Annotated in this window: 47 protein-coding genes (1 of these 47 cut by a window edge); 6 read left to right on the top strand and 41 right to left on the bottom strand. The window is 35.2% G+C overall.

From position 1 onward, the window contains the following. The 36 genes from I6U50_RS07075 to I6U50_RS06900 all read right to left on the bottom strand — a co-directional run. A protein-coding gene (locus I6U50_RS07075) for a GumC family protein (RefSeq protein ID WP_198638338.1) crosses the window boundary here: on the bottom strand, window positions 1-2,376 show its 5' portion. The gene continues 30 nt to the left of window position 1, outside the view; only the first 2,376 of its 2,406 coding nucleotides appear in the window; its start codon is at window positions 2,374-2,376; its stop codon lies beyond the left edge, outside the window. Further along, entirely contained in the window at window positions 2,377-3,153 is a 777-nt protein-coding gene (locus I6U50_RS07070) for a polysaccharide biosynthesis/export family protein (RefSeq protein ID WP_198638337.1), read from the bottom strand. A 10-nt stretch (window positions 3,154-3,163) separates the two neighbouring features. After that, window positions 3,164-5,140: a polysaccharide biosynthesis protein gene (locus I6U50_RS07065; RefSeq protein WP_198638336.1), complete on the bottom strand. Its 1,977-nt coding sequence runs from the start codon at window positions 5,138-5,140 to the stop codon at window positions 3,164-3,166. Window positions 5,141-5,236: 96 nt separating this feature from the next. Then, the gene (locus I6U50_RS07060) at window positions 5,237-6,397 is read right to left on the bottom strand and encodes a DegT/DnrJ/EryC1/StrS family aminotransferase (protein ID WP_198638335.1); all 1,161 of its coding nucleotides are present in this window, start codon (window positions 6,395-6,397) and stop codon (window positions 5,237-5,239) included. After that, window positions 6,390-6,992, bottom strand: a complete 603-nt coding sequence (locus tag I6U50_RS07055) for an acetyltransferase (RefSeq protein WP_198638334.1) — start codon at window positions 6,990-6,992, stop codon at window positions 6,390-6,392. The genes I6U50_RS07060 and I6U50_RS07055 overlap by 8 nt, the downstream gene beginning before the upstream one ends. 2 nt (window positions 6,993-6,994) lie before the next feature. Beyond that, window positions 6,995-7,600, bottom strand: a complete 606-nt coding sequence (locus I6U50_RS07050; protein ID WP_198638333.1) for a sugar transferase — start codon at window positions 7,598-7,600, stop codon at window positions 6,995-6,997. A 48-nt stretch (window positions 7,601-7,648) separates the two neighbouring features. Then, window positions 7,649-8,815 carry a glycosyltransferase family 4 protein gene (locus I6U50_RS07045; protein WP_198638332.1) on the bottom strand — a complete coding sequence of 389 codons (1,167 nt, stop codon included), beginning with the start codon at window positions 8,813-8,815 and terminating at the stop codon, window positions 7,649-7,651. Then, complete coding sequence (locus I6U50_RS07040; RefSeq protein WP_198638331.1) at window positions 8,800-9,768, bottom strand: polysaccharide deacetylase family protein; 969 nt, start codon at window positions 9,766-9,768, stop codon at window positions 8,800-8,802. The genes I6U50_RS07045 and I6U50_RS07040 overlap by 16 nt, the downstream gene beginning before the upstream one ends. Before the next feature lie 325 nt (window positions 9,769-10,093). Beyond that, the gene (locus I6U50_RS07035; RefSeq protein ID WP_198638330.1) at window positions 10,094-11,302 is read right to left on the bottom strand and encodes a hypothetical protein; all 1,209 of its coding nucleotides are present in this window, start codon (window positions 11,300-11,302) and stop codon (window positions 10,094-10,096) included. Between the two features lie 3 nt (window positions 11,303-11,305). Then, entirely contained in the window at window positions 11,306-12,226 is a 921-nt protein-coding gene (locus I6U50_RS07030) for a GNAT family N-acetyltransferase (protein ID WP_198638329.1), read from the bottom strand. Window positions 12,227-12,317: 91 nt separating this feature from the next. Continuing rightward, entirely contained in the window at window positions 12,318-13,433 is a 1,116-nt protein-coding gene (locus tag I6U50_RS07025; RefSeq protein ID WP_198638328.1) for a glycosyltransferase, read from the bottom strand. 383 nt (window positions 13,434-13,816) lie between these two features. After that, window positions 13,817-14,887, bottom strand: a complete 1,071-nt coding sequence (locus tag I6U50_RS07020; protein WP_198638327.1) for a glycosyltransferase — start codon at window positions 14,885-14,887, stop codon at window positions 13,817-13,819. Window positions 14,888-14,890: 3 nt separating this feature from the next. Further along, entirely contained in the window at window positions 14,891-15,763 is an 873-nt protein-coding gene (locus I6U50_RS07015; protein WP_198638326.1) for a GNAT family protein, read from the bottom strand. After that, a complete protein-coding gene (locus tag I6U50_RS07010; protein ID WP_198638325.1) occupies window positions 15,742-16,863 on the bottom strand; it encodes a glycosyltransferase family 4 protein in 1,122 nt (373 codons plus the stop codon). The genes I6U50_RS07015 and I6U50_RS07010 overlap by 22 nt, the downstream gene beginning before the upstream one ends. A 1-nt stretch (window position 16,864) precedes the next feature. Beyond that, window positions 16,865-17,704 (bottom strand): polysaccharide deacetylase family protein, encoded by an 840-nt coding sequence (locus tag I6U50_RS07005; RefSeq protein WP_198638324.1) that lies wholly within the window; start codon window positions 17,702-17,704, stop codon window positions 16,865-16,867. Between the two features lie 103 nt (window positions 17,705-17,807). After that, window positions 17,808-18,719: a glycosyltransferase family 2 protein gene (locus tag I6U50_RS07000; RefSeq protein ID WP_198638323.1), complete on the bottom strand. Its 912-nt coding sequence runs from the start codon at window positions 18,717-18,719 to the stop codon at window positions 17,808-17,810. Window positions 18,720-18,745: 26 nt separating this feature from the next. Further along, complete coding sequence (locus tag I6U50_RS06995; protein WP_198638322.1) at window positions 18,746-20,203, bottom strand: MOP flippase family protein; 1,458 nt, start codon at window positions 20,201-20,203, stop codon at window positions 18,746-18,748. Further along, window positions 20,203-21,483 (bottom strand): glycosyltransferase family 4 protein, encoded by a 1,281-nt coding sequence (locus I6U50_RS06990; protein WP_198638321.1) that lies wholly within the window; start codon window positions 21,481-21,483, stop codon window positions 20,203-20,205. Before I6U50_RS06990 ends, I6U50_RS06995 begins: the two co-directional genes overlap by 1 nt. Continuing rightward, the gene (locus I6U50_RS06985; RefSeq protein ID WP_198638320.1) at window positions 21,480-22,562 is read right to left on the bottom strand and encodes a nucleotidyltransferase family protein; all 1,083 of its coding nucleotides are present in this window, start codon (window positions 22,560-22,562) and stop codon (window positions 21,480-21,482) included. The genes I6U50_RS06990 and I6U50_RS06985 overlap by 4 nt, the downstream gene beginning before the upstream one ends. After that, window positions 22,559-23,185, bottom strand: a complete 627-nt coding sequence (locus I6U50_RS06980) for an acetyltransferase (RefSeq protein WP_198638319.1) — start codon at window positions 23,183-23,185, stop codon at window positions 22,559-22,561. The genes I6U50_RS06985 and I6U50_RS06980 overlap by 4 nt, the downstream gene beginning before the upstream one ends. Next, on the bottom strand, window positions 23,175-24,317 hold the full coding sequence (locus I6U50_RS06975; RefSeq protein ID WP_198638318.1) for a LegC family aminotransferase: 1,143 nt from the start codon (window positions 24,315-24,317) through the stop codon (window positions 23,175-23,177). The genes I6U50_RS06980 and I6U50_RS06975 overlap by 11 nt, the downstream gene beginning before the upstream one ends. After that, window positions 24,317-25,504, bottom strand: coding sequence for a UDP-N-acetylglucosamine 4,6-dehydratase (locus I6U50_RS06970; RefSeq protein WP_198638317.1), 1,188 nt, complete (start codon window positions 25,502-25,504; stop codon window positions 24,317-24,319). Before I6U50_RS06970 ends, I6U50_RS06975 begins: the two co-directional genes overlap by 1 nt. Window positions 25,505-25,506: 2 nt before the next feature. After that, on the bottom strand, window positions 25,507-26,901 hold the full coding sequence (locus tag I6U50_RS06965) for a UDP-glucose 6-dehydrogenase (RefSeq protein ID WP_198638316.1): 1,395 nt from the start codon (window positions 26,899-26,901) through the stop codon (window positions 25,507-25,509). A gap of 72 nt (window positions 26,902-26,973) precedes the next feature. Then, the gene (locus tag I6U50_RS06960; protein ID WP_198638315.1) at window positions 26,974-27,345 is read right to left on the bottom strand and encodes a four helix bundle protein; all 372 of its coding nucleotides are present in this window, start codon (window positions 27,343-27,345) and stop codon (window positions 26,974-26,976) included. A 427-nt stretch (window positions 27,346-27,772) separates the two neighbouring features. Next, window positions 27,773-29,059 (bottom strand): nucleotide sugar dehydrogenase, encoded by a 1,287-nt coding sequence (locus I6U50_RS06955; protein WP_198638314.1) that lies wholly within the window; start codon window positions 29,057-29,059, stop codon window positions 27,773-27,775. A gap of 126 nt (window positions 29,060-29,185) precedes the next feature. Beyond that, window positions 29,186-30,181: an SDR family oxidoreductase gene (locus tag I6U50_RS06950; RefSeq protein ID WP_198638313.1), complete on the bottom strand. Its 996-nt coding sequence runs from the start codon at window positions 30,179-30,181 to the stop codon at window positions 29,186-29,188. A 703-nt stretch (window positions 30,182-30,884) separates the two neighbouring features. Beyond that, window positions 30,885-31,805, bottom strand: coding sequence for a hypothetical protein (locus I6U50_RS06945; protein WP_198638312.1), 921 nt, complete (start codon window positions 31,803-31,805; stop codon window positions 30,885-30,887). Between the two features lie 3 nt (window positions 31,806-31,808). Further along, on the bottom strand, window positions 31,809-33,263 hold the full coding sequence (locus tag I6U50_RS06940) for an MBOAT family O-acyltransferase (protein ID WP_198638311.1): 1,455 nt from the start codon (window positions 33,261-33,263) through the stop codon (window positions 31,809-31,811). A 1,151-nt stretch (window positions 33,264-34,414) separates the two neighbouring features. Next, complete coding sequence (locus I6U50_RS06935; RefSeq protein ID WP_198638310.1) at window positions 34,415-35,671, bottom strand: sulfate adenylyltransferase subunit 1; 1,257 nt, start codon at window positions 35,669-35,671, stop codon at window positions 34,415-34,417. A 69-nt stretch (window positions 35,672-35,740) separates the two neighbouring features. Beyond that, a complete protein-coding gene (locus I6U50_RS06930) occupies window positions 35,741-36,124 on the bottom strand; it encodes a GxxExxY protein (RefSeq protein ID WP_198638309.1) in 384 nt (127 codons plus the stop codon). A 34-nt stretch (window positions 36,125-36,158) separates the two neighbouring features. Beyond that, a complete protein-coding gene (gene cysD, locus I6U50_RS06925) occupies window positions 36,159-37,064 on the bottom strand; it encodes a sulfate adenylyltransferase subunit CysD (protein ID WP_198638308.1) in 906 nt (301 codons plus the stop codon). Between the two features lies 1 nt (window position 37,065). Further along, entirely contained in the window at window positions 37,066-37,659 is a 594-nt protein-coding gene (gene cysC, locus I6U50_RS06920; protein ID WP_198638307.1) for an adenylyl-sulfate kinase, read from the bottom strand. A 134-nt stretch (window positions 37,660-37,793) separates the two neighbouring features. After that, entirely contained in the window at window positions 37,794-38,618 is an 825-nt protein-coding gene (gene cysQ / locus I6U50_RS06915; RefSeq protein ID WP_232805892.1) for a 3'(2'),5'-bisphosphate nucleotidase CysQ, read from the bottom strand. A gap of 327 nt (window positions 38,619-38,945) precedes the next feature. Further along, window positions 38,946-39,818: a glucose-1-phosphate thymidylyltransferase RfbA gene (gene rfbA, locus I6U50_RS06910; protein ID WP_198638306.1), complete on the bottom strand. Its 873-nt coding sequence runs from the start codon at window positions 39,816-39,818 to the stop codon at window positions 38,946-38,948. A gap of 40 nt (window positions 39,819-39,858) precedes the next feature. After that, window positions 39,859-40,935 (bottom strand): dTDP-glucose 4,6-dehydratase, encoded by a 1,077-nt coding sequence (gene rfbB / locus I6U50_RS06905; RefSeq protein WP_198638305.1) that lies wholly within the window; start codon window positions 40,933-40,935, stop codon window positions 39,859-39,861. 177 nt (window positions 40,936-41,112) lie between these two features. Beyond that, window positions 41,113-42,120: a LacI family DNA-binding transcriptional regulator gene (locus I6U50_RS06900; RefSeq protein WP_198628908.1), complete on the bottom strand. Its 1,008-nt coding sequence runs from the start codon at window positions 42,118-42,120 to the stop codon at window positions 41,113-41,115. Between the two features lie 723 nt (window positions 42,121-42,843). On the opposite strand from I6U50_RS06900, the gene I6U50_RS06895 reads away from it, so the two are divergent. The 3 genes from I6U50_RS06895 to I6U50_RS06885 all read left to right on the top strand — a co-directional run bounded on the left by I6U50_RS06895 (window position 42,844) and on the right by I6U50_RS06885 (window position 44,647). Next, window positions 42,844-43,164, top strand: a complete 321-nt coding sequence (locus tag I6U50_RS06895) for a phosphoribosylpyrophosphate synthetase (protein ID WP_198628909.1) — start codon at window positions 42,844-42,846, stop codon at window positions 43,162-43,164. A gap of 98 nt (window positions 43,165-43,262) precedes the next feature. Next, window positions 43,263-43,754: a Dps family protein gene (locus I6U50_RS06890; RefSeq protein WP_198628911.1), complete on the top strand. Its 492-nt coding sequence runs from the start codon at window positions 43,263-43,265 to the stop codon at window positions 43,752-43,754. An 11-nt stretch (window positions 43,755-43,765) separates the two neighbouring features. After that, a complete protein-coding gene (locus I6U50_RS06885) occupies window positions 43,766-44,647 on the top strand; it encodes a mechanosensitive ion channel family protein (RefSeq protein WP_198638304.1) in 882 nt (293 codons plus the stop codon). Window positions 44,648-45,115: 468 nt separating this feature from the next. On the opposite strand, the gene I6U50_RS06880 is transcribed toward I6U50_RS06885, so the two are convergent. Then, a complete protein-coding gene (locus I6U50_RS06880; RefSeq protein ID WP_198638303.1) occupies window positions 45,116-48,835 on the bottom strand; it encodes a metallophosphoesterase in 3,720 nt (1,239 codons plus the stop codon). 54 nt (window positions 48,836-48,889) lie between these two features. Here I6U50_RS06880 and I6U50_RS06875 point away from each other — a divergent pair, with 54 nt between their 5' ends. Further along, window positions 48,890-50,074: a Pycsar system effector family protein gene (locus I6U50_RS06875; RefSeq protein WP_198638302.1), complete on the top strand. Its 1,185-nt coding sequence runs from the start codon at window positions 48,890-48,892 to the stop codon at window positions 50,072-50,074. Here I6U50_RS06875 and I6U50_RS06870 read toward each other — a convergent pair. Then, window positions 50,066-52,438 carry a GAF domain-containing protein gene (locus I6U50_RS06870; RefSeq protein WP_198638301.1) on the bottom strand — a complete coding sequence of 791 codons (2,373 nt, stop codon included), beginning with the start codon at window positions 52,436-52,438 and terminating at the stop codon, window positions 50,066-50,068. The two genes, I6U50_RS06875 and I6U50_RS06870, sit on opposite strands and share 9 nt — an antisense overlap. Before the next feature lie 137 nt (window positions 52,439-52,575). On the opposite strand from I6U50_RS06870, the gene I6U50_RS06865 reads away from it, so the two are divergent. Next, complete coding sequence (locus tag I6U50_RS06865) at window positions 52,576-53,697, top strand: TlpA disulfide reductase family protein (protein ID WP_198638300.1); 1,122 nt, start codon at window positions 52,576-52,578, stop codon at window positions 53,695-53,697. A gap of 73 nt (window positions 53,698-53,770) precedes the next feature. Here I6U50_RS06865 and I6U50_RS06860 read toward each other — a convergent pair whose 3' ends face one another. Further along, a complete protein-coding gene (locus I6U50_RS06860; protein WP_198638299.1) occupies window positions 53,771-54,463 on the bottom strand; it encodes an SIMPL domain-containing protein in 693 nt (230 codons plus the stop codon). A gap of 47 nt (window positions 54,464-54,510) precedes the next feature. Further along, complete coding sequence (locus tag I6U50_RS06855) at window positions 54,511-55,158, bottom strand: rhomboid family intramembrane serine protease (RefSeq protein ID WP_193709928.1); 648 nt, start codon at window positions 55,156-55,158, stop codon at window positions 54,511-54,513. A 52-nt stretch (window positions 55,159-55,210) separates the two neighbouring features. Here I6U50_RS06855 and I6U50_RS06850 point away from each other — a divergent pair, with 52 nt between their 5' ends. Then, window positions 55,211-56,113, top strand: a complete 903-nt coding sequence (locus I6U50_RS06850; protein WP_198638298.1) for a lysophospholipid acyltransferase family protein — start codon at window positions 55,211-55,213, stop codon at window positions 56,111-56,113. Window positions 56,114-56,120: 7 nt separating this feature from the next. Here I6U50_RS06850 and glmM read toward each other — a convergent pair whose 3' ends face one another. Beyond that, window positions 56,121-57,506, bottom strand: a complete 1,386-nt coding sequence (gene glmM / locus I6U50_RS06845; RefSeq protein WP_198638297.1) for a phosphoglucosamine mutase — start codon at window positions 57,504-57,506, stop codon at window positions 56,121-56,123. Window positions 57,507-57,671: the final 165 nt, after the last annotated feature.

The raw sequence follows: 57,671 nt of genomic DNA, 5'->3' as shown, positions 1-57,671 counted from the left end.
TCGCTGCCAGCGAGAGTCCTTATCTACACCATAACCATATCCATAGCCATACGAGTAGCCATAATTAGCTCCATAAGAGAACTTTGAATAATCTACATCGTTAAGAATAATAGCAGGACTTTTAAGCTTGCCCTGTTGTTTTAGTTCTTTAGGGAAATCCAACATTTTCTTATCGGTAAAATCAGATCGCACTACATACAAAGTTGTATCAGCCAAAGGACTAATCAATAGTGTGTCAGTTACTATCATGGTTGGGGCGGTATCTACCAATACAAAATCGTAAATTTGGGCGGCATACTCCAATAAACTTTCCAGTCTATCGTTCATTAGCAATTCTGCCGGGTTAGGTGGAATAGGCCCTGAAAGCACCATATCCACTTTTATACCAGCCTCCTTTTCCACCGAAATAATTTCTTTTTCGGTCACATCCAAATCGTACAGATAATCGGAAAGACCTTTTGGAGCAGTATCGCTAATTTCTCCATATCTATGAAGTTTCGGATTCCGAATATCAGCACCTACCAGCAACACTTTTTTACCGGTACTAGCCAGGGTACGTGCCATATTATAAGATATAAAAGTTTTTCCTTCTCCTTTTATAGTAGAGGTCACAAATATCACCTCTCCCCTGTCCTTGTTTTTATTCTGAAATAAATAAGCCAAATTTGTTCGCAAAATCCTAAAAGATTCAGCCAGCGGAGTCCGGTCGTTTAATTCTATTCGTTGGTTTTGCTCTTTACCCACCCGCGGTACTTCTCCAATAAATGGAATATGTTTTGTTAATCCGCTTAGCTCACCCTTATGATGAACTTTGGTATCCAGGAGGTTTTTAACAAGAATAATCAAAATTGGAATAATTAAACCAATTAAAAACCCTCCCACTAAAATAAGCCAGGGTTTAGGATCTACAGGTTCATTATTGGTAAAAGCCGCATCTACAACCCTTGCCACCGAGGCTGTTGCAGCAAATGAAATAGCCGCCTCTTCTCTTCGCTGTAAAAGGAATAGATATAGTTGCTCTTTTATTTGCTGCTGACGCTCAATGCTTCTCATGCCCTTTTCCAAACCGGGGAAATTACTAAACTGGCCCTGAGCCATGTTCCCTCTTTGGTTAAGCTCCCTTAATCTTACATTAATTGAACGCCGGGTGCTTTCAATATTTTCAAAAAGATTTTTTCTTAAACTATCGAGTTGCTGAGTTAAAGTTTGTACCACAGGGTTACGTTCTGTACCTCCCTCGAGGTACATATTGCGCTCCATCACGAGACTGTTATATGAATTTACCAACCCCGAAACGCCTCCTTCACTAATTCCTACATCGGGAAGTAATTCATAATTTCCCTGGCTTTTTAATAAATCCTCAACCGAATTTAAAAGTTGTAGCTGTGTTTCTAAATTAAAAACTTCCTGTTCGGCTGCGGTAAACTTAGATTGGAATTGGGATGCACCACTACTAACATCCATTATTTGATTTTCCCTTTTGAAATCGGCAATATTCACTTCAACCGAATCTAATTCGGTGGTAATCATCTCCAACCTGTCTTGTATAAATTTCGTTGTGTTTTCTGCCACCTCCTGTTTATCTTTAACGCCTTCCTCGTTGAAACGTTCCATTAATTTAGCAAGAAAATCTTCGGATTTTTTGGGTATTTCCTGCACTAAACTTAGAGCTAAAATGTCTTTTGCCTGCCCTTTTTGAGCTATTTGAAGTTTACCTATATAATTAGCAGCAACAGACCTAAGCGATTGTATTTTAATCGTAACCGGACTGGTTTTTCTAAAAGTTCCTTCCTCTTCGCCAGATTTTGGTAAAATAGTAAATTGCAGATTATCAAGATTAATCACCTCTCCAATACTATGATTTTTTGAATAACCACTGGCTTCTTCCTCCAACATAAAGGAAGTATCAGAGGTTGGAGTCACGACTAAACTTTTGGAAACTGAATGCACTAAACTATCCGGGGTAATAAATTCAATTAATACCGGACTTGATTTATAAGCTTCCACGGCAATTACATTGCCCTCAATAAAATAACTAATATTATGATCTAATTCATCAACAACACTCTCTACGAGCTGTTTAGATCTTAATTTTTCAATATGATTTTGAATACCATCATCCTGTAAAGAAAAAATAGCTCCTCCACCTGATGGAGTTGCATTGATTGCATTCTTTTCCTGGTCATCTACAATCATCATTGTAGCTCCCGTTCTATATTTTGGAATGGTATATCTATTATAAAGATAGGCAATAAGACCACCCATAAGAAAACCAAACAATATCCATTTCCAATAAGCTAAATACTTATATAGTTCGGCTTTTAGGTCAAAAGTAGACTCTTCCCTTTCCTCGTTAAAATCGTTTAATTCTTCCATCTATCGTGTGAATATAAAAATTAAACTCAGGGTTGAACTAACAAGTCCTAAAATAGCTCCTGGGCTACCAAAAAAACCTGCAGATTTCATTCTGGCATACGTAGGCTCAACATATACAATATCATTCTGTTTTAAATAGAAATAGGGGCTTTTAAAAAGATCAATTTCAGTCATATCTATAAATCCAACCGATTTTACACCGTCTACCTCTCTTATAACCCTTATATTTTGACGTTTTCCGGTATAGGTAATATCGCCACTCATAGCCAGGAGTTCGGGCATAGTTACTCGACCATCGGTAATTTGAACACGCCCCGGTGAACCTACTTCGCCTAAAACCGTCACACTAAAATTCACAATTCTAACATCTACCACAGGATCTTTTACATATTCTGAAATCTGTTTTTCTAGTTTTTCCTGTATCTGCGTACGGGTTAACCCCTCCACTACTACACTTCCGAGTACAGGAAAATTGATCGTTCCTTCCGGACTCACCAAATAACCGGAAAGTGATTGGTTTTGTCCACCGCCACTACTTCCCTGTCTTTGCTGACTGTTTTGAAAGGGTTGTACTAGTTCTTCGTTTACCGAAGAAGAAGAAACATTAATTCTTAGGACATCGTTTCTTTCAATCTTAGGCTCATACTCCAAAAGGTTTACCTCACCTTCTAAATTCTCAACCTCGTTAAAATAAACAACCTGATCTTTTGTGGCGCAGCTAGTCACTATAATACCTAAGAAAAGAAAACATAAAGCTTTCCTTATTGATTTATACATGCAGTTTCTTTTATTCACTTATTACTTCTTCTTTTGTATCCAGGCTTTCAAATAATGAATTGTTACTCTTAAATTCAGGGATAAGGATTTTCATTTTTTTAACCATTTTCTCAGCTTTTAATGAATTCGCCGATTTAATAATCTTTTCTATCTTTTCCTTAATTTGTTCGTGATCACGTACCACTTCCTGTCCAATCATAATTTTTTTATGGTGTGTTGGAAGTGTTTTACATTCATCATTAAGTAGCTCTTCGTAAAGCTTTTCACCGGGTCTTAAACCTGTGATTTTCACTTTAATATTTTTATTTGGATCGTAGCCGGCAAGTTTAATCATTTTTATGGCCAAATCCATAATTTTTACCGGTTCTCCCATATCAAAAATAAAGATCTCTCCTCCTTTCCCCATAGCTCCGGCCTCAAGAACCAACTGGCAAGCCTCGGGGATCGTCATAAAATATCTAATAATATCAGGGTGCGTAATGGTTACCGGCCCTCCTCTTTCTATTTGTTTTTTAAATAGAGGAACTACAGAACCATTAGAGCCCAGTACATTTCCAAACCTGGTAGTGATAAACTTAGTTGTGTTTGAATCTTCCTTTATTTTTGAGTGATAAAGTGACTGTACATACATTTCGGCAGCTCTTTTTGAAGCCCCCATCACGTTACTGGGGTTTACTGCTTTATCTGTAGACACCATCACAAAATGTGATACGTTATATTTTAGAGAAAGATCGGCAAGATTTTTTGTTCCCTGGATATTAACAAAAACCGCTTCGTGTGGGTTTTCTTCCATTAAAGGCACGTGCTTATAGGCTGCAGCGTGGTATACCACGTCTATTCCCTGGTTTTGGAACATAAGCTCCAATCGCTTAAAGTTACCTACATCACAAATAATGAATTTACAATTCAAATTAGGGAACTTTGCATTTATTTCAAGACTTAATGAATGTAGCGGGGTTTCTGCCTGGTCTAGAATAATCAATTTCTTCGGATTATACTGGGCAACCTGCCTTACAATTTCACTTCCTATAGAACCGGCTCCCCCGGTTACCAAAATAGTTTTACCGGTTAACTGTTCTATTTTATTTTCAGGGTGAAGTCTGATAGGTTCCCTCTCCAGAAGATCTTCAATTTGCAAGGATTTTACCTTCTTAGCAATAGGTTGCTCGTCTTCTCTCCAGGTAGAAACTATTGGAGCATTAAACACCTTAATATTATTTTCAAGACAATCTTCTACAAAATTGAACTTTTGCTCGGCAGTAAAATTATTTTCGGAGAGTATAATGGCATCTGCATCTAAAGACTGAACCGCTTTATGAATTTTAGTTGAATAATTCACTACCGGCTTATCCAACAACCTAATACTTTTATTGTGCTTTTCATTGGTTAGAAAACCAACTATTTTAAACCTTCTGGGAATTTCAATATCTAAAGCCCCGGCAATGGAAATCGCATTTTCATCTGCCCCTAGTATAACGGCTTTTAGAATATCTTCATCCCTACTAACCAGTTTAAAATATTCGTAAATCTGTTTTACACCTAATCTGAATAAAAACAGTAGGGAGAAAGAGGCACATAAATTAATAAATAAGCCACCTATCAAAAATATTTTCTCTCCTATAGCAAAATAACTTACATAATTAATAAGCAATAAAGTAAAAAATGAACTTATGGTTGCTAAAAGCAATTTTAGTGCATCTATGTTGGAAGAATACCTAATAATCCCCGCGTAGGTTTTAAACACATAAAAGTAGAAAATATGAACCGCTATTACGATAAAGGCCTTATCATAAAAACTAAGTATGGTGTAATAATTTGGGGTAAGGTCCACAATAATTAAAACCGTGAACATGGTAGATATGGCTACCAAGGAAAGGTCTATTAAATAAACTGCCCACCTGGGCAGATACTTTATATTCCTTAAATCGAGAGCATTATCGGTTCCCGATAATATATTTCTTAATATTTTACTTAATTTATCTCCCATAATTATCTACTCGTGCATCGAGATTTAATTACTTTTGAGGCCTGGCTCTATGTCAAAAACTGCTTATAGTATCTACTAAAATACCTCGCAGGTTGTTTATTTATATTCTTTTAAGCAGGACAAAATTCCATTTTTAATTCGTTCTTTTTGTTCCTGAGACAAATTAGATCCCGAAGGCAAACAAAGTCCGTTCTCAAACAAGTTTTCTGCTATGCCATCTCCATAAAAAGCTGCGTTTCTAAAAACAGGTTGCAAATGCATGGGTTTCCATAAAGGCCTACTTTCTATATTTAAAGTTTCCAGATGCAAACGCAAATCTTCACGACCTATTCCACCGGTTTTCTCTTTATCAATACTTACAACACTCAACCAATGATTGGAAAAAAAGTCATTGTTTGGAGCACTATGAACTTTAACCCCTTCAATTTCAGAAAACAAATCTACATAAAAATCATGCATTTCTCTTCGTGCACGCACCCGTTTATCTATTACCTGCATTTGGCCACGCCCAATTCCTGCCGAAATATTACTTAATCTATAGTTGTATCCTATCTCGCTATGCTGGTAATGAGGTGCAGTATCCCTGGCTTGTGTGGCAAGAAAAACCGCTTTTTCTTTAGCAGCGGGGGTTTTAGTAATGAGGGCACCACCTCCCGAAGTGGTAATGATTTTATTTCCGTTAAAAGAAAGAATAGCATATTCAGAAAAAGTTCCACACTTCTCTCCTTTATAAGTACTTCCCAAAGCTTCAGCGGCATCTTCAACAACCGGAATATCAAACTCTGAAGCAATTTTATTAACCTTATCTACCTGATATGGCATCCCATATAAATGCACGGCTATTATTGCTTTTGGTTTTTTTCCTTTGGCAATTCTATCTTCAATAGCCCTTTTTAAATGTTTAGGACATAAATTCAGGGTCTCTTCTTCACTGTCGATAAACACAGGAGTTGCACCTAAATAAGCAATGGGGTTTGCCGAAGCAGCAAAGGTCATACTTTGACAAAGCACCTCATCGCCTGCTTTTACACCCAGCATCACCAAAGCCAAATGCAAAGCTGCTGTACCGGAACTTAAAGCCGCTACAGCACCTTCTTTAGAAGATTTACTAAATAAAAATTTTTCAATATCATTTTCAAAGCCATTCACATTAGGCCCTAATGGAGCCACCCAATTCTGCTCAAAAGCCTCATTGACGAATTTTTGCTCAGTTCCTCCCATGTGTGGAGAGGATAACCAGATTTTATCTTTATTCATTCAAGTATTTTATAATTTTTCCCGGATTGCCAACAACAACGGCAAAGTCTGGAACATCTTCAATAATTACGGCACCGGCACCTATAGACGCCCATTTGCCAATTTTCACCCCCGGGATGACCGAAGCCCCCGTACCCACCTGAGTACCTTCACCAATATTTACATTACCGGTAATTACGGTATTGGGTGCTATATGCACAAAATCCTCAAGCTGCACATCGTGTTCAACAACCGCACCAGAATTAATAATACAATGTTCTCCTATGCTTGAACCTGAATTAATGATAGCCCCGGGCATGACCACAGTACCGGCTCCCATTTTAATATTGTCTGAAATTATTGCGCTAGTGTGACTAAGTGCTTCAGCTATTGCCCCGGTAAACCTACGTGCAACCGATTTTCTTATCATATTATCACCTATCGCAAAAACAGAAGGGCTGGCAAGCTGATCTTCGGTAGGTTTATGCGTTACCTTTAGGCCAAGAAATTTTTTAATTTCCACATTATCATCAAATATGGCATCTATTTGAAGATTCCTGCTTTTTACAATATCATAAACCACTTTTCCGTGACCACTGGCTCCGTAAATATTCATCTTTAATTCTTACCGTTAAAGGCTTCCGTAGTAGCCATATTTGCTGTGTTTATTCCTTCAGAAATCAACACCTTCTTTATTGTTTTAAAAATAATTTTTAAATCTAATGCAAAAGATAAATTTTCAACATACCAAACATCATACTCAAACTTTTTGGTCCAACTAATGGCATTTCTACCATTTACCTGCGCCCAACCGGTAATCCCAGGTTTTACATCATGTCTTTTTTTCTGCCTTTCTGAATATAAACTTAAATATTGCGGCAATAAGGGCCTTGGACCAATTAAACTCATATCGCCCTTTAACACATTAATTAGCTGCGGAATCTCATCTATGGAAGTTTTTCTTACAAATTTCCCAATGACAGTTAACCTATTTTCGTCCGGGAGCAAGTTTCCTTCAGCATCCCGTTCATCTGTCATGGTTTTAAACTTGACAATATTAAAAATCTGTCCATTTTTTCCCGGTCTTTTCTGAAAAAAAAAGGGTTTTCCTGCATTGGCCAAAGCTAATAAAATTGTAACTGGAATCAATAACGGACTAAACACTAATAATGCCGTAAAAGCAATAAAAAAGTCAAATATTTTTTTAAAAAAGTGTTTATACATACGAACGCCTTAGACCTTATAATTCCATTTTTTTTTAGCCGAGCAAAACTATGATTTTATATACAGTTTCTCTAATATTTTGTACTCCTTTAACAAAATTTGCCAAAATTCTTTGCGTTCATAATACTTACAAATCTCTGTACGCGCATTTGAAGCCAGTCTTTCAGTAAAATTATCATTTTCAACCAATAATTGCATCGCTCTTAAAAGAGCTGAAGCATCTTTAACCGGAATGATTACCCCATTAATTCCCTCTACAATTATTTCGTTGCAACCATTAATATCACTCACTATTGCCGGAAGGTTCATTGCACCGGCTTGCATTACCACATTGGGAAAACCCTCGCGGTAACTGGGAAATGCCAGGGCATTTGCAATGGCAAAATAAGGCCTTACATCTTCCTGATATCCCGTAGTAACTATCTTTTCGTGCTGCTGAATTGTTTTAAAGGTTTCTTCTTTTAAGGGATCCAATGCTTTTTCAAAAGGCCCAACCAATAGCAATGTGCTGTTTTGTTGCTGCTTTTGTAGGTTTGTAAACGCGGTTACCAATTCGTTGATTCCTTTTTCACTAACCAATCTTCCTATAAAAATAAAAACAAAATCCTCCTGCGGAATACCCAGCGACAATCTTTTATTCCTTTTTTGGGTTTCATCAAACTGATTAGGATCAAAGTAATGGGTATCGATACCATTTGAGCTTCCTTTCCCCAGTACTTTTAGTTTATTTTCTTTGGCAAAGCCCTCTTTAAGGATAATTTCCCGAAGACCCCGGGAATTAGGATAAACTTTTGTTGCTAAACTATAGGTAAACTTTTCTACCAAGTTTAAAATCTTTCGTTTACTACCGGTAGTTTCCATAAGTGGCAAACCGGCGACCGTATGTAGTCTAAGTGGTACTCCCGCCATCTTTGCTGCCAGCATTCCCACAATTCCCGCTTTAGGCGTATGTGTATGAACAATCTCAGGTTTTTCTCTTCTAAAATAGTTATATAATTTCCAAACTGCTTTTATATCCTGCACCGGGGTAATAGCCCTGGTCATTTCTACCCAAAAAGTATGTACGCTATTGTTTTCCGCATATTTCTCCAGTCGTTCTTTCTCAGCAGCCACTGCCGTAACCTTATAATGCTGATTCATATAGGTTAGTTGTCCCTCCAGGAGTTTTTCCAGGGATAGTGGGATGGTGGTGATACGGATTAGTTTTTTGGGCATATATTATTATTTACTTTAAACATATCCTTTGATTGAAACCCAAATTTATCTCTTAAAATCTGGAATCTGGAAAGAATAAGTTCCAAATCTTTTAAATTTGCTTCCGGATTATTTCCAAAATTATGCGGATGCCACCATAGATGATAAATTTCACCTTTCCTGGCTGCTTTTTCCATTTCTGAAATAATACGTTTTAATTTTAAACTATTAAGTGTATTCATGCTGCTGTAGGGACGCAAAAGTCTACTAGCCATTTGCGGGACAACTCCAGATTCTATTTGAAAGATTTCTTCCTTTTTATACGACTTATTACAAGGCCCAAGGTAGGCGTCTCCGGTTCTAAAAATTTTTTGCGCCAGACTATCCTTTTGGGTATCCTGCCAATACCAGTCTTTAGGATTAGACCTTATATTGGCAATCCCTAATTCAGCACATACTTTTAGATAATCTTCATTATACTGGTTACGGGGAAACACCAGGGAACGCATTTCAATTTCTTGTTTTTCAGCAAACCTAATCGCTCTCTTTAAATCACTTTTGAAAGCCTCGCGACCCTGACCCGGCTCCAGGCAGTAATAGTGGGAATAGGTATGGGTTCCTATCTCCTGATTTGGAGTTTCAGCAATAAATTTTATAAGTTCCGGTGCAAAACAAAGTGCTTCGGTTTCTTTGCTTTGAATAGATTGACCATATTGATATGCCGATAATTCCATATTGTTATAAGCAGGTACAATTTTAGGTATATTTTCATTCCATTCGTCCCAATTCTCGTTGAATAACATCCCTACGGTAGCCCAGGTACAGGAAATTTCATATTTTTCAAATAGCTTAAGCATCTCAGGAATTACTTTACGGGTATTTTGAAAATACTCTTTTTTTTCCCTCCAGTCTACTTTATCAAACACTCCCCATAAAAGTTCAAAATCCAGGGAAATTACTAAGGCACCTTGCATTTGTTGTTCGTTTATTAGTTAGTTGGTGAATTTATTAATTGGCTGATTGGTTAATTCGTTAGTTCGTTTATTGGTTGGCCGCGGGTTGGACTTATGTTAGTTTCGATTAAACGGCAATCTTTAATAGCTATAATTGAGAAGTTTTAATTTAGGCTTTATTGTCTTTTATCTATTTCTATCCCAGCTTAAGCATAACTTCATCTATTCTTACATTACAAATTTCGAAATTAAGGATTGCCAAATCCCGGATTAACTATTTTCGATTTACGAGTTTCCAATTCCCAAATTAACAAATCCCTAATCCCAATTAACCATTTTCTATTCTTTATTGCGCAACTAAATCCGCTTCTTCTGCCTTCTGCCTTCTTTTTAGTAATCTGCGTTTTTTTAATATTTTATCATACTTTTTTTGCGCCAAATAATAATAAATTACAAAGAATAGGAAGTACATCACCATAGACTTTTGACGCATGATAATTCCCAGGTTAGACATAACGAAAGCCATGGCGATCGAGGCTAAAAAAAAGGTGGTCAAACTCATTTTAACGCTAATCGGAGACTTTTTTAAAAACTTAAGAAAATCTCCTTTTACTATTTTAAAAAACAAGAGTAGATAAATTAAATTTTCTACCGACACAATAAGTCCCAAAACCCCGGGAGCATCAAAAAACAAAGGACGAAACCAAAAGGTAAATAGTTTAACCGGTAATGGATAGTTGGCCATATCTACTCCTGAACCAGATTTGGCAAGTTCCCCTCCTCTTTCTTCAGAGAACTCAGTAAAGCCTTCAACCAGATCCTCCGATTCGTTAAGCCCAGCCATACCTAATATTGTATCTTGCACCATAAGTAAACTCCCAATCATTCCTACATAGACTACTAGTTTTTTCCAAAAGGCAATTTTCTCTTTTCCGGTCATAAATCCCAAAACGGTTCCCGCTGCAACAAATAAAAAAACATGGGGTCTAATATAATAAGTTATTAATGAACCTATTAATAATGTACCCCATCTGCTTTTGGGATCTTTAACAGCATAAGCAAACATCATTAAACTCATAAAAATAGGAGCTCCTTTCCCCAAAGATGCTGTCCAAAAATGCATATTTGGCAGAAAAAGAATAAGTGTAAGGAAGTCTATATTAAACACCTTAATTTTAATAGGTATATTTTCCCGGAAAAATAGATAAGCATATACAAAACCAATATAGCCAGACCAGGCAAAAAGCACCATCATCATTTCATAACTAAAGCCTAGCACATTAATAAAAGGCCAGCTCATAAAATCTATAAAAGTGGTACTGGTACCAAAATATTCCCACCATGAGTCGAACATTTGTGGTCTTTCGTAATAACGTTTAGAATCTGATGGACTAAAATAAGCGTATGTATAATAAACACCAAAAAAAAAGAGATGGTATAAAAAGAGCAAATTCATCAGTTTTTTGGAAAACCATCGATATTTTTTCTCAAAACTGTTAAAAAGCCCCTGATTTAACAGGAATAGAAAAAGTATTAATACTATTGCTCCTATCATAATCTAAAACAATTCCAGGTCTCCCAAGCTGTAGGTCCAATTTTCTAAGTTTAAAAGTTTGGGAGCATGTAAATTTATAGCTTTATAGGTTAATACCGGCCCAAAATCCCCGGCAATACCCGTTTTAAATTGAATGCCGCTTGCAGGAGCAATACTTAGCACTTGCGCTCCCGAGGCTTTTGTCAATTGAAAAATTGCTGTTTTTGCCTCCTTTTTTCCATTTGTAGTACAAATCACTTCAGACAACCTAAACTCTTTAAATTTATTTCTTTTTTTAACGTAACCGGCAATAAAATATTCTTTATTACAAATCACGGCATAATCCTGTAATGGATTATTGATATAGCGCCAGTTTAAATACGATATATTTTTAGGCGTAAAAAGTTGGTTGGTCTTTTTTTGCTTTTCAAAAAACAGATTTAGTAGATTTTCACTAGAATTTATTTTCCCCTGGACCTGATTAGTAAACTGCTTGTTTTTTTTAAAAGGATTTAAAGCCCGTAACTCAATTTTTAGTTTAGCAACTTCTTTCCACCCCATTTTAAGATAGCCAGGCTTACTTTGGGAATTTGGCGTATTAAACACAAAATGATCCCCACGCTCTTTTCCCAGTTCTAGAGCTTTTAAGGTAAGCTTTTTAAAGATGCCCTTCCCCTGATGCCCAGGATGCGTAGCTGTATCTACAGCGCGAAATGCGCTATATACCTCTTCCTCACGCTGCCATTTCCAACGCATAAAAGCCCTTACACCAATAATTTTATTCTCTTCCTCAGCTACCAATACCAGAGACTCCCCGAATGGATTCTCTATATGCTTATAGCGCCATACTTCTTCTGTTTTCTTAGAAGAGGTTTCCCCTAAACTGGCTTTTAGTACGCTTAAAATTCCAGGAATATCAGAATGATCGGCTTCTCTTATTTGCATTTGAAATTCGTTAATTCGTTAATTCGGGATTCGTTAATTCGATAAATCACGGCTTTTTCATTTCCTCTAATTTTACCCAGTTACTTCATCACTAGATAACTTCCTCACTCATCTCTACATAATAACTTTCCAACTCCTCAACCATTCGCTGAAGACTAAACGAGTTTACCACCCTTTTCCTGGCCGCCAGTTTCAACCTGTTTAGTTCTTCTGGATTATTAATGAGGCTTTGAACGCTACCTGAAAGCTCCTCCCATTCATCTACAGGAACAACCAGGCCATCTTTTTTATTTCTAATCACTTCCTTAATACCTCCTGCATCTGTAGATACCAACGCACATTCCATACTCATAGCTTCTAACAAGGCTATAGGCAAGCCCTCAAATGAAGAGCTCATCATAAAAATGTCCATAGCCTCAAAATAAGGCTTTACATCAGTTTTTAAACCAGGAAAGAAAACCACTTTTTCCAGGCCTAAGTCTTTCCATTCTTTTTTTATTTCTTCTTCCAGGGGACCGGCTCCAACAATTATTCCATAAACATTCGAATGCTGCTCCCTAATTTTCTTAATCACTTTTAACCATTCTACCAGGCGTTTCTGAAAACGAAATACGGCTACATTACCAAGCACTATAGCGTCTTTTGATATCCCTAATTCTTTTCTGATTTCAGAAATACCGGTACTTTGAAAAGATTCGGTATTAACTCCGTTTAGTAATGTTTTAACCGGAATTTTTGGCTGAATATTCTTATTGATGGAATTAGTAACATCCTGTGATACTCCAAAGGCCAGGCTTTGGGAATTAAATGTAATTTTGTTTATTGTTTTAGTAGCTATATGGTAGCGTTCCTGCATATTGTGCTCTGTATACAATACCGGGATTCCCGTTTTTTTATGTACCAATCTACCTACAAAACCGGCCCAGGGCAGGTGACAATGAATTAAATCAATTTTATACGATTTACAATAAGCAATAATTTTTTTGTATTGCGATAATAATCTGATATTGTCTTTGGCTTCTAAACAGGTCACTCTCCCACCGGCATCTTTAATTGCTGACTCCATTTGGTCTTTCCAGGGTAAAAAATAGATATAATGAAAATCAAATTTTTTCTGGTTATGCAATTTGAGCGTTTCAGGAAGCAGCATTTCAGCCCCACCCCTGCCAAGGGATTTAATAATATGAAGAATTTTTATTTTTGTCATAGTTTAAATCAAAGCGCAAAGTTAATTCATTCTCAGGCTTACACAAGAAATTTATTTTTTTAGGCTAGAGATACTTAGCCGACACCGTCTTTGCAATTTTAGATTGTACCAGTAACTCAATAAACGTTTTAGTTGACGCTCTGTTTCCACGCTTAAAAATAAATAAAACTTTAAATATTCGTGGATTCGTGGCAGCTTTCTTTAGGCTTCCAATCTAGATCCCTCGTCAATACTACCGTATTTATTTTTTTGTAGTGGGTTTCAGTGTGACAGATCCTTTAATAAAAAAATTATAAGGTAAACAAATAAGTAATAAGCAAACTACCTCGGGGTATTCCACCCTTTGGCGGTGCCAATAAAGTTACAATAAAACTTCAAGAAGCCTACTTCAATAAATCTTTATATACAGCTTCAAACTCCAAAGCTATTTGAGTATTTATATAACTTTCTTTTACCATTTTCAAAGCATTTTCTATTTTTCGCTTCGGTTTGTTTGCCAAAACTTTCAATATAGCTTTTTTAAAACTGTTTTTATCTCCTTTTTTGATTAAGTAACCAGTGTCGTTATTCACAATTTCGCCGATACCTCCCACATCATAAGCCACTACCGGGGTTTTACAGTACATTGCTTCTAAAAGCACCCCCGGTAGACCTTCAATAATGCTGGGTAATACCAGCACATCTGCAGCCATACAGAAATCTAAAGGGTTATTTACAAAACCATGAAAAGTTATGGAGTCTTGCAATCCCTTTTCTTTTACCAGGTTTTCAATCTCCCACCGCAACGGTCCATCCCCTACTAAATGCAGGTGTAAATAAGGTTCGTCTTGTATAACCAATTGAAATATTTCCAGCAAACCTTTATGGTTTTTCTCAAAACTAAAGCCACCAATATGAGCTATATGTTTTACCTCCTGCGGCATGAGTTTAATAGTTTTTGGTATTTTAGACTCAAGTCCCACCGGAAGAACGAAAGTACATTCTCGTAAAAAAGGAAACAGATGAATAATATCTTTTTTGGATGCCTGAGATACCGACAACACCCTACTTACATTTTTATATAAAAAATGATTAAGCTTTTTTTGTACACCCGATTTCAAATATTGCCCTACTTCACTGGCATTACGTACAATAATAGGCGCTGACCAACGAAAAACTTTTTTTGAAAAAACAGCATATTTAAGCGTATCCCCAGCGTTGGCCTGTACTATATCTGGTTGAAAGTCCTTTATATTTTTTGCCAAAGCTTTCCAGGCTTTATAATCGAGAAATCGATTACCGGTAGCGCCCCCTATGTTTTCTATCTCTTGATCCCAATCTAGCTTAGCCTCTCCCGGGAACACGGCAAGTATTCGAACTTCGTGTCCCATCTTCACTAAATGCTTGGAAAGCTGACAGGTAAAAGTCTCAGCCCCCCTGTTTTGAGGTTTTTGTATGAGCTGGAGGATTTTCATAGTTTATAATTTACTTTCTAAATCACCCAGTGAGAAATTGATGTTTTTTTGAATATTCCCAGAGTCACTTTTAAATACCACATTCGCGTTTTTTCTAACTGTAGAGGCAATACAGTTAACTCTTTCGAATTCTTTATTATCTACAAAATATATAAAAAATGATTTTTCTCTTTTTGCCGTAGCATTTATCATCGTTTGAAATTGTTTTGAATCTCCCAACAATTCGTAAATAATAATTGTTTTCAAACCTTTTATTTTTTTCAATGAAAAAATCATAAAACTGTCGGCATATTGCACTAATATATATTTTTTATCCTCATACCTCCATTTAAGAAATTCTCCAGTCTTATTGGTTTGCCACATTAAACTGGAACTTTCATAATTTCTTTTAAGGTTAAACGATCCCTTTTCTATCTTCTCAATTTCCTTTTTTTTAGAAAAAGGATTTAATAGACCCATTTTTACTTTTGGACTATCTTCTAGTATGTTCCAACCCATTTTTAGATTTCCAGGAAGACTATTATGATTTGGGGTATTAAAAATAACATCATATTTACCCTTGCACATTTCTATTCCAACCAAATTCATCTTCTTGAATAGGCCTTTTCCTCTATACCTTTTATCTACTACGGTATCTACTGGACGAATTGCAGTTTTATATTCTTTACTTTTTTTAAACTTCCAAAACATGAACATTCGTAAACCTACGATGCTTCCATCATCTTCTATTAAAAATCCAAAAGATTTACCAAAAGGATTTTGAACATGCTTCCACCTAAAGAATGATTCTGTAAAGGTATCATCCAGGCCTTCATTAATTAACTGAACAACAGCAGGTATATCTTTTTTGTAATCTATTTCCCTGAATTTGAGCATAATTTTGAATATAATTCTAGGATTAAGGCATTATTCCGGGATTCTAAAAATTTATCATAAAAATTTTTTAAACTTGCCTTGCCATATTTTTCTCGTATTTCCGGATTTTCAATAAAAAAACTTATCGCCTTAACTATAGTCTCTTCATTATGTACATCGAAAAATTTAGCGTTTACACCTTCCTCTACCACCTCGTGTAATACAGGGATATCATTACACGCCACAGGTAAACCGGCCGCCTGGGCTTCAATTAATGCACCACCTAAACCTTCGTACAACGATGGGAAAACAAATAGATGTGATTCTAAAAGATATTCTGAAACATTGTCTTTAAAGCCTTCAAGGAAAATATAATCATTTAAATTATTAGAATCAATATAATCACTCATCTCCTTAGTGGCGGCTCCATCCCTTCCAAAAAATCGCAACTCTATATTGTAACCTTTATCGACTAACTTTTTTACCGCTTTTATTAAATAAATTTGACCTTTCTGGAATTCATGACGAGCTACATTAATTAACTGAATTGGCTCTTGAAGATTTCTTTTTTCATAGGAATCTATAATGGGTTTACGGCCCCGGGGAATTACCGTTACCCGATGAGGACTCAATCCCACTTCCTCAATATAATGCTGTTTAACAGCTTCTGTAATACTGTGAAAATGATCTACATATTTTCTTGCAGTAACTTGATCTATGAATTTATAAATTTTTAAGCCCGTTTGATTTACCTTGTTATCTTTTAGACGTTCCTCACTATACGTGGTATTTACTAAACTTTCCAAATGGATAAATTTAGCCCATAATTTTGCAAACCTGGTTCTTAAATTGGCCCGAAAGAGGATACTATGCACAAGGTTGAAATCACCATTTTTTATATAATTCGCAATGAATTTAGTCTGCTTAATAAAGTTACCGGAAGGAATAAAGTTTATGGAATACCCCTTTTCTTGCATTCTTTCCTGAACACCAATCGTTCTTTTATCCAAACATAAAATTTCGAAAGGAATATCTTTTTCATATAAATGATCACAAATAACTTCTGTAGATCTTTCTGCACCCCCAGAGCCCAAACTATTTATAACGAATAATATTTTCATTTTATTTTTTTCTGAGTTTACTTAAGGTCCTGGTAATTGGTAGTATTTTAGTATGCCAACCACTTAAAATAAGTTTTAATTTCCAAAGCGGCGTATGATCATTTACCGCCAGACGGGAAATACGTAAAGGATTTATTTTGCCCCTATTAATTTTATGATCAAATAAGAAAGCCACCTTAATTTGATGAGATTCCAATACCGTCTCCGACAGACGGGAATAATTACCGTTGGGATAAGCAAAAATATCTGGAGTAAAACCCAATTCCTCCAACTGCCCTTTTGAATTTTTAAGCTCTGCCTCCAATTCTTCCCGTGTACAATTATTAAACATAGGATGCGTATGGGAGTGGTTTGCAATGGTAAACCCGGAAGCCTGCATTTCCTTTAATTGTGCCGTAGATAATTGTTGGCATCTCATTGCAGGTTTATTTGATTGTTTTCTCAATTCCAACAAAAACTTTTCCAGTTCTATATTCTTCCAATCCTTAACTTCCCATACTTTTTTATTCCCCTCTTCTTTCCCTAAATAATATTCAATCTCCTCCCACCAAAATGGTTTGTGACTATTAATTAAATCTGTTACTACAAATAAAGTAGCCGGCAGTCTATATTTTTTTAGAAGCGGCAAAGCATTTTCATAAACGCTCAAGTCACCATCATCAAAAGTGATAATTAAAGGGTTCTTAGGAAGCTTAGTTTTATTACATATGAACTGTCTTAATTGCTCCACGGAAATAACAGAATAGTTTTCTTCGAGATAAGAAAGATGTGCCTCAAAATTCTTGCTATCACGTACAGTATGATACGCTAAGATGCATAAAGATTTAATATTATTCTTCAAATTAATCTTAATTGACTGGTTATTAAATGGCTTGCAAAATTAACAATTTAAAAATTGTAACACATTTCAAATTAACGAATAGTAATAATCTAAACACTGAAATTTAAATATTTGAACCACTTATCTTTAAATGAATTTTTTTTGCTGTTTCCAAAGGCAAAATATTATAGATAAGAAAAGCTACGAACGGTTTTAAGGTTAGCGTTTTACTACCTATTTGTTTGTAAAAAAAAGAATTTCCAGCTTTAAGGTTTTTCGAATGATAACTAAGCCATTGCAGTTTATATAAAAATTTTTTTATTAAAAAGTTATCTTGAAAAATGAGTTGCCTATTTTTTTGAAAAATAATCTTATAGGCATTTAGTAAATTTGTTCTATCTTTTCTTACCCTTTCTCCTTTGTGAATATTTACTGTTACCAGAATATCCTTTAACAAGGTAGGTTTAAAACCTAAATTATCGAGTCTTATAAGCCAATCGGTATCTACAGCTACTCTTAGTCGCTCATCGAACAGCCCTACTTTATCAAAAATATCTTTTTGTACAAACAAACCGCAACCTGTACCTATTTTTAGTTCTTTAATAAAAGGAACATTCTCTTTGGGCTGCCAAAATACTTCTGTAATTTCTCCTGTAACCTCATTCTTTGTTTGGTAAGCTCCAAATGCAAAATCTATTTTAGGGTTTTCAATATACTTCTTTAAAAAAAAATCTAAAGTTGTGGGGTGCATCTCATCGTCACTATCAAGAAAAAAAATAAACTCACCTGTAGCTTGTCTTACGCCTTCATTACGAGCTCCCGCGTTACCTTTATTCACCGGTAATTTAAAAAACTTTATTCGTTCATCATCGTATGTCGAAATCACTTCATCAATATTATCAGTAGAGCAATCGTCCACTAATATTAGCTCCCAGTGACCCCTGGTTTGATTAAGCACACTTTTTATAGCCCTTGGGACTAACTTAGCTCTATTATAGATTGGGATGATTATTGAAACGTGTGGCGTATTCTTCATAATATTTCGACCTTAAAAAATAAACTCTACTTTTTAGCTTTATTTTTTTTTAATAATTTTTTAGCCAACTCATACTCTTCGACCTTTAAAACTACAGCCATTCCTAAATAGGTTAAAGCACCAAAAGTAACTAAAATAATAAGTGAGAGTATTGGAGTAAACTCAAATCTTACAAGAAACAATTTGAAAACATAGATCAATCCTACCATAACTAATGTAAGAAAAAATGAATGAGACAAGTTTTTGAGTATTTCTATCACAGAAATATTGATTAAACGACCAGCATAATAGAAATTAGGTATTGCTCCCACTATGCCTATGGTAGTATAAATTATAACTAACCCCATTAAACCGTCAAGCTTTATTCCAACATAAAATCCTATAACATTAAGTAACCCAAAAATAAGTGATATTCTAAATGCTATATGTGATTTATTTAATGAGTTATAAATTACCCCATTTAGACTTAAAATAGATTGCGAGGCTCCCAGTATAGATAAAATACTTACTAGTGGTATCATCTCTTTCCAATCTGGACCAAAAGTAGAAAGCACAAATTCTTTAGATACCACAGCTAATCCCCCCATCATAGGAAAAGTTAAAAATGCTATTACCTTTGTTGCATTAAGGTATATTCTTTTAATCTCTGGGATGTCATCTTGAATTAAAGAGAAAGATGGAAACATTACTCTAGCGATAACCCTTGAAAAATTGGTTAAAGGTAACATCATAATCGCATAAGCTTTTGAATACAGACCTAAAGCACCACTAGTTAGCATTTTACCAATGAGTAAATTATCTGCATTTCGGCTCCAATAGTTAACTATAGACTCACCTGCAACATTTCTTCCCATTTTAAACATGGAATCAAATGATTTTCTATTAAATTTTGGCTTTTGATTTACAGGGTAAAAAATAAAATAAAGCAAAGAGGTAAAAATTTCCTGACTTAATAATTTTACCAAAATACTCCAGACTCCAAAACCTTTATAAGCTAAAATAATGGCTAAACCAGAACTTAGGACTAATGCTGCCAGCGAAATAAAAGCATTTAATTTAAAATTAATTGCTTTTGTAATTAATGCTTTATTTACTCCTGATGAAGCGGTAACGATAAAAATAAAGGATAGTACTTTAGTTAAAGTTTTTAATGAATCAACCTTATAGAAATCTGCAATTAATGGAGATAAGAAAAAGAAAAGTACCGTTAAAAAACTTCCAGATGCCAGGTTAAAAAAGAAAACTGTATTTACATCCTGTTCGTTTACTTCTTTTTTTTGGATTAATGCTGCACTAAAACCAAAATCCACAAATCGTATAGCAAATCCTGTAAAAACTGTTATCATCGCTATAGTTCCAAATTCATCGGGCGTAACAAGTCTTGCAAGAATAAAAGTGATTAGCAAATTGAGGACCTGTGCGCCACCTTGATTTACAAAACTCCATAAAACACCTAGCTTGGTTTTTTCTAAATGACTTGGCATTAGGTAAGTTCTTTAAAAAGTGAGACCCATTCTTCAGAAATCTTCTCTACCGAAAAGTTTTCGGCCACTATTTTATTATTTGCTCCAGCAATTTCATCCTTATCTTCTATTAGCTGCTTTAGATCAATTAAAATTCTTCCCAAAGAATCAAAATCATCAAATTTTAGATAATCAACTCCAAAGTTTAAAAATGTATTGTAAGGCAGCCAACTTCCTACAATCGCTAAATTATTTGTATAAAAAAATTCTGTTAAGAATGCACTTAGTCCATCGGTTATAGGTGCATGAATATAGACGTCACTTATAATCTTTAGTTTAGCTAAATCTTCCCACCCCAGGAAATCTGTCAAAAAAATAAAATCACATTCAATGGTTTTGGTGATTTCACGTAATTGTTCTTGGTAATCACCACTATTATCCCCATAACTGAACGGAAAGATTATATGAAAATCACTGACAATATTTCTAGGTAAACCTTTTAATATTTCTAAAAATTCCAAATGATTGTTTTCTATGTGCGCATTATGCCCAAAAAGAAGCACAATCTTTTCTTTCTTTATATTATATCTTTTCTTAAAATCTATTATCCAATTTCTATTTTTCATTAAGATATCTGCAACTTCATAGAATTTATTATTATGAATAAAGCGTTTATTTCTAAGCTTATTTTTTAATTGAAAGCCAAACCTACTTAATATCGCAAACTCCATTTCTGGAGTTGCGGCTGTTATTAAATCTACATTATTTAAACTAGAATTTTGTATTTCATGATCTTTCCAGGAATCAATTCTATAAATATCAGACCCCCAATAGGTAACTATGACTTCATAATCTTTTGTTAAATACTTTAAGAAAAGCGCAAAAATATGCTTGGGAAAATGTAAATGAATAATATCAGTATTAGTACTATCATCTATAAATTTAGCATAGTAAAAAGCGTTCACATGTCTTAATATTAATCTCAAACCATCGTTGGAAATTAAAGAGCCTTTTTCAACCCTAAAAATGCGCAAATCTTTCCAAAAATAGCTATTCGAAAGTACAGAAGGAACAGCCTTTAGCAGTGTAAAAAAATTTTTTAAATTCGGCTTTTTATAATAATTCTTGTCAAAAATTTTTTCAGCTCTTTCTTTGGTTGTTTCATTTCCAAAATTCTCGAGATTTAAAATATTAAATGAAAAATCAGGGCACTTTTTAACAATATTACCATAAAGTTGTAGAATATAATTGGCTTGACCAATACCGGTTACAAGAACATTCTTATTTTTCAAAACACTCATTGATTTATACCCTGGAAACCGAGTTTTTTAGAGGTTTTATTATATTCGTCCCATTGACCAATATCCATCCAGGACCCTTCGCTTACGGGAAAAACCCCTACCTTACCGTTTCTTTCCATAATCTTCTCCATTAATGTAGTAATATGGAAAAATTCATTTTCAGGAATTTCATCAAGTAGATGTGGCTCTAAAATATACATCCCCGCATTAATAAACATATTAAAACTTGGCTTTTCTTTTAAGGCGGTCAAAATTCCATTTTCTTTAAACTCCATAGTCCCATAGGGTACTTCAAAATGTTTTACCGCGCTAATTGCAGTTAACTCATTACCATTCTCTTTATGATATTTCAACATTTCTGTATAGTCGTCTTCTATTAAAATATCACAATTAGTTACAAAAAAAGTGGAGGTAATTATATTTTTAAGTAAGTGTAAACTACCAGCTGTACCAAGAGGCTTATCTTCAACAAAGTATTTGGTTTCGTAATCTCTTTGAATATTATTGAAATATTCCTCTATCATTTCCTTTTTATAATTTACTGTAAAGTAAAAATCCTGCACACCAACTTTATTAAAAGAATCGATAATCCATTCTACAATTGGTTTTTCTCCTAGCGGCACTAATGGTTTTGGAATAATATTAGTAATTGGTTTAAGTCTTGTTCCTTTACCACCAGCCATAATTATTACTGGTAAATTAAATGTTGATTGAGAATATGGTTTTGGATCCTTAAATATATCTTCCCAGAAATAAATTGCCACAATATTATTTTGTTCATCTAAAACCGGACAAAGCTCCATTCTATACTTTAGCATAAGACTTTTTATCTCAGGAAAAGAATCTTTTGGAGTTGCAACTCTTATATTATCACGTAAAATTTCAGTAACCCGCGTATCCAAAGATTTATCTCCAATAATTGCTCTTTGAATATCTCCAGCACTTAAAAGTCCTAGAAAGGATTTTTCTTTTGTTATAATTAAAAGTTTATGATCGATTTTATCCATTAATTTCATGGCCTCTAATATAGTAGTATGTTGATCTATTCTTCTACCTTTAAAATCAATTTCTCTTTTCATAATTTCTCTTTTCCTGGATTACCAACAATAGTCTTATTATCTGCTACGTCATTAAGTACAACCGTTCCGGCTCCTACCACAACATTTTCTCCAATTTTCACTCCTTGTTTAATCACCACATTAGCGCCAATAAAGGTGCCATTACCCACACTCACATTACCTGCTAATACAGCACCGGGAGCTATATGCACTGCATTGCCTATAGTACACTCATGTTCTACTATTGCACCAGTATTAATAATGCAAAAATCTCCAAGGCTCACTAAAGGATTTATGGCTGCATTCCTGGCTATAAAATTACCAATCCCCGTTTGCACATGTTCTGATAACGAAGCTGAAGGATGAATAACATTTAGAACTTTTCTATTTTTTGAAATAATAAAGTTTCCAGCTTTCTGCCTAATATGATTATCGCCTATCCCTAAAACATATTGTTTATCTGTGGTCCAGGCTTCAAACTCTTCATCCCTTTCAAAACCTAAGTACTCCAATTTAAAAGGATTTAAACTAACTTTTTTAGTTTCTGTATATTCCGTAATATTTAAACCAGTTAGTTTTGCGGCTTCCGCCACAACCAAACCATGTCCTGAATATCCAACCAATACAACCTCCTTATCTAACACTACTTGGTATATTTACAATTCTATCTTCTAAAAACTCAGCATTTTCCTGACCATCCTTAAAGCAATCTCTATAGATTGGCAGTTTATACATCAATTGCCATATAGGCCGAGTCATCACGCCGGCATCATTGGTTTCTTTTAGAAAAAGATCTCGTTGTTTTTTGTTTTCCAATTCAACACACATGAGCCAGTAATTCGCTGTAGTGTTGGGCATTTCAGTACGAAATCTTATATCCTGATCTTTGAAAAAATAAGCATAGTTTTCAGCTAATTCCCTTTTATTTTTTATAAAACTTTGCAAATTTTCAAGTTGGGCACAGGCCAATGCAGCATTTAGATTGGGCATTCTATAATTATAACCCAATTCATCGTGATAGTATTCATAAGAATGTGGTTTTTTAGCGGTTGTCGTTAAATATTTCGCCTTCTCGCCAAGCTCAATATTATTACTTACAATGGCACCACCACCTCCACATGTCACTATCTTATTGCCATTAAAAGAAAAAACACCCACTTTCCCAAAACTTCCTGTTGATTTTCCTTTAAACTCACTACCTAAAGATTCTGCGGCATCTTCAACTACCGGAATTTTCCAATTGGTACATATTTTAACGATTTCATCAATTCTTACCGGGAAACCAAAAGTATGCATAGGCAAACAAGCCGCTATTTTATTACCGGTTTTTTTATTGTAACAGCCATCTTCCCTAAGTTCCCCAAATTCGTCTAAGAAGTCGTTCAGAGCTTTTGGAGATAAACCCATAGTATCTCGATCTACATCTATAAAAACAGGTTTTGCAGCATTATAAGCAATAGCATTTGCGGTTGCCACGAAGGTAAGAGCCTGAGTAAGCACTTCGTCTCCCTTATTAACTCCAACCAAACGTAAAGCAACTTGAATCCCTGATGTACCGTTTACCACTGCTACTGCTTTTTCAGTAGTGGTAATCTCCTGCATCATAGCCTCAAATTTATCTACATATGCCCCTACAGAAGAAACAAAAGTGGAATCTATGGTATTATTTAAATACTTTTTTTCATTCCCTTGAAATCGCGGTTCGTGCAAAGGAATAAATTCTTTAGTATTAAACGTATCCTGTATAAAAGATATGGTTTTCTGAACTGCTATCATTACATTTTCGCATCTAAATATTTACCGGTTTCTTTATGGCCAAAATCCGGTATCATTTTATGGAATAATTCCACAATTTCATTTTTAGACCAGACTCCTCTATCTCTCATTTGAGAAATTTGCTGTTCAAAAAGATTCAATTTTTCTTCTTCGATATTTAAATCATTTTTAATAATTCCAAGATTTTGAAATTTTTCTAGATCTAAAGTCTCTTCTTCAGTAAAAAATTCTTCGAAGCCTTTCTCTCCTGTCGTGTCACTCTCTGTAAAAAAACAAGGCCATTTTTTCTCTTGTGGTATTGTTTTTACTAATTCCCGGGCTTCATCTTCAGTTTTACACAAATAGGGCTCATAGCCTAATTGCTCTAAATACTTAACAGCAATATCTGCAAAGGAAATTAAATGTAAACTCTCACTCAGTTTCGGGAAAAATATATCCCTGTTTTCCCCAAAAATACAAGACATTAAACATAACTCACCCGATTCTTGAGGAGTTACAAAATAACGTTTTACATCAGAAGGGGCTACAATAGGTTGTTTCTTTTGGATGCGTTGATTAAACCCGTGTAATAGCGAACCATCAGAAAAAGCTACATTGGCAAAACGAGCTGTGGAGATTGGAATATTTTTACTTTGTCGCATTAAAAACATTTCCATAATACGTTTAGAAGCCCCCATCATATTTACTGGGTTGGCAGCTTTATCTGTAGAAACGCAAAAGTATTTTTTAATACCATTATCAGAAGACTGCTTAATTGTCTTTTCGGTATTGAAGATATTCACATCTATCATGCGCATTAATGTAAAAGGGTCTTTTTCACTTCGCACATGCTTCAATGCCGACAAATTGAGCACATAATCATATTCTCCATCTGCTTTTATAAAAGCATCATACTCCACAGAGCCAATATCTAAAGCAAAAGTTTGAAAATCACCATCGATATACCCCAAAGAACTACGAATATCCCGAACTAATTCTACCATATTATTTTCACTAATGTCAACTACGTGAAGTTTTTTCGGGTCTCTTTTAAAAATCTCTTTTGTAACTGCCTGCCCTATGGAGCCAGCACCTCCTATCACAAGAAATTTGGAAGCTGAAACTTTAGATCTTAATTCGGCTTCGTATTTAGAAATATCAGGTACAAAAAGCTCAGTACTCCTACCTATTAAATTTAATACATCCATATTTAACTTCCAATTGCATAAAACTCAAACCCAATACCCTCTTTAGTTTTTCTTTCCAACAACCTTCTTCCATCAAACAAAAAGGCAGGTTTTAGCATTTCTTTATATATTTTTTGCCAGTCTAATTCTTTAAATTCATCCCACTCAGTTAACACCGCTACAGCGTGAGCATCTTTAGTCGCTTCATAAGCTCCGTCTACCACTGTTACCCTGGCTCTATTTTCTTCTAAAGAACGGGTATTCAAATAATCTAAATCGGCATAGATCTGTTCTGTTTTTACTTTCGGATCATACACTACGATCTCAGCCTGTTCGTTCAACAAATAGTCTGCCACATAAATAGCTGCCGATTCCCGGGTATCGTTGGTGTCTTTTTTAAAGGCCCAACCCAGTAACGCAATTTTCTTTCCGGAAACAGTGTTAAATAAGGTTTGCACAATTTTAGCGGCAAACCTTCTTTTCTGATGGTCGTTCATAATAATTACCTGCTCCCAGTAATCGGCTACTTCGTGTAAACCAAAAGATTTTGAGATATATACCAGGTTTAAAATATCCTTTTGAAAACAGGATCCTCCAAAACCAACCGAAGATTTGAGGAATTTTGCCCCAATCCTGGAATCCATTCCCACAGCTTTAGAAACCTCATTTACATCGGCCCCGGTTTTTTCACAGAGTTCACTCATTGCATTGATGCTGGAAACCCTTTGCGCCAGGAAAGCATTTGCCGTTAATTTAGATAACTCTGAAGACCAAACATTAGTGGTTAATAGTCGCTCTCTTGGCACCCAATGGGCGTAAACATCTACTAGAGCATCTACGGCTTCTTTTCCTTTAGCAGTATCAATATCGCCTCCTATAAGCACTCGATCTGGATTCATCAAATCATCTACCGCAGTTCCTTCGGCTAAAAATTCGGGGTTAGAGAGAATTTGATAGTTCACTCCGTTACCGGTATTATCTAAAATATTCTTTAAAGCCTCGGCGGTACGTACCGGTAAAGTAGATTTTTCAACTACAATTTTATCATCTTTAGCCACCCTTGCGATTTGGCGGGCACACAGTTCGATGAACTTAAGGTCTGCAGCCATCCCCTTACCTATTCCGTAAGTTTTAGTAGGTGTATTCACCGAGATAAAGATCATATCGGCCTTATCGATTGCTGCATCTACATCGGTAGAAAAAAACAGGTTTCTACCCCTGGCTTCTTTCACCACTTCCGGTAAACCGGGTTCATAGATTGGAATATTTTCTACATTTTCGTCGTTCCAGGCCTTAATGCGCTCCTCGTTGATATCTACAACCGTAACATTAATTTCCGGACATTTTTGAGCTATCACTGCCATAGTGGGACCTCCTACGTATCCTGCGCCTATGCAGCAGATGTTTTTGATATTCATTGCTAGTTAATTAGTTAACTGGTTAATTGGTTAATTGGAATGCCTCCCAAACTATTTAAAATTAACCAATATTTATTCCTTACTCCTATTTCTTAAATATTTGATATAGCCATTTATTAGTCTGAGACAAGATTCTGCTTTATTCCGAAGCGTCTGCAAGACCGCTTCAGAGATGTAGTCACAGTACTTTGCCTCAATCCCGTGATCTAATATTTCAGCAACTGAGCCTCGCGCATTTAAAAGAAATTTTATATTTTCTTTATAATGGTATCTTCCCCAACCCTCAGTAATGTTTGCCGTAGCCGACCTCGCTGACCTTAATAGCTGGGAATATAATTCAAAACGCTCTGTTTTCGGCAATTTGGTTAATATTTCCTTTTTCACATAAAGCTTCAAATCATAACAAGCCTTCCAACAATCCAGATCCTCGAAATTTGATGCCATTTTTTAGTTAATTGGTTAAGCGGTTGATTGGTTTAATGGATATCCATATTAAATATTAAACTGTATTTGATATAAAAAAAATCTTATTCGGAAATATCTGATTTTTAAATCAATCACAAAATTATAGGATATTTTTTCTCCAATTAATCAATTATAGTTAAATAAATTCACTAGTCCCGAATCCCTAATTAACCAATCTCCATTCCCAAATTAACAAATCCCCAATTCACTAATCCCTGTTCCCAAATCATGATTCCCATTTTATTCGGGAGCTTACCCAAAATTTATTCAGGGATTAAAGTTAAACCTGGGTTCTTATCGTGTTAGATACTGAAACAAGTTCAGCATGACGATTTAATTTAAAATCATCTTAAACTAACAAAAAACCAATCTCGAATCCCCAATTAACTATTCTCAATTCCCGAATTTACAACTTCTTATCACACCTATCTCCCAGCACTCCCTTCACATCATATACAACGGTATTGCCGTTTTTTAACTGATCCAGATTCATTTCCAAAAATTCTTTATGCGCCACAGCTAAAACGACGGCATCATATTTTTCGCCCGGTATTTCTTTTACAGTTGTGAGTCCGTATTCGTGCTTAACCTCTTCCGGATTTGCAAGTGGATCAAAGATAGTCACATTGGTACCATATTCCTTGAGATTCTTTATAACATCTACCACTTTAGTATTTCTAACATCAGGGCAGTTCTCTTTAAAGGTAATACCCAGCACCAGGATATTAGCTCCTTTTACTTTTTGGTCATTCTGCAGCATAAGCTTAACAACTTCAGAAGCTACATATTGCCCCATAGAATCGTTCATTCTTCTTCCTGCAAGGATAATTTCCGGATGATAACCAATCTCCTGAGCTTTTTGAGCCAGGTAGTAAGGATCTACTCCAATACAGTGACCGCCAACCAATCCGGGTTTAAACGGAAGGAAATTCCATTTTGTGCCAGCTGCTTCCAAAACTGCCTGTGTATCGATATCCATCATATTAAATATCTTGGCCAATTCGTTTACAAAAGCAATATTGATATCCCGTTGAGAATTCTCAATAACTTTTGCAGCCTCAGCCACTTTTATAGTTGGAGCTAAATGTGTACCGGCGGTAATCACTTCAGCATAAAGCTCGTTTACCTTTTTCCCGATCTCAGGGGTAGAACCGGCGGTAACTTTTAAAATTTTATCTACGGTATGCTCTTTATCTCCCGGGTTAATTCTCTCGGGTGAATACCCAACAAAAAAGTCTTCGTTGAATTTAAGTCCGCTATGTTTTTCAAGCACCGGCACACATTCATCTTCTGTTACACCCGGGTATACCGTAGATTCATAGATTACCACGTCTCCCTTTTGCAGTACTTTCGCAACGGTTTCACTACTTTTATACAGCGGAGTAAGGTCTGGTCTATTGTTTTTATCTACCGGGGTAGGCACCGTAATGATATAATAATTGCAATCTGCTATATCCTCAAGATCGGCCGAGCAGTACAAACCATTTTCATTTTCTAAATCTTCCTTTTGAACCAAAGCCGATTGTAATACATCATCCTCCACCTCTAAAGTTGAATCGCGCCCAGTCATTAATTCTTTAATTCTAGACTGATTTATATCAAATCCTATTACCGGATATTTAGTAGCAAAAAGTCTTGCCAGGGGTAACCCAACATAGCCAAGACCTATAACAGCTATTTTTCTATTTTTCATTTCTTATTTAGTTTTTTCGCTTTATTGTGAATAAGTGATGATGTAACCCAGTAAATCAGTGATTACAAAAAAAATAGTTTTCCAACTTACACTTATATTTATTCAAGCCTTCACTTCATTAATACTTTACTTTAAATTCTTCCAATACCAAGAAACCGCTTCTTTCAACCCCTCATCAATTCGGTGGCTTGGTTTATAGCCCAATAACTTTTCCGCTTTATCAACTGAAGCCAAAGAATGCGGAATATCACCCGCCCTATTTGGACCATGCTTAACTTCAACATCAGCAATTTTAGGATCAAATTCAGAAAGATGTTTTTTAAGCAATTGTGTAAGTTCTACCAAATTAGTTCTATCACCAACAGCGGTGTTATACACCTGGTTAACAGCCTCTTTATTTTCGGAAGTAATAGCACGTAAATTCATTTGAATTACATTATCGATATAGGTAAAATCACGGGAATAAGTTCCATCTCCATTTATTACCGGACTTTCGTGCTTCATAAACTGCATCACAAACTTCGGAATCACCGCAGCATAAGCTCCATTTGGATCTTGTTTCCTTCCAAAAACATTAAAATACCGTAATCCTATGCTATCTAATTGATAAGCATCCTGAAAGATATCGGCGTAAAGTTCGTTCACATACTTTGTGATAGCATACGGTGAAAGTGGTTTTCCTATTTTATCTTCCACTTTAGGAAGTTTTTCAGAATCTCCATAAGTAGAAGAACTTGCTGCGTATACAAACCTTTTTACTCCGGCATCTCGCGCTGCTACCAACATATTTAAAAAGCCAGATATATTAACCTCATTACTGGTAATAGGATCGGCCAGAGAACGCGGCACAGAACCTAAAGCTGCCTGGTGCAATACATAATCTACATCCTTGCAAGCCTCATGGCAAGTTTCTAAATCGCGAATATCTCCTTCTATCAATTCAAAATTCTTGTGATCTTTTACCTGCTCTAAATTATGCTTATGGCCGGTAGCAAAGTTATCTAAACAAACTACTTTAGCATTTAAGTCAATTAAGGTCTCACAAAGATTAGACCCAATAAAACCGGCTCCTCCGGTTATAAGAATTTTTTCACCTTCTAATTTCTCCTGAAGTTCAGTCATTTGAGAATTTTAGTTTAACTTTTAATCGGCGGCAAAGATAGAATTTCTTTATGAGCCTATTGCTAAATAAACCTTAAAGCTTTAAAAACGTTAAGAATTGTTTGAAAGATGGTTTGCTATATACCTGATTAATAGGTTTATTTATACTGCTATGGTTTTAACCTTTGATATTTAGTGTGGAGTCACAAATACAAAAATATTTTTAAATTGAATAAAATAGATTTTACATCTTCCTGGATTTATTTTAACAGATTGACCTGGAGAAAATTTAAGAAGACAAAAATCTCGTCATCCTGAATTTATTTCAGGATCTAATGCTTAGAGTCTACCAAAATTCCCAGGTTTAACAGCTCCCCTTTTTCCAGAGGAGATAATGAATTCTCTGAGAGAGAAAAAACAAAAAAAAGAGGGGATTTCCGCCACTAATTTCATTTTACACAATAAAGTATTAAACACAGCTATTTTCAGTAAAACTATTGCCTGTGCGGCAATAGTTTTTAATGTATTAACTGACATTCTTTATTTTCTTATTTCCCCTCGATTAAAAAGAACAAAAAATCCAAACGATATCTTGTCTCAAACTTTACGCCCCCTTCTTACAGGTCATTAACCTAATAAAAACTATAAAACTAAATAATTCCTTCCATTCGTTTCAAGTCTTTCATTATCAATAACCACCCCAATAAATCAGAACAACTTACAGCTAAAAAAAATTAAGCTTCTCCAATTTATTTTTTAAAATCTGTTTTAGATGCAGATTTACCTTAGTAGCGCCGTAATGGTTAATATGGTGAACATCATTAAAATCTTTAGAAGTATCAAACTTAATAAGTTTATTATAGTCATAAAGTTCACCTTGTCTTTCCAAATATTCTTCTACATCAAAGGTGTTTTTATAACTGAATGCGTAGGGTGCAATAACCAGGATATAGGGAATCTTATTTTCTTTTAAAAATTTTAAATTTTCTTCAAAAGCGGTCAATTGATTTTCCCGGGGCACCCATCTAATTTGAATGTCATCCCTAATGGAAGTAGCCAAATAGGGCCGCTCTAGATAGCCCCTATAATAACGACTGCTAGAAGAAAAGTTTTGCTTTTTATCTTCAATATCTAAAAATTTTCGTGCATACTTAACAAGATAAGTATTTAGCAAAACAATACTATTTTCATATTCGAAGATTTCTGATAGTCCAACCTCAAAAGGTTTGGAAGCATTGAGAAAATCAGCTGTAGAAGCCCTGCCGCTCATAGCAAACATTTCAGGAAAAACTTCATACACCACTAGTTTAGGTTTAAGCTTTAAAAGATATTCCTTTAAAACCATTTGAGTTTGAGGATGAGTTTGCTGACTTGTTCCCCAGTTATAACTAGTAATATTTTCAGTCTCAAAGATTAAAGGATCAAATGTATTATATGCATGAGAAGACCCCAGGAAGAGTACGTCAATATCCGAAAGCGTGTCACTTTCTTCTATCTTTTTTTGCACTAACCCATTCCCTGCCTGGTACAAAACATTTGGCTTATAAATAGGCGGAAGCATTAAGTCTATTAACAACAAACCAGGCACATATAATACCGATATCAAAACAATAAAAAAACTAATTCTCTTTAAGAATAATTTCATCACTTAAAATTGAAAGTAAATAAAATCGGATGTTTCTGCCCACATATAAACTCCAATAGATAATATAATTAAAAAATATATTAGTTTCCGCATCAAAGGGAATTTAATATTTGATAGTCCAGCTAAGGCATGACTTTCCTTTCTTCCATACCACTCAATTAGCATAAAAACAAAGATTAGAATTAACAACGGCCGAGAGTAGCCTATGCCACGATAATAAGGCATTGAAAAAAGGCTGGCATCCACCATACCCAAGTAAAAGCTCCAGGCTTCTTTTATTGTTTGAGCCCTAAAAAGTATTATAGCTAATACACTGAGTATAAAAGAAATAAAAATATTATAAACTTCTTTTAAGCTAGGGAAATTACTATTCTCAGCTACTATACCTTTATGTGATTTCTTATTTTTGAAAATCAAATATGGTATAAAATAAACAGCGTTTAGGGTTCCCCAAGCAATAAATGTCCAATTGGCTCCGTGCCATATTCCTGTTAAAAAGAAAAGAATAAAGATATTTCTAAGTCGATAAAAATTTCCCCTTCCTCCCAACTTTATTAAAGGAATATAAACATAATCTCTAAACCAGGTTGTAAGTGATATATGCCAACGCCTCCAAAATTCGGGAATATCCCTTGAAAATAAAGGGTATGCAAAATTTTGCATCAGATCGAAACCAAAAAGCCTGGCTGTTCCTATAGCAATATCGGAATATCCAGAAAAATCTCCGTAAATCTGAAAAGTAAATAATACAGCTCCAAAAAGTAAAGTACTAGCAGAAAGATCTGCCTGATTTTCAAAAATATAATTTACATATACAGCACAGTTATCTGCAATTACTAACTTCTTAAACAACCCCCATAAAATCTGCCGTAGACCATCTACAGCTTTTTCATAACGAAACTCTCTTTTAACTTTAAATTGTGGCAACAAATTCTTAGCCCGTTCAATAGGCCCTGCTACTAATTGAGGAAAAAAACTGACAAAGGCCGAAAAGACAATAAAGTCTTTTGTAGGGCGAATTTTGTTTTTATATATATCTATAGTATAACTCAAAGTTTGGAAAGTATAGAAACTTATCCCAACAGGTAAAATAATATTTAGTGAATGGATATTAAAATTAGAGCCAAAAATTGAAAAAGCTTCATTAAAATTGGTAATAAAAAAATTAGCGTATTTAAAATAAGCTAACATACCTAGATTTACAAATAGGCTTAACCCCAGATATACTCTCTTTTTTAAATAGTTTGATGTAGAAAAAATTCTAATTCCTACAAAATAATCAGTAATCGTACTTATAAAAATGAGTAGTAAAAATTCTAATTCCCACCAGCCATAAAATATATAACTAACGATTGCAACAAATAAATTTTGCAATTTTAAATTTCTATTAACCACAAACCAGTAGAAAAGAAAAACTAAAGGCAGAAAAACAGCAAAATCCAGGGAATTGAATAACATACGTTATTGAAAGCTTTTATCCCGCAAATATAATAGCTTTCTTTAATAGAATTAATTTTTGAACTATTCTAAACCAACTTTAACTTTATTTAACGACTTTGTTATTTATTATAGCTATTCAAAATTTTCTGAACTCTTAAGTAAATTAGAGATAAATTTTAAAAAAAACAATTCGTCTCGCTCAAAACGGTACAAAATTTTGACATCAACTCACTTAAAACCTACTTGCCATTCTTTCGAATGGCAAGTAGGTTTTACATATTATTTTTGTAGCTCATTCATTTTGAGCTTAGGCTTATTTCGTCAAGAATAATAGTCGTCTTTCTACCTTCAAAGCTTTCGGGGTTATTCCAGAATCTAATGCGCTGAAACATAAAACAACTTGGACCTCCAAATAAATTACGGAGCAAGCTCCAGACCAAAATTCGGATAAATCCCTAAACTAGCCCAGCTGAACAATTGATAAGCTTAAGATTCACAAGACATTCACAACAAAAGATAGCTGTGCTAGTTCCTAGCTCGCGGTGAATAAAAACAGCAACATCATTACCAATACGGAAATGCTTACCTGGCAATCACCCTGAATAGTTAAACCGTCAGTTCGAGTGGTGATATTTGAGTGAAACGAAAATAGCAGCGTATCGATAGCATTTTGAAGTTAGCTCCAAAGCACTTCTCGATACAGCCCGACTCCCGTCGGGCCACTCGAAGTGACGGAGAGATCATAACTTAAGATTACCACGCTTATTCTTCGCTCACGTTAAGGTTTATAAAACTATCAGTTAAACTGAAACGCCACGAATTCACGAATATCTTTGTTTCTTCATTGTAAGGACTACTGTAGCAGGACGTAGTAATTTGTTCTGAATGGGCAAGTTTGTTGTTTGATTTTTTCTTTGGGGTTTTTGTTTGGGGTTTCGAATCGCGGGTTTAAAATTCCCTGACTTCAGCCTCTTTATTTTTTCTCTCTCCTTTTACTTATTCACTTTTAACACTTCACTTTTAACTTTTCACAAAAAAAACGCTTCTCGATACATCCCGACTCTCATCAGGACACTCGAAGTGACGGAGAGATCATAACATAAGATTACCACGCTCATTGCATTCGCTCGCAATAGCAAGCATCTATTTAATCATAAATTCATCCATCGCTACACTACCATTCCCGCGGCTACGGTTTCATTGGTGTTTTCATCTATAAGGATGATGCTTCCGGTGTTTCGATTATCACGGTAGGCATCAAGCATTAATCTACGGGTAGTACGTATTTTAACTCTTGCAATGTCATTCATGCCTAAATCACTATTTTCGCTATCGCGTTCAAACGTATTGATATCCATTTTATACACAACTTCCTTTATCATAGCCCGCTCTTCATTAGAGGTATGCTTAATGGTATATTTTGCCCGGGGTTTTGCAGGATCGTTATTCAGCCAGCACAACATTACATCAAACTCCTGCTCCAATTCAGGCTGATTGTTCTTTCTTACAATCATATTGCCACGGCTAATATCAATATCATCTTCAAGGGTCATAGAAATACTCATAGGCGCATAAGCTTCCTCCACTTCCTTTTCGCCGGTATTTATAGATTTTATTCGAGACTGAAAGCCCGATGGCAATACGGCCACTTCATCTCCTACCCGGTAAATACCACTGGCAATCCTACCGGCATACCCCCTATAGTCACGGTGTTCGTCACTCTGCGGCCTAAGCACAGTCTGTACCGGGAAACGAGCATCTATTTTATTAATATCACTGCTAATATGTAAATTCTCCAAAGTACTGAGCAAGGTCCCGTTGGGGTACCAGGACATGTTTTCAGACCGGTTTACCACATTATCCCCTTTTAGGGCACTAATTGGGATAAACCGAACATCTTTCATAAGAAGCTTGGAGGAAAATTCCTCGAATTGTGCAATAATATTGTTATACACTTCTTCAGAATAATCTACTAAATCCATTTTATTAACGCATACAATTAAATGCGGAATATTAAGCAAGGAAGCTATGAAAGAGTGACGCTTTGTTTGCTCTATTACCCCGTGACGGGCATCGATTAAAATTACCGCAGCATTGGCGGTAGATGCGCCAGTCACCATATTACGCGTATATTCAATATGACCAGGGGTATCAGCAATAATAAATTTACGTTTGGGAGTGGTAAAATACCGGTAAGCAACATCGATGGTAATTCCCTGCTCCCTTTCATCTTTTAAGCCATCGGTAAACAAGGCAAGGTCTACACCATCATGACCTTTTTTCGCACTGGTTTTACTCACCGAATCCAACTGATCTTCAAAAATTGACTTCGAGTCGAATAAAAGCCTGCCTATCAAAGTACTTTTTCCATCATCTACACTCCCGGCAGTGGTAAATCTTAGTAGTTGGTTATTATCTATTCTCATTTTTTTATTTTTATTTTAGGCCAATTTTTATTTTGGCTCAGACTATTTCACTGATTTTAGCGGATTACACTAATTGATAAATCTCTTCCATTTTAAGCTCTCCTGACCGAAATTAATCAACAACCCCAATTTTTTGTTGGTCGCTTTTAAATAGTTTATCGTTTGGCTCTCCATATTTTTATTTAAAAAAGAGACTGCTTTTATTTCAATAATAATTTGATCAAAACAGAAGAAGTCAGCAATAAAATATTTTTTCAAAGCCTCTCCGTCATACATTAAATTCAACTTCATCTGTCTTTTAAACGGAATATTTTGTACTAAAAATTCTTTTTCCAATGCCTCCTGATAAACCGATTCCAAAAAGCCTGATCCCAAAACTCTATGAACTTTCATACAGGCACCTATTATTTTATAGGTTTCCTCTTCATATAACAACTCTTTTACCTCATCCATATCAGTGAAATCCTTTTTTGTTAAATCCGTGAAATCAAAAATACCCTTGCTTTTTTCTATCTTCCATAGCGGTTTCACTGCGCTTATCATCTGATCTATCTCCTCTTTCGGTTTTACGCATAGCCGAAACTTCCAGAGCTATCTTATCAAGCGTATCGGCATCAGATTCTATACCACCGGTAATGGTAATATCGCCAAGGGTCCTAAACCTGATCTTCTTTTTTTCTACCTGTTCACCTTCCTCAAGTTTCAAGTATTCAGAAACCGGGATCCAGGAATTACTACGGAAGACCACCTCACGCTCATGCGCAAAATATAAGGAAGGAATACTAATGTTTTCCCTTTTGATATAATTCCAAACATCCATTTCAGTCCAGTTACTAATTGGAAACGCTCTAAAGTGTTCGCCTTCAAAATGTTTTCCATTGAGTAGGTTCCATAACTCCGGCCGTTGGTTTTTAGGGTCCCATTGCCCAAAATCGTCACGATGGCTAAAAAACCGTTCTTTAGCACGGGCTTTCTCTTCATCCCTTCTTCCGCCTCCAATGGCGCAATCTATCTTATTCTCTTCTATAGCATCCAGTAGCGTAGTGATTTGCAAGGCATTTCGTGTGGCATTCTTCCCTCTTTCTTCAGCTACACGTCCCTGATCTATAGATTCCTGAACAGAGCCCACTATTAATTTTACGCCCAGTTTTTCAACTAAATCATTGCGAAATTGAATGGTCTCAGGGAAATTATGCCCGGTATCAACATGCATCAGGGCAAAAGGAATTTTACTGGGGTAAAAGGCCTTTTTTGCCAAATGGGTTACTAAAATAGAATCTTTCCCTCCCGAAAAAAGGATGACAGGATTCTCAAATTGCGCCCAAACTTCACGCAAAATATAGATCGCTTCCGATTCTAATTCGTCTAAATAGTTTAAATAATATTTGCTCATGTTACTTTATTTCAAGTTTCTTTTGAAGCAGTTTAAAAATTCTATGGGTAGCTTCCTCTAAACTTTCTTTTTCTGTATTTATCTCGATATCCGGATTCACAGGATTTTCATAAGGCGCATCAATGCCCGTAAAATTTTTAATCTCTCCTGCACGGGCTTTTTTATACAAACCTTTTACATCACGACGTTCACATTCCTCCAATGATGTATTTACAAAGACCTCTATATAATTCTGTTCTCCAATAATTTCTTTAATTAAATCTCTATTCCTCTGCATGGGAGCAATAAAAGACGCTAACACCAAAGACCCCGATGCTACCAATATTTTTGCAACTTCGGCAGCTATTCTAAGGTTTTCTTCCCTATCTTCAGCACTAAAGCCCAGGTTTTTATTCACTCCTTTTCGCAGGCTATCTCCATCTAACACAAAACTTCTAATTTGCTGCTCATAAAGTAGTTTCTCCAACCTATTGGCAAGTGAAGATTTTCCCGAACCCGATAAGCCTGTGAACCAAACTACAAACGAAGCGTGATTATTCAGGTTATTGCGTTGTTCTTTCCCCACAGAAAAATTAAATGTTCTAATATTCTCCATATTATCTTTTCTAAACTTTCAACAGAGAAAATCACCCGATTTCGCCGCCGATTTTATACTAAATATCTTGTGAAGATAATACATACACATATCCATTACAATTTCCAAAGAACCAGTATTACTTAATTAATTTTTCAGGTCAGATTAGAGACAATAAATGAATTATTCAATAGTTTTTCTCGATTATAAATCATTTCTAATTCGGTTTCCTTATCTATAACCGCTAAGCCCACCGCTTTACAAATAGCGTGACCTGCGGCGGTATCCCATTCCATAGTAGGACCTAGCCTGGGGTATACATCGATAAGCCCTTCTGCCATAAGGCAAAATTTAAGTGAACTTCCCTTTGGAATAACTTTTACCTCCTGCTCGTATTCTTCTTTAATCCCTTCAATAAAATCTAGCGTCTCCTGATTAATATGTGACCTGCTTCCCGCCACGCTTATTGTATTTTGAGTAACACCCGGAGCTATTTCCACGGCATTTTTCAAAAAACCGTCAATTTCAAATTTATCTTTTACTATAGACTTAAAGGATTTTTGTGCTTTTACATCACCAAAATAAAGTTCCTTGCTCACCGGAATATAAATCACTCCAAAAACCGGTTTATTATTTTCTATAAGCGCTATATTTACGGTAAACTCTCCACTTTTTTTAATAAATTCTTTGGTACCATCTAAGGGATCTACAATCCAGCAAAAGTCCCATTCTTTTCTTTCGGAATAATCAATTTGCTCATTTTCTTCGCTAATAATTGGTATTCCAGTAGTTTTTAAGGCATCTATAATAATCTTATTCGCCTTTTTATCGGCACGCGTTACAGGTGAGTGATCTTCTTTTTGCTTAACCTGAAAATCGCCGGCTTTATAAATTTGTAATATTTCTATACCTGCCTCTACAGAAGCCTGAATGGCCAACAAGTAATCCTGCTCTATTTTATAGTCTGATTTATTTTGCATGCACTTAATTTTTGATGAGATAGCGATCCCGGGCAAAGATAATATTTCCTATTAGTCTATCGAATTAATAGGGTTTAAATATTTGAGTTTTAAGAAAATTAAGGAAAATGAGCTTTTTAAAAAGAAACATTATCAATTTAAATATTTGAATATCATTATTTTACGAATCAAATAAAAGTAAAGAGCCGCTTGAAATATACCCAATAAATTTAGCGCCAATTTTATTCGAAAATCGAGATTTATCCCGGTGGTTTTGGAAACTTCGAAGCTTAGCTCGAGCTTATTTACTTAATAAGTTAATCTTGAAGGATATAAGGATCAAGTTTTTTAAGACAATAAACTCAATAAATATTGCCCATATTCGCATTTCTCCAGCCCAACGGCAAGCTTATGAAAGCTTTTTTTATTAATATATCCTTTACGGAAAGCAATTTCTTCAGGGCAAGCTATTTTAAGACCCTGCCTTTTCTCTATGGTTTGTACAAAGTTTGAAGCTTCCAACATAGAATCGGGTGTACCCGTATCCAACCAGGCATATCCACGCCCCATAATTTCTACTTTTAATTCTTTTCGGTTTAAATACTCCTGGTTAATACTGGTAATCTCCAATTCACCACGTTGGCTCGGTTTGCATTCTTTTGCAATATCAACAACCGAATTCGGATAGAAATAAAGTCCGGTAACTGCAAAATTACTTTTCGGCCTTTTTGGTTTTTCCTCTATGCTTAAGGCATTTCCATTTGAATCAAAATCTACCACTCCGTAGCGTTGGGGCTCATTTACGTAATACCCAAACACCGTGGCCTGACCATTATCTTTACAGGTTTTAACCGCATGCTCCAGCAGCGTACTAAAACCCTGCCCATAGAATATATTATCTCCCAATACCAGGCATACATCCTGATTATCCATAAATTCTTCACCAATTATAAAAGCTTCAGCCAGCCCGTTAGGTTGTGCTTGCACGGCATAAGATAACTCGAGTCCCCAATCTTTTCCATTACCCAATAATTTCTGAAAGTTGGGAAGATCTTCAGGAGTAGCGATAATAAGAACCTCCCTTATCCCTGCCAGCATTAAAACAGAAAGCGGGTAATAGATCATGGGTTTATCATAAACCGAGAGTAATTGTTTTGAAACACTTTTGGTAAGAGGATACAAGCGTGATCCTGTACCACCAGCCAGAATAATTCCTTTCATATTTTCCAATTAACACAAATTATTTCGAATTTACAGGAATTTATTCAGCATATTGATTTTTATAATAGTTTTTATAGCTTCCACTAGTCACATTTCCTAACCACTCCTGGTTATTCAAATACCAATCTACTGTTTTCTTTAAACCTTCCTTAAAAATAACAGAAGGTTTCCAACCGAGTTCTTTATTAATTTTTGTTGCATCTATCGCATAGCGTTTATCATGGCCGGGGCGATCTTTTATAAAAGTGATAAGCTTTTCAGATTTCCCTTCACTCCTATTCAACTTCTCATCCATAACGCTACAAAGAAGTTTAACTAAATCAATATTCTGCCATTCATTAAAGCCACCAATATTATAAGTAGATTTGTTTATTCCTTTATGAAATAGTAGGTCTATGGCTTTGGCATGGTCTAACACATACAACCAATCCCGGGTATATCTTCCGTCCCCATAAACCGGAAGATTCCTATTTTTAATAATATTATGGATAAAAAGTGGAATTAATTTTTCGGGAAACTGGTTAGGACCATAATTATTGGAACAATTAGAAATTATATAAGGCAAATTATAAGTTTCGCCATAAGCCCTTACAAAATGATCTGAGGCTGCTTTAGAAGCAGCATAGGGTGAATTAGGGGCATAAGCTGTAGTTTCGGTAAACAAACCGGTTTCCCCCAGTGTTCCGTACACTTCGTCTGTACTAATATGGTAGAAAAGTTTATCCTTAAAATCTCCCTGCCAGGTTTCTAAGGCCGCTTGCATTAAATTAAGCGTACCGGTGATATTGGTGTCTACAAAAATACCAGGGTTGGTGATAGAACGATCTACATGAGATTCGGCAGCAAGATGAATTACACTACCAAACTGATATTTTTTAAATAAGTGTTTTATTGACTTAGCATTGGTGATATCAGCCTTTAAAAAATAATAATTTGGAGCCTCCTCAATATCCTTAATATTTTCAAGGTTTCCTGCATAGGTTAATGCATCTAGGTTGAAAATCTGATAATTTGGATACTTATTTACAAAAAGCCGGACAACATGAGACCCGATAAATCCGGCACCACCGGTTATTAGAACTTTTTTACTTTCTAATTTCTCTTTATTTACTTCCATTCTGATTGTTCATCGATAGAAATTCCCAAAAGTAATATTTAGCAATTTAATTTGTAATATGCCTCTAAACTATAAAAGAAAAAATAAATTCCTGCCAAACCCTGTAGTATTCCTTTTGAAAGGATAAAGATAAAGTTTTACAATTTACTTTTATTCTTTGTCTTCCAAGAAATGCTCTCAAAAATCAGTAGATTCCATATGAATTAGCTTGGTATGTATAGTTTTATTAATGGGTGGTTTTCTATCGTTTTTATTTTCTATTCTATCTACCAACAATTCAACGGCTTCCCAACCAATTTGTTCAGGGAATTGTTCAACATAACTAATAGACGGCGTTAAAAACCTGGCTACTTCTTTATTAATAAATCCTATTACTTTTAAGTCTTCGGGAATCTTGATGTTATTTTCATAGGCCATTCTATATACCAACATGGTACTATCAAAATCAGAGCAGAGTATGGCTTCTACCTTATCTTCTACCAAAAGCTTCTTTGTTTTTTCCCGTAAAGTATCTGGTTTGGAAGAATTGGCAATAAAAAAATCTTCTTTACTTTTTAAGGCATTTCTATAACCGGTAATTCTTAATTTACCAACTCCTAAATGATGAATGGAGGTTGCAATACCTATTTTCTTAATACCTCTTGCCTGTAGCATTCGGGTTGCATCTTCAAAACTATTTTCGTCGTCTATACCAATTTTATCTACGGCAAGATCAAGGTTGGTCCTATCGTAAAGTACCACAGGGATGTCATAATCTACCAAATTGAAAAGATGTTCAAATTCTTTTGATCTTTGAGTTTCTTCTGAAAATGCAATTAGCACTCCATCTACAAAACCTGAAGTTAGCATTTCAGATATTTGCTTTTCCCTATCTAAACTCTCATTAGAAATATACGTAATAACCTGAAGGCCGGCTTTTTGAGCCCTGGCTTCTATTCCCGATAACACACTGGCAAAAAAAGTATTTTCTATATTCGGAATAATAACCCCAATGGTCCCACTTTTACTGCTCTTTAGATTTACAGCAACCGGGTTTGGCCGGTATTTATGCAATTTTGCAAGCTCTTTAACCCTTTCTACAGTTTTGGGACTAATTTCCGGACTGTCATGCAAAGCCTTAGATACAGTAGAAACCGATACATTAAGTAATTTTGCAAGTTCCTTTAAAGTGATTTTGTTTTTCATCTGTTAACTATACAATTTAAGCCTTCCAGGATATTCCCGGATTTATAATCATTCTCTTTAATAGTCTACCACTCTATACAAACCAATCAGTTGCATTTATTAAAATTTTAGTGATGAATTATATCTTCTTTAATTTTTTACTAAAACTTAAGGATTTGCAAATATCTAATAAATTCACAAAGTAGCCCCTTTAGATAACATTAATATTTATATAAATCTTCAAGTTAAAAATAAGAATATCTACCGAGATTTCTAAAATAAGGATGCACCCTAAAATATATCTGGATATTAAGACACTTCTACCACCGAATGAACATATCGGAAAATTTGGAATGATATACTATTTCATCTACATTTTCCCCATGTCAAAAAATTTAAATTTTAGTAATTTTACAACTAAACTTGAATACCTAAAAATGAAAATTCCAGCCTCTTATTGGTTTTATATCCTTGCTGCACTTGTAACAATTATAGGTCTAGTAACCGGCTGGTATTTCTTTTTCCTACTTGTTTTTCCTTTGGGGATTTTCAATTTCAGAAATAAAAAAAACAACCGCGATTTTTAGAACGAAAACCTATTTTATATAGAGTTCTTAAAATCGCTTAAGCCTTTTAGAAATGGGGGTTTTAAAGGAGTTAAACTTATCCTAAACAAGTTTCATTATTTGCATATAAAAGCTTCTCCTTGTAATTTGACATTGTTAACCAATCAAATTATTTAAAATGAAAGATTACGGTACATTATCGCAAGCAATAAATAAGCTAAAGCTAGAAGAAGGTTATGAGCATGATTTTAACCTTCTGGATGAAGAAATAGAGCTAAAAGCTAAAAAAGAAACCTTTGGGGTTGAAGATTTCGACGTTGATAAAGTTCTTAGGTTTGAAGGAATGAGCAACCCAGATGATAATGCTATTTTATATGCTATTACCACTTCTAAAGGTTATAAAGGGGTATTGGTAGATGGTTATGGAGTATCAAGCGGCCAGGTCTCTAAGGAAATGATTGAAAAACTGGACCTTAAGGATAACCGGCCTACGAGTTAAGTTTCGTTAAACTTCTATTAAACCGAATTATAATATTGGTTATATAACGAAACTATCATATTTTTGAATTGAATTTAAAAAAACAATAAACAAAAACTATGAGCTATTTAGGACTAGATACTGAAAAGACAGCTAAAACAGTAGATGAACTTAATGTTTTACTGGCTGATTACCATTTATATTATCAAAAGTTAAGAAATTTCCATTGGAATGTTATCGGTAAAAATTTCTTTGACTTACACGAGAAATTTGAAGAATTATACGATGATGCTAAGTTGAAAGTTGATGAGATTGCTGAGCGTATCCTTACCTTAAGATACACTCCGGTAAGTAACTTAAGCGATTATTTAAAGTCTTCTAATATTGAAGAATCAAAATCGGATTTAACCGATTATGAGATGATTGAAATCTTATTAAAAGATCACGGAACTTTGTTAAAGCAAATGCGTGCTGTGGTTGAAACTGCCGATAAAGCAGGAGATGAAGGAACCATAGACCTTATTGGCGCATATATTAGAGAATTGGAAAAAACCAGCTGGATGTTAGATGCATGGAAAATGAAAACTACAGATTCGCATAAACCCAGTTAAAATTTAATTATTTGGAAGACAAGTTTAATTTAAAAGAATCCCTGGAGGGAATAAGTGCAAAACTGGTAAGCTGGTTAGATTCATTAATATTGAATTTACCAAACTTCCTTTTGGCAGTTATTGTTTTTGTATTTTTTATTATTCTGGCCAAATATACAGGTAGATTACTAAACAAACTGCTAGCTAAAAAAGTTAAACAAGACTCCATAAGACATATAACCGTTAAGGTGAGCAAGGCCATTGTGATCCTTATCGGTTTTTTTATTGCCCTTGGAATTCTGGATCTTAATAAGATTCTAACCTCTGTACTTGCCGGTGCCGGTGTGGTAGGACTTGCTATTGGACTTGCTTTACAAGGCACTTTAAACAACACTTTCTCTGGAATTATTTTAAGTTTTCTTCCCGAACTTCAAATTGGAGATTGGGTAGAAACAAACTCATATGCGGGAGAAGTTACAGAGATTAACTTACGAAATATCGTAATTAAACAATCTGACAATAACTATGTGGTTATCCCCAACTCCAAGATTGTAGAAGAACCTTTTAAGAACTTTTCAACTACCAACAGGTCCCGGGTTATGTTGAATTGCGGCGTAGGCTACTCTTCTGATTTAGAAAAAGTAAAAGAAATAACTATTGAAACTATTTCTAAACATTTTCCTTCTCGCGGAAATGAGCAGGTAGAATTTATGTTTACCGAATTTGGTGATAGCTCTATAAATTTTGTAGTTCGATTCTGGACCGATGTTACCAAAAACAGGGACATCTTAATTGCTAAAGACATCGCAATTATAGAAGTTAAAAAGACTTTTGATAAGAATGGCATCAATATCCCATTCCCTATTCGCACCATAGACTTTTCTAATACGTTAAATCTACAAAAACCAGAGTAACTCTAATTCCCCTAATTATCCAACCATCAATTAGTCTAAAGTTTATTGTACGTCAGGTGTAGGGTATGCAAGAACTGCTTTTAAAATATCATTTATATACTACTTTTCTTAAAAATTGAATGTTCAACATACTACTATAAAGCATTTTTTCTAAATCAAAATCAGAAGTATTTCTTATTATGGTAGCTTCTGAAAACTACTAAAAGTCAAGAGTTTCAAAAATTCTGGAGTGGAAGAAAAAAACAAATTATCACCTTAAGAACAGTCTCTGAGCTTTAAATCTCCATTATCGCGTAAAATCACCCAAGGCATAACCCAAAGAACATTCTCAGTTGAACTTTAAAGTAAGTATCTAGCCACTATACATTTACTAACAGGAAGCGGGCAGATTATCCAAATTCATAATATAAAAAAGCTCCCAGTAACATTTACCGGGAGCTTTTAAAAAACTTATTTGCTATTACTTAATTAAAACTCAAAGCCAAATCCAAAAGAGAATCTATATCCCTCACTCCCCTTAAACAAGCTAAAAGTTCCGTTTACGGCTTCAGCACTGTTTACCCAAAGGCCTACACCGTAACTATCATGCCATTTACTACTATCCTCGAAATCGTTCCAAACGCGTCCTAAATCATAACCGGTAAAAACTCCTATTTGTAATGGCAGGAACCTGGTTGTAAATTGATCGAAACCATATCTTATATCGGCACCGGTAGCAAAAGCACTTTTACCTGTAAAGCGTTGAATACGATAACCTCTTAGCCCTGTATCGCCACCTAACTGTGCAGCCTGATAAAACTCATAATCATCTCCCATATTTAGATGAGCCTGCACATGGGTTTTTAAAACAAGTTTTCTATTTCTGGTAAGTGCATTATAAAAGCCCCAGTAAGGTTTAAAATAGCCATAGGTTTGTGAGGTTTCAGCCGTGTTCATTTGTCCACCAAGATTTAGTTCAAACTTCATTCCCCTACTTGGGTTTAAGGTATTATCGTAACTTTCGTAACGGTAAAGGGCATCTAAACCGGCAAAATACTTTCTTTTAAAAAAGTCGGGGTCACCACTTGTAAAATCTTCAGTAATAAACCTACCTTCTGTAGCTTCTACTTTATTACCCTCAAAACTTGCCATATACATAAACATGCTTCCAAATGGAGTTTTGTTTTCAAAACCTGCTTTTACACCAAAGCGACTAATTTTTACACGGTTATAATCAAAATCAAGCGACTCATCAAAATTCGGAGTCTCGTTCCCATAACCAAAAAAGTTACTGGCATAATTTGGGCTGGCGTAATTAGCCCCAACTTTAAAATTGTAATTACCGAGTATTAGGGCAAACTCCCCTTCGTAATAAAGATCAAATCCCTTCGTCGCAAAATAGTAACCTCCCCCAAAAGTATGTTGGGTAGTAAATGGGTTTCTCTTGAATGCATTTTTTGTGGTAACCATCTCAAGGCCAAGCTTAAAACCATCGTCTGGGTTAAATCCAAAAGCCGGTACTACTGCCCCACTGGTAAAGATCTTTTTATCTTTATCATATGTATTTATCTCGTAGTTATCCCTAAACCTAAATTTGGCATTTCCGGCTTCTTTTACAGTATTAGGTTTGGTTTTGTGATCGTAGATTTTAATTTTATTTCCATTCTTTATAGTATAAACGTCATTGTTTTGACCACCTATTATCCTGGTAAAAATATAATTATCTCCTTCTCCATCCACTAAAATTTTATCATCATCATCTAGCGCATACAACCAAATTTCTTTAGTTTCATTTTTATCGTACACTTTTTCGCTTACTACCTCAGCCCTTTCACCATCTTTATTTCGACTAATTTTAACTTTGGTTTTACCGCCTTTCATTCGGGTAATATCAACAAAATCATCTTTATCGGTTCCGGTAATAATTGCAAGATCTGCGAAATGATCGTAATATCTCATGGCGATATCAACAATGTTATCCCTTCTTGCTTTTACCTTTTCAATTAATTCTTTTGTAGTCTCATCATAGGTTTCGGGAGGAAGTTTTCTAAAGGCTTCTTCAATTACCTCATCGGTCATATTCTCTTTAATGAATTCCGCTTGTTCCTGCCAGGTTTCTTTGCCCACATTTTGCAGCAAAGAACGATCTAAACCGGTAGCTGAAACATTAAACCACTCTACATTATTTATATCTTCGCCATAAACGGCAAACTGCGAGGCAAATCCGGTTAAGGCTCTTAGGGTTCCAAAAAAGGCCCCGTCGAAATTTGAAAAAACCTGATCCCTATCCCTGGGGATTGGCTTGAAGACCCTATTGCCTTCTTCATCTTCAATTTCAGCCCATCGCCATTGGTCCTGGTGCCTGTCCCAGTCTCCGATGAGCATATCAAATATCCTGGCCCTAACATAAGCAGGCTCATCTAAAGAATATTTTTCGTCCCTACGCAGCCTGTCGAACATTCCGGCTGTACTTTGAATATCGTGATTGGGAGAACCAAAACTTTCTTTTCCCAACCAGTGTTCTTCTGGCCTTTCCTCTATCATATAAATAGCGTCGCCATGTTCTTCATTATACTTTCCTAATTTTGGCTGTTTCGGTAAATAATACAATTCTGGATTGGTATGATAAACCCCAATGGCATCTGCCATAGTTGGTATAGCCAAAAATGCATAAGGATGGGCAGCTGTATAAAAATCGGATATAATGTCTTCGGCCACCGTATTCTCCAATTGAGTTTCTATAGGAGTATCCTTAAAAGCTACGGTTTGTAAAAACTGAACCGCCTTCTTTTTAATTCTTCGAATATTATACTCCCTATCCAAACTGTCTTTCAATCTTATTGATATGGTTTGATGGCCACCTCCAGCACGCATTGGTGTTAAGCCTCCATAAAGTGTATCCAGATCAGCTATTTTTACATTAATATCGGTACCATATAACTCACGATATCTTTGTCCCCAAACAGTTCTGTGTACTGTCCCTTTTTCGGTATCATCTTTTGGATATACTGACGTTGTAATTGATTCTTCAAATTCTTTTGGAAAGTCTGAAATATCGTATTCTTTAGGTGCCGCAAAAATTTCTTTTTGGTACAATAATTTAGCTTTATTGTTTTCGTTCCCATAGAAGCTTGCCCAGGAAGAGCCGTCTTTAAATACGTCGTAAACTACAAAACCCTGTTCAGGATACGCAAAAAGCCCATCGTTACTCAAGGTTGCGTAGGTAGCTTTTGACGCAGACCCGGTAACAATTTGATTTATTTTACCATGTTCAATATATTGTAAAGAGTGCTCATGACCACTTACAAAGAGCAAACGGTCTGAATTTTGTCCTAAGGTTTCAAGACGTTTTACCAAGGATTTATAACGTTCGTTTTGGGCATCCTGAATAGAAACACCTCCGGTAGTTCTTATTAAAGTGGCTAAAGATCCTAGAATTGGTATTGGTATTTTCTTTTGTGAAGGATATATATGCCTGTTAAAATTATACTGCCCACCATGCACTCCATTGGTAAACAAAGGATGGTGTATTGCTACAATTATTGTTTTATTCTGACTCTTCTTAAGTTCTGTTTCGACCTCAAGAAACATGGCTTCTCTGGTTTTTATCTCGGCACAATCATCGTTAATGGTGGGATTCTTGTTCCAGTCTTCAAGATACCATTGAGAATCTATTACAATTAAGGTTATCTCATCACCTACATCCATAATCTCAAGTCCACAGCCTGTTTTTGGGCTCCAAATAACATTGTCGCCCAGTTTTTCTTTTAGGTAGGCTTCCTGCCTTTCTAGACCTGCAATACGCTCGCTATACCAATCATGGTTCCCGGGAATAAATAAAACATTTCCATCGTAGCCTTCAATGGCATCCAGTTGGGCATCAATTTTATACTCGGCTTCCTCCCTTTCCGGCGAGTCTTTTTCGGGCATCCCGTCGGGATAAATATTATCACCCAAAAAGATGGTAAAGTTATCGGTTTGCTTTACAGAGTCCAGGTAACTTTTAAAAGCTATAAGTCCTTTAGAGCTTCCTCCCGTGGGGGAGTAGCCCCCATCTCCCAATAGGTAAAAGGATTTTTCTATCTCTTTATTACTCGGATATCCAAAATTAGATTTCGGTTCGCCTTTGCGATATTTTGGATCTGAGGACACACAAGAATAAATCACTAACAAGGCCATTAGTGATAGAAAGAAGTTAGTTTTTTTCATAAAGGTTATTCAACATTTTTTGTACTTTGGCTAAACAAAAACCAGCTAAACTATATGAATAATCTCATTGAGAAAGCAGATGATTTTGTTTTAAACCTTTTTAAGGAAAAATTACCGAACACGTTTATATACCATAACTATAGGCATACCCAACGTGTGGTTAAAAGTACTAAAGAATTAATTGCCAATTCCGAAATTAATGTTAAACAAGAGGAAGCTCTGTTGCTTGCCGCCTGGTTACATGATACAGGTTACACACGTACTTTTAAGGGACATGAGGAAGAAAGTGTTGCTATTGCCACAGATTTTCTTAAACAAAATAATGCCACTCCAGAACTTATTGAAGAAGTTGTAAGCAATATAAAGGCAACAAAGATTGATTATATTCCGGAGAGTATTTCCGAGAAAATAATAAAAGATGCCGACTCATCTCATTTCGCTAAAAATTATTTTAACGAAACCAGTGAACTTTTAAGGCAGGAATTAGAACTCCACAACATTAAAAACTTTACCACAGGGGAATGGATACAGGAAAATATAAGAATGTTTACCGAAGAACATCAATTTTATACTGATTATGCTATAGAAGAATGGGGGCCTGCTAAAGAAGAAAATCTGCTTGAATTAATTGAGAATAAAAACAAACAGCAAAAAAAGCTAACTAAAGAGGAAGCGAAAGCCCGAATGAAGGCACGCTATAAAAATGACAATCCCGAAAGAAGTATTCAAACCCTGTTTAGGGTTACGCTAAGAAACCATATTAAGCTAAGTGATATTGCCGATACAAAAGCAAATATTCTTCTATCGGTAAATGCTATTATTATTTCTTTGGCCCTGGCCAATATGATCCCAAAATTAGATGCTGCCAGTAATAAGCATTTATTGATCCCAACCCTTATTCTTATTTTATTTAGCGTGGCTTCCATTATTCTTTCGGTATTATCTACCCGGCCGCAAGTTACCAGTGGAGAGTTTACCAAAGAACAGGTAAAAAACAGGGAGGTAAACCTTTTATTCTTTGGTAATAGCCATAAAATGCCATTTGAACAATTTAAATGGGGAATGAAAGAAATCATAAAAGATAAAGACTATGTATATGAATCTTTAATGCTGGACCTTCATCTACTCGGTAAAGTATTACACAGAAAATATAAAATTTTAAGAATTACCTACACCGTATTTATGATAGGAATTATAATCTCGGTAATTGCTTTTGTTGGCGCCTTTTATCTAATGTAATTCTTCCATTAAATTCTCATAAGTAATAGTTCTGTCGTCGGGTTCATTGCTGTTTGGAGTATATAAAACTTCTACCCTCATTGCTTTGAGCCCAACCACTCCCTGTACATCTTCAAGGTCTAACAGTTCTACCTCTTCCCCCAGGTAGTTCTTGGTTTGCAGATATTTAATATACCTTAAATACTCCTTTTCATCTGAACGCTGGCTATAAACTATGGCTATTTTACCTTTTTGAGTAACACGCTCTTCGGTGCCTTTTATGAAGGATTTATCAATACGTTTTTTAATGATCTCGTAACGCGCATTATAAGTTCCATCTACATCAAATTTCTTTTCGTCCATTCGATATCGAATAGACATCGTAGAGTTATAGACTAAAATCAAGGAAGCCGCATCTAATTTAATAGGGGTGTTTTGTTGTAATTGATAAAAACGGTTTTCCATTTCGCACATGGTGCTTAACTGCCAAAGGCGTAAATTGTATAAGTAAACCTTATTAAAAGGCCTATCCCTTACCATAGAGGCACCAATGTAGATATTATGGTCTACCCCATCGGTTTTATAGCGTTCAAAATAATGCGGATAAATTTTTTGAGCATCAATTTGCTTTCTATCTAAGAAGCGGGACATGGTGCGGTTTATTTGTTGTACCGTTTTATCATAGTTTTTTCTATGATTATAAATAATACCAGTTTCAGGATTCAATTTATTTTGATATTCCTCTACCAGTTTCTTTAATTCGGAAGATTGATTTCGCAAATGGCTCATTATAGGATTAACTTCCTTTTGCAACAAATTAAATACCTTTTGTTCACTAGAAGCATTTAGACTGTTTTCCAGGTCTTCCATAAAATCTGAAATCCTAAACTTTACCTGCTCGTAAATAGGCAGTTTCTCTAAACTGTAAGCCTTATCAATTATGGATTGAATCTCTTTTAATTGATGGAGCAAATCTTTTTGAATGGCCTCATTTCTAGCTTCAGAAGAAGCTACCACATCAATTTGCCCGTATAGCGGATATATATCCTTAAAAACAATATCTTTAAATGAAGCCAGGCCATCATCGTCATAGTCTCTAATATACTTCTTGGCCTCTTTTTCAAAAACCCATAAAACACTGGGATGTATAGAAGTACACTCGCTTTGTATAACAGCTTTCACCCTGTTTTCAAAATCACTACGATTTCTATCTACAGCGGTAGCTATATAAGGTAAAATTTCATCCAACTTAATGGTATTAATACTATTAAGCTGATTTTTATTCGTTGCCACTAATTCCAAAATCCCTAATAAACGATTGTTTTTTACAACCGGGGCCAGAATACAGCTTTTTACATCACTCTCTTTTAGACGTTTTGAAAGTATATTATTTTTAGTCTTTTTAGCATATTCTTCAACATTGGCAATACTAAAAAAACTAAACTCTTTAAAAATATTATTAAAACCTTCTTCACATACTCCTTCCCTACATTCGCTTATCAATTCATCATTAAGAATATAACTATTTGCATCTTTATATTCCATTTTTTCAAAAACCTCATCTTGCGGATTATATACGGTAAACCCAACTCTTAGATCGGGGATTTTATAGATAGATCTAAATATTTCTTCCAGCTTTAAAAGCTCATCCTGTTCTGATGATTTCTCAAAAAGCAAAGCTGTTTTTAATTCAGATATCGCGTCGTCCATAGTAACATCTGTAAGATTTACAATGGTAAAACCTTTAAAGATCCAACTTTGGGGCGGAAATTTTTCTTTCCACAGATCTATATCCTCTACATTTTGTAAGAGCTCATCTACATCTTCATCGGTTATTTTCCTGGCTTGCTCTTTGGGAAAAATATCTATAAAATCGCCGTTTAAAGCAATACGAAAACGTCTATTGATGCCTTGTTCATCTGGAATATCAAAATATAACGGTCTGGAATAATCTATCTCGTAACCGTAATAATCGTTAAGAATATTAATACATTCCTGCACATAAATACTTTTATTGTCCAGGTTTCTTATCTTTAATTTGAAACCATCAGGAGCCGATTCCATGATCTTTTTTAAACGTTTCGACCTGTTAAATAAAAAATTCTGAAAAGGAACAGACGCTGCTTTTATCTCGTTATTGGTAAGCACACTCGGAAAAAGATCATCAAGGAGAACCCTTACCGGTTCTTTGTATTTCTTAAGCTCATTAAAATCTTTTATTCCATTGGTTAAAGCAGGAAAAGATTTTACATGTTCTAAAATGCTTTTAATATAATTTCGGGCAACTTCATTTTCTTCGTACTCTAATTGCTTCTTATATTGTTCCACTACTTTATGGAAACTAATCTGAATCTCAAAAGGCAATTCTTCTTTCTGCTTTGTCATAAATAGGTAATATCATTTAAAATTACATATTCCTTCAGGCTTACAAATTCCCATTGTTGAAATTAACAATTTTTTATAAAATTACGAATGGATTGCAACACTAGATGCTTATTTTTGTCTTAAACAAAAATAATTCTATGCGTAAAATAATAATGACGTTTGCTATTGCAGCTGCGCTTACTTCCTGCCAGGAAGATAAAGGTTATACAATTTCTGGAGATGCTCCTAAAATGGAAGACGGCAAAACGGTATATGTTTCTGAAATTGATGAAAACACCAGCCGCCCTATACGAGTAGACTCTACTACTATTAAAGACGGAAGTTTTAAACTGGACCTACAGGATCCCGAAAGTCCTAATCTAAGTTTTCTTGAGTTTGAAGGAACCCAGGGAAATGTGATTTTTATTTCTGAAAATGAGGAAATAAAATTTAAAATTTACAAAGACAGTTTGCGTTCATCTGAAATAAGCGGAGGGAAAGAAAACAAACTCTTACAAGAGTATTTAGCACACTTAAAACAAGTGAACGAAAAGGTGATGCAAGGGCGTAGCGAAATGCAATCTGCTTTTCAACAAAAAGACAGTACTAAACTTACAAGTCTTCAGGAAAACGAAAAAGAGCTTATAGATAACGATAAGGTTTTCAAAAAGAAAATGGTTCAGGAAAATCCAGGTTCTTTTGTTTCAATCATGGTAATAAGCGATATGCTTAGAATGAAATCCTACCCTGTGAACGAAATTCAGGATATGTTTGCTAAACTTTCTGAAGAAGTACAAAATACAGCTATAGGAAAACAAATTTCTAAAAATCTAAAAGAAGCTAACAAAGTTGCTATAGGAAGTAAAGCACCTAATTTTACGGCCCCAACGCCAGAAGGAGATGAGATTGCTTTAAAAGATGTTATGGGAAAAGTTACCGTAATAGATTTTTGGGCAGCCTGGTGTAAGCCTTGTCGTGTAGAAAATCCTAACCTGGTAAAAACCTATAATAAATATAAAGACGATGGCTTAAGCATAATTGGTGTCTCTTTAGATCGTCCCGGGCAAAAAGATCGTTGGGTTAAAGCTATTAAAGATGATGGTTTACCCTGGCACCAGGTTTCTAACCTACAGTTTTGGCAAGATCCGGTTGCTCAACTTTACGGGATTAAAGCTATTCCTGCCGCTTTTGTATTAAATGAAGAAGGTACTATTGTAGCACGTGATCTTAGAGGCGAAGATTTAGATAAAAAAATTGGAGAATTACTTAATAAGAATTAATTTATTCTAACTAAAACTCATAAAAAAAGCGCCAAATTTGGCGCTTTTTTTATTTAAGGGTTTAAGCTACAAATTATTCCATTAAAAGCTGAAAAGCCACCTGTACCTTAACATTTATTTCCATTTCTCCCGGCGCAATGGTCTGTTGGCCTCCGGTATCTGAAGATGCTTTCATCTCCATAGCGCGATACACCGGTTGGTAACTGTTATTGCTCCCCTCACTTATCATAAAAGCTTTTCCTATAGTTTGGCCTAAAGGTGCCACAAGTGCTTCTGCTTTTTCTTTAGCGTTTAAAACAGCTCTTTTTCTGGCTTCAGCCTTATGCTTTTCAATATCTGAAGATTCAAACTCAATACCGTTAATTCCATTAAGTCCATTTTCTAGAAGTCCTTTCATAATAGCTTCATATCTACTTATATCTTCCAGGGTAATAGCAATAGTTTGGCTGGCTACATAGGTATACGTTTTATCGTTATAATTATACCTCTTATTCAAATTCACATAATTGGTATTGATATTTTTTTCAGCTACATCTTCAGACTTAAGGAATTTAATCACTTTATTCACCACCTCATCGTTCTGAGATTTCACCGAAGCAGCACTCTGGCCTTCATGCTCAATTCTAGAATTAATAGTTACTTTGTCTGGAGTTATTTTTACAATTCCCTCTCCGGCTACATAAATTCCAGGAGTCTTATTGTCGTTTTGAGCTTGCATTCCCATACCTCCTGCTATTAGTGCAAGAATTAATATTACTTTTTTCATAGTTAATTGTTTTTAGTTAGATTCTCCAGTACAAGAAGAGTACCAAATTATATTTTCCCTAATTTTTGTAGCACAAACAAAACTAAAATTGGCAGAGCCAGTAGTATTACCATCAACAAATGTTCTTCAAAAACCCAGCTAGCAAGAAGAAGGGTTAATAGGTAACCCCCTACCGCACCCCCGAAATGGGCGTCGTGACCAATGTTACCCAATTGCCGTTTCATACCATAAATGGTATAAAACAAATAACCAATTCCAAATATATAGGCGGGGATAGGAATTATAAAAAATAGGCCGAGCATCATATCTGGCCTTAATAAAATAGCAGAATACAATACTCCCATAACAGCCCCACTCGCACCAACTGCAGTATAATGTATATCCTTTTTATGAAAGAAATAAGAAAGTAAGTTCCCTAAAACAAGGCTAGCAAGATAGACCAAAACAAAACCCAAAGTACCAAGGAAAAAAATCACTGAATTGGCGAAAAAATATAGGGTAAGCATATTTACCAAAAGGTGGGTGGTATTCACATGCAAAAACCCTGAAGTAACAATTTGGTATTTGGCACCACGATTAATATCGGCAATATTAAACTTATATTTCTGAAAAAAGGATTCATCATTAAATCCCTTGAATGAAACCAGTACGTTTAGACCAATAATTATAAGGGTAACCAGGTTTAATTCTCCCATAGCAACTTTAGTTAAATGCCAAATATACCATATATTTGCTGAAAATTATTTTATGCAGGCTGTAGTTTTTTGGCTGATTTATCCCTTACTTTGGTTTATTTCCATTCTTCCATTTTGGCTTTTCTATCGTGTTTCAGATCTGGTTTATTTTATAGTCTACTACCTGGTTGGGTACAGAAAAAAAACGGTTACAGATAATTTAGAACTTGTTTTTCCTGAAAAATCTTCGCAAGAAATTATTGAAATACGTAAAAAGTTTTATAGGCACATGTGCGACATGTTTCTGGAAATGATAAAGAGTATTTCTATTTCTGAAGAAGAATTAAAAAAACGTTTCGTATTTACCAATCTTGAAGAACTAAGGCGCATAGAAAAACTGGATAAGAGCATTATTTTAATGTGTGGCCACTACGCCAGCTATGAATGGCTTTTTGCCCTACAGCTCAACAACTTAAAGCACAAGGCTTTTGGAATTTACAAAAAAATTAGAAACCCCGGTTTTGACAAACTTGTTAATGATATAAGAAGAAGATTTGGCGCCGAACTTATTAGAAACTCTACATCTACCTCACGCATTACTCAAAATGAAAAAGAAGGTGTTCGTGGTATTTATGCAATGATAGCCGATCAATCTCCGAAATCCCCAAATTATAAGTTTTGGACAGATTTTATGGGAAAGAAAGTTCCTTTTTATACCGGTTCTGAAAGGATGGCCAAAGAACTTGATATGGCCGTGATATACCTACACGTAGAGAAAATAAAAAGAGGCCGTTATAAGGCCTCTTTAATTAATATTGCCGATAGCCCTTCTAAAACAGAAGACCATCAAATTACTTTAGAATATAAACAGCATTTGGAGAAACAAATAAAGGAAAAACCAGAATTTTATCTCTGGACACACAAACGCTGGAAGCATTTGGGGAAAGAAACTCCCCAAAATGCTGTAATACGTTAGTTAGACCTTAGCCTACAATTTCTTTAATCTCTTTAATCATATCATGCGCAAGCTTATCGGCTTTATCCTGAGATTTTGCTTCAGTATAAATCCTTATAATAGGCTCGGTATTCGATTTTCTTAAATGGACCCAATTTTCAGCGAAATCAATTTTCACTCCATCTATAGTAGAGATTTCTTCAGCTTTATATTTCTCTTCCATTGCTTTTAAAATTTCGTCTACATCAATTTCAGGAGTCAGTTGAATTTTATTCTTGCTCATAAAGTAGGCTGGATATTCTTTTCTTAACTCAGAAACACTGATCTTTTTTTCAGCTAAATAGGTTAAAAATAATCCTACTCCTACCAAACTATCACGCCCGTAATGCGACTCTGGATAAATAATTCCGCCGTTCCCTTCACCTCCAATAACGGTGTTGGTATCTTTCATAAGCTGCACAACATTCACTTCACCTACAGCACTGGCTTTATATTCGCCCCCGTGTTTTTTGGTTACATCGTTAAGCGCTCGGGAAGAAGAGAGGTTACTTACCGTATTACCCGGAGTTTTAGATAACACATAATCGGCACAGGCCACAAGGGTATATTCTTCTCCAAACATTTCTCCATTTTCATCAATAAAAGCCAACCTATCTACATCTGGATCTACCACAATTCCAAAATCGGCTTTTTCCTTTTTCACCAGTTCACAAATGTCGGTAAGGTGCTCTTTTAAAGGTTCGGGGTTATGGGGAAAATGACCATTTGGCTCACAATATAATTCTATTACCTCTACCCCCATTTTTTTTAGAAGTTTAGGGATAGCAATACCACCGGTAGAATTCACACCATCTACCACTACTTTAAAACCGGCATGTTTTATCTTTTCAGCATCCACAAGTTTAAGTTTTAGAACTTCCTCTATATGAATGTCTATATAGTTTTCTTTTCTGGTAATTGTTCCCAAATCATCGACCTCAGAAAAGTTAAAATTATCCTGTTCGGCATATTCCAAAATTTTAGCACCTGCTGCGCCATCAAGAAACTCTCCTTTATTATTTAATAGTTTAAGGGCGTTCCATTGCTTTGGGTTATGGCTTGCGGTAAGGATAATACCTCCATCTGCATTTTCCAGAGGCACCGCAATTTCTACTGTGGGCGTGGTTGAAAGATCTATATCAATGACATTTATTCCCAAACCGGTTAAAGTATTCATGGTTAATTCCTGAACCATTTTTCCGGAAATTCTGGCATCACGACCAACCACAACACTCAACTTTTTATTTGTAGAATTATTTTTTAACCAGGTACCATAGGCAGCGGCAAATTTTACGGTATCTATTGGTGTGAGATTATCACCTGTTTTACCTCCTATAGTACCACGTATTCCTGAGATTGATTTTATTAAGCTCATAAATGTATTTTAATGTTATTTAAATAGGTTAAGTTAGATTTATAAAATGTTTACTGATAAATTTAAGTTTTGTAGATTTTAAAGCCTCAATTGTTAATTAAATGTTCAACAAATATACAAGTCGCGCATAGGTAGTAATAAAACTTAACAAAAATTAAACAGGAA

Origin of the sequence: Salegentibacter maritimus (genome assembly GCF_016236975.1) — a bacterium.
In the GTDB taxonomy this organism is placed as follows: Bacteria; Bacteroidota; Bacteroidia; order Flavobacteriales; family Flavobacteriaceae; genus Salegentibacter; species Salegentibacter maritimus.
Note: the sequence above shows the minus strand (reverse complement) of the source record. Positions and strands in the feature narration are given on the sequence as shown.

Coding starts and splice junctions, on each gene's coding strand:
- I6U50_RS07070 (WP_198638337.1), bottom strand. CDS start 3,153: ATGTATAAATCAATAAGGAAAGCTTTATGTTTTCTTTTCTTAGGTATT.
- I6U50_RS07065 (WP_198638336.1), bottom strand. CDS start 5,140: ATGGGAGATAAATTAAGTAAAATATTAAGAAATATATTATCGGGAACC.
- I6U50_RS07060 (WP_198638335.1), bottom strand. CDS start 6,397: ATGAATAAAGATAAAATCTGGTTATCCTCTCCACACATGGGAGGAACT.
- I6U50_RS07055 (WP_198638334.1), bottom strand. CDS start 6,992: ATGAATATTTACGGAGCCAGTGGTCACGGAAAAGTGGTTTATGATATT.
- I6U50_RS07050 (WP_198638333.1), bottom strand. CDS start 7,600: ATGTATAAACACTTTTTTAAAAAAATATTTGACTTTTTTATTGCTTTT.
- I6U50_RS07045 (WP_198638332.1), bottom strand. CDS start 8,815: ATGCCCAAAAAACTAATCCGTATCACCACCATCCCACTATCCCTGGAA.
- I6U50_RS07040 (WP_198638331.1), bottom strand. CDS start 9,768: ATGCAAGGTGCCTTAGTAATTTCCCTGGATTTTGAACTTTTATGGGGA.
- I6U50_RS07035 (WP_198638330.1), bottom strand. CDS start 11,302: ATGATAGGAGCAATAGTATTAATACTTTTTCTATTCCTGTTAAATCAG.
- I6U50_RS07030 (WP_198638329.1), bottom strand. CDS start 12,226: ATGCAAATAAGAGAAGCCGATCATTCTGATATTCCTGGAATTTTAAGC.
- I6U50_RS07025 (WP_198638328.1), bottom strand. CDS start 13,433: ATGACAAAAATAAAAATTCTTCATATTATTAAATCCCTTGGCAGGGGT.
- I6U50_RS07020 (WP_198638327.1), bottom strand. CDS start 14,887: ATGAAAATCCTCCAGCTCATACAAAAACCTCAAAACAGGGGGGCTGAG.
- I6U50_RS07015 (WP_198638326.1), bottom strand. CDS start 15,763: ATGCTCAAATTCAGGGAAATAGATTACAAAAAAGATATACCTGCTGTT.
- I6U50_RS07010 (WP_198638325.1), bottom strand. CDS start 16,863: ATGAAAATATTATTCGTTATAAATAGTTTGGGCTCTGGGGGTGCAGAA.
- I6U50_RS07000 (WP_198638323.1), bottom strand. CDS start 18,719: ATGAAGAATACGCCACACGTTTCAATAATCATCCCAATCTATAATAGA.
- I6U50_RS06995 (WP_198638322.1), bottom strand. CDS start 20,203: ATGCCAAGTCATTTAGAAAAAACCAAGCTAGGTGTTTTATGGAGTTTT.
- I6U50_RS06990 (WP_198638321.1), bottom strand. CDS start 21,483: ATGAGTGTTTTGAAAAATAAGAATGTTCTTGTAACCGGTATTGGTCAA.
- I6U50_RS06985 (WP_198638320.1), bottom strand. CDS start 22,562: ATGAAAAGAGAAATTGATTTTAAAGGTAGAAGAATAGATCAACATACT.
- I6U50_RS06975 (WP_198638318.1), bottom strand. CDS start 24,317: ATGATAGCAGTTCAGAAAACCATATCTTTTATACAGGATACGTTTAAT.
- I6U50_RS06970 (WP_198638317.1), bottom strand. CDS start 25,504: ATGGATGTATTAAATTTAATAGGTAGGAGTACTGAGCTTTTTGTACCT.
- I6U50_RS06965 (WP_198638316.1), bottom strand. CDS start 26,901: ATGAATATCAAAAACATCTGCTGCATAGGCGCAGGATACGTAGGAGGT.
- I6U50_RS06960 (WP_198638315.1), bottom strand. CDS start 27,345: ATGGCATCAAATTTCGAGGATCTGGATTGTTGGAAGGCTTGTTATGAT.
- I6U50_RS06955 (WP_198638314.1), bottom strand. CDS start 29,059: ATGAAAAATAGAAAAATAGCTGTTATAGGTCTTGGCTATGTTGGGTTA.
- I6U50_RS06950 (WP_198638313.1), bottom strand. CDS start 30,181: ATGACTGAACTTCAGGAGAAATTAGAAGGTGAAAAAATTCTTATAACC.
- I6U50_RS06945 (WP_198638312.1), bottom strand. CDS start 31,805: ATGAAATTATTCTTAAAGAGAATTAGTTTTTTTATTGTTTTGATATCG.
- I6U50_RS06940 (WP_198638311.1), bottom strand. CDS start 33,263: ATGTTATTCAATTCCCTGGATTTTGCTGTTTTTCTGCCTTTAGTTTTT.
- I6U50_RS06935 (WP_198638310.1), bottom strand. CDS start 35,671: ATGAGAATAGATAATAACCAACTACTAAGATTTACCACTGCCGGGAGT.
- I6U50_RS06930 (WP_198638309.1), bottom strand. CDS start 36,124: ATGGATGAGGTAAAAGAGTTGTTATATGAAGAGGAAACCTATAAAATA.
- cysD (WP_198638308.1), bottom strand. CDS start 37,064: ATGAGCAAATATTATTTAAACTATTTAGACGAATTAGAATCGGAAGCG.
- cysC (WP_198638307.1), bottom strand. CDS start 37,659: ATGGAGAATATTAGAACATTTAATTTTTCTGTGGGGAAAGAACAACGC.
- cysQ (WP_232805892.1), bottom strand. CDS start 38,618: ATGCAAAATAAATCAGACTATAAAATAGAGCAGGATTACTTGTTGGCC.
- rfbA (WP_198638306.1), bottom strand. CDS start 39,818: ATGAAAGGAATTATTCTGGCTGGTGGTACAGGATCACGCTTGTATCCT.
- rfbB (WP_198638305.1), bottom strand. CDS start 40,935: ATGGAAGTAAATAAAGAGAAATTAGAAAGTAAAAAAGTTCTAATAACC.
- I6U50_RS06900 (WP_198628908.1), bottom strand. CDS start 42,120: ATGAAAAACAAAATCACTTTAAAGGAACTTGCAAAATTACTTAATGTA.
- I6U50_RS06895 (WP_198628909.1), top strand. CDS start 42,844: ATGAAAGATTACGGTACATTATCGCAAGCAATAAATAAGCTAAAGCTA.
- I6U50_RS06890 (WP_198628911.1), top strand. CDS start 43,263: ATGAGCTATTTAGGACTAGATACTGAAAAGACAGCTAAAACAGTAGAT.
- I6U50_RS06880 (WP_198638303.1), bottom strand. CDS start 48,835: ATGAAAAAAACTAACTTCTTTCTATCACTAATGGCCTTGTTAGTGATT.
- I6U50_RS06875 (WP_198638302.1), top strand. CDS start 48,890: ATGAATAATCTCATTGAGAAAGCAGATGATTTTGTTTTAAACCTTTTT.
- I6U50_RS06870 (WP_198638301.1), bottom strand. CDS start 52,438: ATGACAAAGCAGAAAGAAGAATTGCCTTTTGAGATTCAGATTAGTTTC.
- I6U50_RS06865 (WP_198638300.1), top strand. CDS start 52,576: ATGCGTAAAATAATAATGACGTTTGCTATTGCAGCTGCGCTTACTTCC.
- I6U50_RS06860 (WP_198638299.1), bottom strand. CDS start 54,463: ATGAAAAAAGTAATATTAATTCTTGCACTAATAGCAGGAGGTATGGGA.
- I6U50_RS06855 (WP_193709928.1), bottom strand. CDS start 55,158: ATGGGAGAATTAAACCTGGTTACCCTTATAATTATTGGTCTAAACGTA.
- I6U50_RS06850 (WP_198638298.1), top strand. CDS start 55,211: ATGCAGGCTGTAGTTTTTTGGCTGATTTATCCCTTACTTTGGTTTATT.
- glmM (WP_198638297.1), bottom strand. CDS start 57,506: ATGAGCTTAATAAAATCAATCTCAGGAATACGTGGTACTATAGGAGGT.